Source organism: Nonomuraea sp. NPDC059194 (genome assembly GCF_042754765.1).
Taxonomy (GTDB): domain Bacteria; phylum Actinomycetota; class Actinomycetes; order Streptosporangiales; family Streptosporangiaceae; genus Nonomuraea.
Genome location: NZ_JBHZBH010000003.1, coordinates 1 through 55,774, shown reverse-complemented (window position 1 = coordinate 55,774; position 55,774 = coordinate 1). Strand labels below are relative to the sequence as shown.

57 protein-coding genes and 1 tRNA gene (1 of these 58 cut by a window edge) are annotated in these 55,774 nt (G+C 68.7%); 25 read left to right on the top strand and 33 right to left on the bottom strand.

Features of this window, described 5'->3' with window-relative positions:
• On the top strand, positions 1–209 hold the end of the coding sequence (locus ACFXJ8_RS05615) for a lipopolysaccharide biosynthesis protein (RefSeq protein ID WP_379642624.1). The gene continues 1,138 nt to the left of window position 1, outside the view; the window shows 209 of its 1,347 coding nt (coding positions 1,139–1,347); the start codon falls outside the window, past its left edge; its stop codon occupies positions 207–209.
• Entirely contained in the window at positions 194–1,093 is a 900-nt protein-coding gene (locus ACFXJ8_RS05610; RefSeq protein WP_379642623.1) for a sulfotransferase, read from the top strand. Before ACFXJ8_RS05615 ends, ACFXJ8_RS05610 begins: the two co-directional genes overlap by 16 nt.
• Positions 1,094–1,111: 18 nt before the next feature.
• Here ACFXJ8_RS05610 and ACFXJ8_RS05605 read toward each other — a convergent pair whose 3' ends face one another.
• From ACFXJ8_RS05605 to ACFXJ8_RS05565, 9 genes are all read right to left on the bottom strand, one after another.
• Positions 1,112–1,834 carry a WecB/TagA/CpsF family glycosyltransferase gene (locus tag ACFXJ8_RS05605; RefSeq protein WP_379642622.1) on the bottom strand — a complete coding sequence of 241 codons (723 nt, stop codon included), beginning with the start codon at positions 1,832–1,834 and terminating at the stop codon, positions 1,112–1,114.
• Between the two features lie 527 nt (positions 1,835–2,361).
• Entirely contained in the window at positions 2,362–3,276 is a 915-nt protein-coding gene (locus tag ACFXJ8_RS05600) for a glycosyltransferase family 2 protein (RefSeq protein WP_379642621.1), read from the bottom strand.
• Entirely contained in the window at positions 3,273–4,157 is an 885-nt protein-coding gene (locus ACFXJ8_RS05595; RefSeq protein ID WP_379642926.1) for a sulfotransferase family protein, read from the bottom strand. Before ACFXJ8_RS05595 ends, ACFXJ8_RS05600 begins: the two co-directional genes overlap by 4 nt.
• Positions 4,158–4,336: 179 nt before the next feature.
• Positions 4,337–5,593 carry a sulfate adenylyltransferase subunit CysN gene (cysN, locus tag ACFXJ8_RS05590; RefSeq protein ID WP_379642620.1) on the bottom strand — a complete coding sequence of 419 codons (1,257 nt, stop codon included), beginning with the start codon at positions 5,591–5,593 and terminating at the stop codon, positions 4,337–4,339.
• Positions 5,594–5,643: 50 nt separating this feature from the next.
• Entirely contained in the window at positions 5,644–6,558 is a 915-nt protein-coding gene (cysD, locus tag ACFXJ8_RS05585; RefSeq protein ID WP_379642619.1) for a sulfate adenylyltransferase subunit CysD, read from the bottom strand.
• A gap of 17 nt (positions 6,559–6,575) precedes the next feature.
• The gene (locus ACFXJ8_RS05580; protein ID WP_379642618.1) at positions 6,576–7,340 is read right to left on the bottom strand and encodes a 3'(2'),5'-bisphosphate nucleotidase CysQ; all 765 of its coding nucleotides are present in this window, start codon (positions 7,338–7,340) and stop codon (positions 6,576–6,578) included.
• Positions 7,340–8,779, bottom strand: a complete 1,440-nt coding sequence (locus tag ACFXJ8_RS05575; protein ID WP_379642617.1) for a sugar transferase — start codon at positions 8,777–8,779, stop codon at positions 7,340–7,342. The genes ACFXJ8_RS05580 and ACFXJ8_RS05575 overlap by 1 nt, the downstream gene beginning before the upstream one ends.
• Before the next feature lie 72 nt (positions 8,780–8,851).
• A complete protein-coding gene (pth, locus tag ACFXJ8_RS05570) occupies positions 8,852–9,436 on the bottom strand; it encodes an aminoacyl-tRNA hydrolase (protein WP_379642616.1) in 585 nt (194 codons plus the stop codon).
• A gap of 83 nt (positions 9,437–9,519) precedes the next feature.
• Complete coding sequence (locus ACFXJ8_RS05565; RefSeq protein WP_379642615.1) at positions 9,520–10,131, bottom strand: 50S ribosomal protein L25/general stress protein Ctc; 612 nt, start codon at positions 10,129–10,131, stop codon at positions 9,520–9,522.
• 183 nt (positions 10,132–10,314) lie between these two features.
• Here ACFXJ8_RS05565 and ACFXJ8_RS05560 point away from each other — a divergent pair, with 183 nt between their 5' ends.
• Entirely contained in the window at positions 10,315–11,427 is a 1,113-nt protein-coding gene (locus tag ACFXJ8_RS05560; protein ID WP_379642614.1) for a PP2C family protein-serine/threonine phosphatase, read from the top strand.
• Positions 11,428–11,521: 94 nt separating this feature from the next.
• Here ACFXJ8_RS05560 and ACFXJ8_RS05555 read toward each other — a convergent pair whose 3' ends face one another.
• The 6 genes from ACFXJ8_RS05555 to ACFXJ8_RS05530 all read right to left on the bottom strand — a co-directional run bounded on the left by ACFXJ8_RS05555 (position 11,522) and on the right by ACFXJ8_RS05530 (position 15,772).
• Positions 11,522–12,034: a hypothetical protein gene (locus ACFXJ8_RS05555; protein ID WP_379642613.1), complete on the bottom strand. Its 513-nt coding sequence runs from the start codon at positions 12,032–12,034 to the stop codon at positions 11,522–11,524.
• A 217-nt stretch (positions 12,035–12,251) separates the two neighbouring features.
• Positions 12,252–13,229 carry a ribose-phosphate diphosphokinase gene (locus ACFXJ8_RS05550; protein ID WP_379642612.1) on the bottom strand — a complete coding sequence of 326 codons (978 nt, stop codon included), beginning with the start codon at positions 13,227–13,229 and terminating at the stop codon, positions 12,252–12,254.
• The gene (glmU, locus tag ACFXJ8_RS05545) at positions 13,226–14,674 is read right to left on the bottom strand and encodes a bifunctional UDP-N-acetylglucosamine diphosphorylase/glucosamine-1-phosphate N-acetyltransferase GlmU (protein ID WP_379642611.1); all 1,449 of its coding nucleotides are present in this window, start codon (positions 14,672–14,674) and stop codon (positions 13,226–13,228) included. The genes ACFXJ8_RS05550 and glmU overlap by 4 nt, the downstream gene beginning before the upstream one ends.
• A 128-nt stretch (positions 14,675–14,802) precedes the next feature.
• Positions 14,803–14,874, bottom strand: a tRNA-Gln gene (locus ACFXJ8_RS05540).
• An 11-nt stretch (positions 14,875–14,885) separates the two neighbouring features.
• Positions 14,886–15,521 carry a hypothetical protein gene (locus ACFXJ8_RS05535; RefSeq protein ID WP_379642610.1) on the bottom strand — a complete coding sequence of 212 codons (636 nt, stop codon included), beginning with the start codon at positions 15,519–15,521 and terminating at the stop codon, positions 14,886–14,888.
• On the bottom strand, positions 15,479–15,772 hold the full coding sequence (locus ACFXJ8_RS05530; protein WP_379642609.1) for a hypothetical protein: 294 nt from the start codon (positions 15,770–15,772) through the stop codon (positions 15,479–15,481). Before ACFXJ8_RS05530 ends, ACFXJ8_RS05535 begins: the two co-directional genes overlap by 43 nt.
• Positions 15,773–15,998: 226 nt before the next feature.
• Between ACFXJ8_RS05530 and ACFXJ8_RS05525 the strand changes: the two genes are divergently transcribed.
• From ACFXJ8_RS05525 to ACFXJ8_RS05510, 4 genes are read left to right on the top strand one after another with little or no spacing between them, the layout of a single operon-like run.
• Positions 15,999–16,937, top strand: a complete 939-nt coding sequence (locus ACFXJ8_RS05525; RefSeq protein WP_379642608.1) for an acyl-CoA desaturase — start codon at positions 15,999–16,001, stop codon at positions 16,935–16,937.
• 43 nt (positions 16,938–16,980) lie between these two features.
• Entirely contained in the window at positions 16,981–17,850 is an 870-nt protein-coding gene (locus tag ACFXJ8_RS05520; RefSeq protein ID WP_379642607.1) for a TetR/AcrR family transcriptional regulator, read from the top strand.
• Between the two features lie 54 nt (positions 17,851–17,904).
• Positions 17,905–19,965 carry an RNA degradosome polyphosphate kinase gene (locus ACFXJ8_RS05515; protein WP_379642606.1) on the top strand — a complete coding sequence of 687 codons (2,061 nt, stop codon included), beginning with the start codon at positions 17,905–17,907 and terminating at the stop codon, positions 19,963–19,965.
• The gene (locus tag ACFXJ8_RS05510) at positions 19,958–20,779 is read left to right on the top strand and encodes an NUDIX domain-containing protein (RefSeq protein ID WP_379642605.1); all 822 of its coding nucleotides are present in this window, start codon (positions 19,958–19,960) and stop codon (positions 20,777–20,779) included. Before ACFXJ8_RS05515 ends, ACFXJ8_RS05510 begins: the two co-directional genes overlap by 8 nt.
• Here the strand turns inward: ACFXJ8_RS05510 and ACFXJ8_RS05505 are convergent.
• Together ACFXJ8_RS05505 and ACFXJ8_RS05500 are read right to left on the bottom strand one after the other, a co-directional pair.
• Positions 20,767–22,212 carry a CHAD domain-containing protein gene (locus ACFXJ8_RS05505; RefSeq protein WP_379642604.1) on the bottom strand — a complete coding sequence of 482 codons (1,446 nt, stop codon included), beginning with the start codon at positions 22,210–22,212 and terminating at the stop codon, positions 20,767–20,769. The two genes, ACFXJ8_RS05510 and ACFXJ8_RS05505, sit on opposite strands and share 13 nt — an antisense overlap.
• A 61-nt stretch (positions 22,213–22,273) precedes the next feature.
• Positions 22,274–23,056, bottom strand: a complete 783-nt coding sequence (locus ACFXJ8_RS05500; protein ID WP_379642603.1) for a trans-aconitate 2-methyltransferase — start codon at positions 23,054–23,056, stop codon at positions 22,274–22,276.
• Between the two features lie 56 nt (positions 23,057–23,112).
• Between ACFXJ8_RS05500 and ACFXJ8_RS05495 the strand changes: the two genes are divergently transcribed.
• The gene (locus ACFXJ8_RS05495; RefSeq protein WP_379642602.1) at positions 23,113–23,604 is read left to right on the top strand and encodes a MarR family winged helix-turn-helix transcriptional regulator; all 492 of its coding nucleotides are present in this window, start codon (positions 23,113–23,115) and stop codon (positions 23,602–23,604) included.
• Between the two features lie 19 nt (positions 23,605–23,623).
• Here ACFXJ8_RS05495 and ACFXJ8_RS05490 read toward each other — a convergent pair whose 3' ends face one another.
• Both ACFXJ8_RS05490 and ACFXJ8_RS05485 read right to left on the bottom strand, forming a co-directional pair.
• Positions 23,624–25,432, bottom strand: coding sequence for an ABC-F family ATP-binding cassette domain-containing protein (locus tag ACFXJ8_RS05490; protein ID WP_379642601.1), 1,809 nt, complete (start codon positions 25,430–25,432; stop codon positions 23,624–23,626).
• A gap of 187 nt (positions 25,433–25,619) precedes the next feature.
• Positions 25,620–26,522, bottom strand: a complete 903-nt coding sequence (locus ACFXJ8_RS05485) for a 4-(cytidine 5'-diphospho)-2-C-methyl-D-erythritol kinase (RefSeq protein ID WP_379642600.1) — start codon at positions 26,520–26,522, stop codon at positions 25,620–25,622.
• A gap of 850 nt (positions 26,523–27,372) precedes the next feature.
• Between ACFXJ8_RS05485 and ACFXJ8_RS05480 the strand changes: the two genes are divergently transcribed.
• Positions 27,373–28,179, top strand: coding sequence for an arginase family protein (locus ACFXJ8_RS05480; RefSeq protein ID WP_379642599.1), 807 nt, complete (start codon positions 27,373–27,375; stop codon positions 28,177–28,179).
• 288 nt (positions 28,180–28,467) lie between these two features.
• On the opposite strand, the gene ACFXJ8_RS05475 is transcribed toward ACFXJ8_RS05480, so the two are convergent.
• The 4 genes from ACFXJ8_RS05475 to ACFXJ8_RS05460 form a co-directional block, all read right to left on the bottom strand.
• Positions 28,468–28,872: a type II toxin-antitoxin system VapC family toxin gene (locus tag ACFXJ8_RS05475; protein WP_379642598.1), complete on the bottom strand. Its 405-nt coding sequence runs from the start codon at positions 28,870–28,872 to the stop codon at positions 28,468–28,470.
• Positions 28,866–29,120, bottom strand: coding sequence for a type II toxin-antitoxin system Phd/YefM family antitoxin (locus ACFXJ8_RS05470; protein ID WP_379642597.1), 255 nt, complete (start codon positions 29,118–29,120; stop codon positions 28,866–28,868). The genes ACFXJ8_RS05475 and ACFXJ8_RS05470 overlap by 7 nt, the downstream gene beginning before the upstream one ends.
• Positions 29,121–29,246: 126 nt before the next feature.
• Complete coding sequence (locus ACFXJ8_RS05465) at positions 29,247–29,765, bottom strand: nuclear transport factor 2 family protein (protein WP_379642596.1); 519 nt, start codon at positions 29,763–29,765, stop codon at positions 29,247–29,249.
• A gap of 109 nt (positions 29,766–29,874) precedes the next feature.
• Entirely contained in the window at positions 29,875–30,063 is a 189-nt protein-coding gene (locus ACFXJ8_RS05460; RefSeq protein WP_379642595.1) for a hypothetical protein, read from the bottom strand.
• A gap of 390 nt (positions 30,064–30,453) precedes the next feature.
• Between ACFXJ8_RS05460 and ACFXJ8_RS05455 the strand changes: the two genes are divergently transcribed.
• Positions 30,454–31,029: a DoxX family protein gene (locus tag ACFXJ8_RS05455; protein ID WP_379642594.1), complete on the top strand. Its 576-nt coding sequence runs from the start codon at positions 30,454–30,456 to the stop codon at positions 31,027–31,029.
• Positions 31,030–31,572: 543 nt separating this feature from the next.
• On the opposite strand, the gene ACFXJ8_RS05450 is transcribed toward ACFXJ8_RS05455, so the two are convergent.
• Together ACFXJ8_RS05450 and rsmA are read right to left on the bottom strand one after the other, a co-directional pair.
• Positions 31,573–32,079, bottom strand: coding sequence for an NlpC/P60 family protein (locus tag ACFXJ8_RS05450; RefSeq protein ID WP_379642593.1), 507 nt, complete (start codon positions 32,077–32,079; stop codon positions 31,573–31,575).
• Positions 32,080–32,803: 724 nt separating this feature from the next.
• Complete coding sequence (rsmA, locus tag ACFXJ8_RS05445) at positions 32,804–33,664, bottom strand: 16S rRNA (adenine(1518)-N(6)/adenine(1519)-N(6))-dimethyltransferase RsmA (RefSeq protein WP_379642592.1); 861 nt, start codon at positions 33,662–33,664, stop codon at positions 32,804–32,806.
• A gap of 56 nt (positions 33,665–33,720) precedes the next feature.
• Between rsmA and ACFXJ8_RS05440 the strand changes: the two genes are divergently transcribed.
• A complete protein-coding gene (locus tag ACFXJ8_RS05440; RefSeq protein WP_379642591.1) occupies positions 33,721–35,250 on the top strand; it encodes a serine/threonine-protein kinase in 1,530 nt (509 codons plus the stop codon).
• The gene (locus tag ACFXJ8_RS05435) at positions 35,247–36,407 is read left to right on the top strand and encodes a hypothetical protein (RefSeq protein ID WP_379642590.1); all 1,161 of its coding nucleotides are present in this window, start codon (positions 35,247–35,249) and stop codon (positions 36,405–36,407) included. Before ACFXJ8_RS05440 ends, ACFXJ8_RS05435 begins: the two co-directional genes overlap by 4 nt.
• Before the next feature lie 9 nt (positions 36,408–36,416).
• Here the strand turns inward: ACFXJ8_RS05435 and ACFXJ8_RS05430 are convergent, their stop codons facing one another.
• Positions 36,417–37,274, bottom strand: coding sequence for a TatD family hydrolase (locus ACFXJ8_RS05430; protein WP_379642589.1), 858 nt, complete (start codon positions 37,272–37,274; stop codon positions 36,417–36,419).
• Positions 37,275–37,349: 75 nt separating this feature from the next.
• On the opposite strand from ACFXJ8_RS05430, the gene ACFXJ8_RS05425 reads away from it, so the two are divergent.
• From ACFXJ8_RS05425 to ACFXJ8_RS05405, 5 genes are all read left to right on the top strand, one after another.
• On the top strand, positions 37,350–37,580 hold the full coding sequence (locus tag ACFXJ8_RS05425) for a hypothetical protein (protein WP_379642588.1): 231 nt from the start codon (positions 37,350–37,352) through the stop codon (positions 37,578–37,580).
• Between the two features lie 2 nt (positions 37,581–37,582).
• Positions 37,583–38,059, top strand: a complete 477-nt coding sequence (locus tag ACFXJ8_RS05420) for a Clp protease N-terminal domain-containing protein (protein WP_379642587.1) — start codon at positions 37,583–37,585, stop codon at positions 38,057–38,059.
• A 353-nt stretch (positions 38,060–38,412) separates the two neighbouring features.
• Positions 38,413–39,324 carry an ABC transporter ATP-binding protein gene (locus tag ACFXJ8_RS05415; RefSeq protein WP_379642586.1) on the top strand — a complete coding sequence of 304 codons (912 nt, stop codon included), beginning with the start codon at positions 38,413–38,415 and terminating at the stop codon, positions 39,322–39,324.
• Positions 39,321–40,148 (top strand): ABC transporter permease, encoded by an 828-nt coding sequence (locus ACFXJ8_RS05410; protein WP_379642585.1) that lies wholly within the window; start codon positions 39,321–39,323, stop codon positions 40,146–40,148. The genes ACFXJ8_RS05415 and ACFXJ8_RS05410 overlap by 4 nt, the downstream gene beginning before the upstream one ends.
• A 5-nt stretch (positions 40,149–40,153) precedes the next feature.
• Complete coding sequence (locus tag ACFXJ8_RS05405; RefSeq protein WP_379642584.1) at positions 40,154–41,293, top strand: DUF418 domain-containing protein; 1,140 nt, start codon at positions 40,154–40,156, stop codon at positions 41,291–41,293.
• On the opposite strand, the gene ACFXJ8_RS05400 is transcribed toward ACFXJ8_RS05405, so the two are convergent.
• The gene (locus tag ACFXJ8_RS05400) at positions 41,271–42,026 is read right to left on the bottom strand and encodes a GNAT family N-acetyltransferase (protein WP_379642583.1); all 756 of its coding nucleotides are present in this window, start codon (positions 42,024–42,026) and stop codon (positions 41,271–41,273) included. The genes ACFXJ8_RS05405 and ACFXJ8_RS05400 overlap by 23 nt on opposite strands.
• Before the next feature lie 453 nt (positions 42,027–42,479).
• Between ACFXJ8_RS05400 and ACFXJ8_RS05395 the strand changes: the two genes are divergently transcribed.
• A complete protein-coding gene (locus ACFXJ8_RS05395) occupies positions 42,480–43,169 on the top strand; it encodes a tetratricopeptide repeat protein (RefSeq protein WP_379642582.1) in 690 nt (229 codons plus the stop codon).
• Positions 43,170–43,218: 49 nt separating this feature from the next.
• On the opposite strand, the gene ACFXJ8_RS05390 is transcribed toward ACFXJ8_RS05395, so the two are convergent.
• From ACFXJ8_RS05390 to ACFXJ8_RS05380, 3 genes are all read right to left on the bottom strand, one after another.
• Positions 43,219–43,452 carry a hypothetical protein gene (locus ACFXJ8_RS05390; RefSeq protein ID WP_379642581.1) on the bottom strand — a complete coding sequence of 78 codons (234 nt, stop codon included), beginning with the start codon at positions 43,450–43,452 and terminating at the stop codon, positions 43,219–43,221.
• Between the two features lie 80 nt (positions 43,453–43,532).
• Complete coding sequence (locus tag ACFXJ8_RS05385) at positions 43,533–44,489, bottom strand: cyclase family protein (protein WP_379642580.1); 957 nt, start codon at positions 44,487–44,489, stop codon at positions 43,533–43,535.
• 291 nt (positions 44,490–44,780) lie between these two features.
• Positions 44,781–44,945: a hypothetical protein gene (locus ACFXJ8_RS05380; RefSeq protein WP_379642579.1), complete on the bottom strand. Its 165-nt coding sequence runs from the start codon at positions 44,943–44,945 to the stop codon at positions 44,781–44,783.
• Positions 44,946–45,234: 289 nt separating this feature from the next.
• Here ACFXJ8_RS05380 and ACFXJ8_RS05375 point away from each other — a divergent pair, with 289 nt between their 5' ends.
• The 6 genes from ACFXJ8_RS05375 to istB all read left to right on the top strand — a co-directional run bounded on the left by ACFXJ8_RS05375 (position 45,235) and on the right by istB (position 52,052).
• Entirely contained in the window at positions 45,235–45,648 is a 414-nt protein-coding gene (locus ACFXJ8_RS05375; protein WP_379642578.1) for a hypothetical protein, read from the top strand.
• A 207-nt stretch (positions 45,649–45,855) separates the two neighbouring features.
• The gene (locus ACFXJ8_RS05370) at positions 45,856–47,091 is read left to right on the top strand and encodes a tyrosine-type recombinase/integrase (RefSeq protein WP_379642577.1); all 1,236 of its coding nucleotides are present in this window, start codon (positions 45,856–45,858) and stop codon (positions 47,089–47,091) included.
• Positions 47,091–49,448 (top strand): tyrosine-type recombinase/integrase, encoded by a 2,358-nt coding sequence (locus tag ACFXJ8_RS05365; protein WP_379642576.1) that lies wholly within the window; start codon positions 47,091–47,093, stop codon positions 49,446–49,448. Before ACFXJ8_RS05370 ends, ACFXJ8_RS05365 begins: the two co-directional genes overlap by 1 nt.
• 86 nt (positions 49,449–49,534) lie before the next feature.
• Complete coding sequence (locus ACFXJ8_RS05360) at positions 49,535–50,074, top strand: hypothetical protein (protein WP_379642575.1); 540 nt, start codon at positions 49,535–49,537, stop codon at positions 50,072–50,074.
• Between the two features lie 422 nt (positions 50,075–50,496).
• A complete protein-coding gene (locus ACFXJ8_RS05355) occupies positions 50,497–51,252 on the top strand; it encodes a hypothetical protein (protein ID WP_379642574.1) in 756 nt (251 codons plus the stop codon).
• Entirely contained in the window at positions 51,249–52,052 is an 804-nt protein-coding gene (gene istB, locus ACFXJ8_RS05350; protein WP_379642573.1) for an IS21-like element helper ATPase IstB, read from the top strand. Before ACFXJ8_RS05355 ends, istB begins: the two co-directional genes overlap by 4 nt.
• A 195-nt stretch (positions 52,053–52,247) precedes the next feature.
• On the opposite strand, the gene ACFXJ8_RS05345 is transcribed toward istB, so the two are convergent.
• Entirely contained in the window at positions 52,248–52,541 is a 294-nt protein-coding gene (locus ACFXJ8_RS05345) for a DUF1330 domain-containing protein (RefSeq protein ID WP_379642572.1), read from the bottom strand.
• A gap of 188 nt (positions 52,542–52,729) precedes the next feature.
• Here ACFXJ8_RS05345 and ACFXJ8_RS05340 point away from each other — a divergent pair, with 188 nt between their 5' ends.
• Positions 52,730–53,632 (top strand): LysR family transcriptional regulator, encoded by a 903-nt coding sequence (locus tag ACFXJ8_RS05340; RefSeq protein ID WP_379642571.1) that lies wholly within the window; start codon positions 52,730–52,732, stop codon positions 53,630–53,632.
• Positions 53,633–54,334: 702 nt separating this feature from the next.
• Here the strand turns inward: ACFXJ8_RS05340 and ACFXJ8_RS05335 are convergent.
• Together ACFXJ8_RS05335 and ACFXJ8_RS05330 are read right to left on the bottom strand one after the other, a co-directional pair.
• Positions 54,335–55,156 (bottom strand): hypothetical protein, encoded by an 822-nt coding sequence (locus ACFXJ8_RS05335; protein WP_379642570.1) that lies wholly within the window; start codon positions 55,154–55,156, stop codon positions 54,335–54,337.
• Between the two features lie 26 nt (positions 55,157–55,182).
• On the bottom strand, positions 55,183–55,578 hold the full coding sequence (locus ACFXJ8_RS05330; protein WP_379642569.1) for a transposase domain-containing protein: 396 nt from the start codon (positions 55,576–55,578) through the stop codon (positions 55,183–55,185).
• Between the last annotated feature and the right edge of the window lie 196 nt (positions 55,579–55,774).

Below are 55,774 nucleotides of genomic sequence, written 5' to 3'. Positions count from 1 at the left end.
ACCTGGTCGCGGCCGTCGGCTTCACGGTGGTGCTCGACCTGGCGCTGATCCCCGCCCACGGCGCGCTGGGCGCGGCGCTCGGCTGGTCGGGCGGGGTGCTGCTGAAGAACCTGCTGCCGCTGTGGCAGATCCACCAGCGGTACGGCCTGCGCCCCTTCGGCCGCCACAGCCTGACCGCGCTCAGGTTCCGCTCGTGGGCGGCCGCGTGACGCCGATCCTCGTCACCGGCCTGCCCCGCAGCGGCACCAGTTGGGCCGGCAAGATGCTGTGCGCCTCCGGCGAACTCGTCTACGTCAACGAGCCGCTCAACCCCCAGCACCCGCCCGGCCGCTGCCCCGGCGTGCTGCGCGCCTCCGTCACGCACCGCTTCCAGTACATCTGCGACGACAACTCCGCCGACTGGCTGCCCGCCTTCCGCGACACCGCCGCCCTCCGCTACGGGTTCCTGGCCGAACTGCGCACCAACCGCTCGCCGTACGACCTGGCCAGACTCGCGCGGTACGGCTCCGCCTTCGCCTGGGGACGCCTCGCCGGACGGCGGGCACTCCTCGACGATCCCTTCGCCGTGCTCTCCTCCGGCTGGTTCGCGCGCCGGCTCGGCTGCACGGTGATCGCGCTCGTCCGCGATCCGGTGTCGTTCGTCGGCTCGTGGACGCGGCTCGGCTGGACCGTCGACCTGCACGAACTGCTCGACCAGCCCCTCCTCGTCCGCGACCATCCCGAGGTCGAGGAATTGCGGGCGCTGGTCGGCTCCCAGGACCGCATCGCCAAGATCTGCGCGCTCTGGCGGGTCGCCCGCGCCGTCCTGGCCCGCGCGGAGGGCATCGCCCTCGTCTCCTACGAAGAGCTCGCCGCCGCGCCGCTGCCCGGCTTCCGCAAGCTCTACGAGGTGGCGGGACTGCGCTGGTCCCCTGCGGCCGAACGCCGCATCACCCGCGCCTGCACGGCCTCCCGTACGGCGGAGCGCGGCTTCACCTGGTCCGGCCTGTCACGCACCGCCTACCGGCCGATGGACTCCAGCCGCGCGCTCCACTCCTACCGCGACCGCCTGACCGACGCCGAGATCACCACAATCCGTCACCTGACCATCTGATGGCATCCAAGACCCGCGTCACCGCCTGACCAGCAGCGACCTGGCCAGCAGCCGTATCGCGAACGGGACGTCGTCGACCAGGTAACGCCTGGCCAGCCGTCCCGGCTCGCTCGCCAGGCGGAACAGCCACTCCGCGCCCACGCGCCGCATCCACACCGGAGCCCTGGGCACCGCCCCCGCCGCGAACGCGATCGCCGACCCGCACCCCACGAACCACGCCCGCGGCAGATCAGCGCGCAACGCGGCGATCAGCCTGTCCTGCCGGGGAAACCCGAGCCCCACGAACACGACGCTCGGCCCTGCAGCGACGAGCCTGGCCCTGACCCTGCCCAGCTCCCGCGCGTCCTCCTCGAACCCGTACGGCGGAGCGTCAACCCCGCACACCTCCAGCCCAGGGCATCGGCCCGCCAGCTCCCCCGCCGCTTTCGCCGCCACGCCGGGCGGACCGCCGAGCAGGTAGACGGGCCGACCGGCGGTGGCGGCCATCGCGCTGAGCGACCAGATCAGGTCGGCGCCCGTCACCCGCTCAGGAACCGGCGTGCCGAGCAACCTGGACGCCCAGACCAGCGGCATCCCGTCCGCGACCACCACCTCTGCGGCGGCGACCAGCTTCCCGAGAGCGGGATCTTTCGAGACGGCACGGCAGATGTCGATGTTCGGGGTGATGATGTGGCCGCCCCTGCCCTGGTCGAGCGCGGCGGCCACCCACGCGACCACCTGCCGCTCGGTGAACGGATCCACCTCGACCCCCGCCACCCTCACCCGGCACGGCCGGCCATCCAGGCGACCGGCGAAGGGCCTCCCCCCGGCCGCCGCGGAGATACCGGGCGCTGAGGTCCGGCCAGAGGCGTGGGGCGGAACCTCGCCCAACCCGACACCCTCGGCAGGGGTTGCGGTGCCGCCTACGCCCCAGACGAAACCCTCCGCGCAAGCCTCCCCGGACGTGGAGGCCCCGCTGACACCCGAGAACAGGTCCTCGGCGAGGGCTGAGCCGCTGACATCCCAGACGTTGGCGGAGACCTCCCAGGGGGCCGACGACCCGCCGATACCCGAAACCAAGTCCTCGGCGAGGGCTGGGGAGCCGCTGACCTCCCAGACGTCGGCGGGCGGCTCCCCGGAGGCCGACGACCCGCCGATGCCCGAGACCAAGCCCCCGGCGAGGGCTGAGGGACCGCTGACATCCCAGACGTCGGACTCCACGGGGGCGGACGTCCCGCCTACGCCTGAGAGCAGGTCGGCGGAAGGGGTGTTGTGCGGTGCCGTACCGCTCAAATTCCGTGGCCCCTGCCGTGCAGGGCGGCGAGCACGGTGGGAGCGGACACCAGCCCCGCCGCCACCGCCAGCGCGATCGGGGCACGAGGTTCGCCCAGGCGGGCGGCGAAGGCGCGCAGCGCCCATCGGCCCGCCTCCCCGCGCCGCCCGAGCGCCGCGTTGTGGAAGGCGAGTTGGCCGTAGATCCGCGCCGCGCCGCGCGGATCCACGGCCAGTTCGGGGTGCCGGGCGAGCATCCACTCCAGCCCGGCGATGCGGTCGGCCCACTGAGCGACGTACTGCGACGCGCCCCAGCGGACCCTGACCAGCGGACGGTCGACGTGTGCGATCGGCTGCCGTTTGGCGGCGCGCAGCGCCAGGTCCCAGTCCTCGTTCTGGCCCGCGGGCGCGCTCTCGTCGACCCAGTACGCGCCGCGCCTGAACAGGAACGTCGAGGAGTGGACCATCGCCATCCGCGAACGCACGAGATGGTCCTTGGTGATCCGGCTGACTCCCGCCAGCCTGGGGACGCGGCTGGTGCCGTACTCCACCTCGATGGAGCAGCTGGCGAAGTCGGCGCCGCCGGACAGGGCGCGGCGCTGCGCGGCGAGCTTGCCGGGCAGCCACACGTCGTCGTCGTCGCAGAAGGCGACCAGGTCGGTGTCGGAGGCGGCGATGCCCGTGTTGCGCGTGCCCGGCAGGCCGGGGCTGAGCCGGTTGGGCAGCACCCGCACCCTGGGGCGCTCGCCGTCGTGCGACGGTGCCGCGACGGCGACCTGCTCGGCGACCGCGGCGGGGTCGCCGCCGTCGACCACGATGACCAGGTCGATCCTGCCGGGGTAGTCCTGGGCGAGCACCGCGCGCGTCGCCGCCCGCAGCTGCTCTGGCCGCTTGCCCGTGGTGGGGATCACCACGCCGACCGAAGGAGTCATGCCGCCGCTCCGCGATAGCCGTACCTGGTCATGAGAGGGGCCGTCAGGCCCGAGACGACGGCGCGCTGGACGGCGGGCAGCCCGCCGCGCCAGGCGTCGTCGTGGAAGAGCCGCACCTGGCCCACCGCGAACCGCATGGGGTTGCCCGAGGCGGTGTGGGCGGGGCCGAGGCTCGCGGTGGCCCCGTCGAGAAAGCCGAGGTCGAGGAAGCCGTCGAGGCCCAGCTCGGTCGCGAGCGCGGTGAGGGTGGTGCGGGGGTCGGCGAGCAGGTCCTCGTAACGGACCCTGGTCACCTGGGCGCCCCACCGGGGCAGCAGGTCGAGCGCGAGGTTCTGGGCGCTCCAGTGGAGTGAGGTGCGCATCGCGCCCCACCTGGTCATCGGGCGGCCGTCCTCGGGGCGGGCGACCGTCCTGCGCCACGAGTGGGCCACGGCGCGCGGATCGCGTACGACGTGGACGACGCGGGGGGCCAGGCCGCCCGCCGACAGGCAGAACGCCAGCGAGGCGTGCTTGCTGGAGTCGACGACGACCGTGCCGCCCGCGACGTCGAGGGCGGCGGAGTAGACGCGGTCGTAGGCGGCGACGTACTCGGCCAGGTCGGGATGGCCGACCGCGAGGATGCGCCTGGTGCGGTCGACCTTGTGACGCAGCGTCAGCATGCGCTCGGCCAGCCCGCGTGGCCAGCCGCCGAAGGCCCGCTCGCCCACCTCGCGCCAGAACGGGCAGCGATCGAACGGCTCGCCGCACCCGCACGGCTCGTTGGCCAGCACGCCGCGCGCCCAGAGGTGGACGACCTCGCCGAGCGGCACGACGCCGGGAAGCTCGCCGAGGAGCCGCTCCAGCAGCGTGGTACCGCTGCGGCCGAGGCCACCGATGAAGATCACCCGGCTACTCACTGGCACGCCTCCGGCGGTGCGACGGATACGGACCGTGGAGACTCTAGTGCGCAGAGTAATCGAAGTGTCACCGAAACCCAAAGGATCTACCTAAGGGCCCCACATGCGAGAGCGCCGCGTGGAAGACCCACGCGGCGCTCAGGCCGTTTGTCCAGAGAAGCCTGTCAGGCCTTCGCCTCGACGATCATTCCCGCGCCGACCGTCGTGTTGGTGCCCTCGTCGACGAGGATGAACCCGCCCGTCAACCGGTTGCGGGCGTAGTCGTCCACGAACAGCGGCTGGGTGACGCGCAGCGACACCCGCCCGATCTCGTTCAGCCCCAGCGAGGTCGCCGCCTCGTCCCTGTGCAGGGTGTTGACGTCGAGCCGGTAGTGCAGGTCGCGCACGAGCGCGCGCGCCGTACGCGTCGTGTGCTTGATGGTCAGCTTGGAGCGCGGCGCGAGCTTGGTCGCGTCGGACATCCAGCAGACCATCGCCTCCAGTTCCTGCGCCACATGCGGCCGGTTGTTGGGCCGGCAGATCAGGTCGCCGCGGGAGATGTCGATGTCGTCCTCCAGCCGGAGGGTGACCGACATGGGAGGGAACGCCTCCTCGACGGGGCCGTCGAAGGTCTCGATCGAGGCGATCCGCGTGGTCAGGCCCGAGGGCAGGTGGAGCACCTCGTCACCGGGCTTGAGGATGCCGCCCGCGACCTGCCCCGCGTAACCCCGGTAGTCGTGGAACTCGGTGCGGTGCGGGCGGATCACGTACTGCACGGGGAAGCGCACGTCGACCAGGTTGCGGTCGGAGGCGATGTGCACGTTCTCCAGGTGGTGCAGCAGCGAGGAGCCCTGGTACCACGGCATGTTCTCCGACCTGGAGACCACGTTGTCGCCGTTGAGCGCGGAGATCGGGATGAAGGTCAGGTCGGCCACGTTGAGCTTGGAGGCGAACGCGGTGAACTCCTCGCGGATCTCCTCGAAGCGCGCCTCGGAGTAGTCGACCAGGTCCATCTTGTTCACCGCGAGCACCAGGTGCGGCACCCGCAGCAGCGACGTCAGGAACGCGTGCCGGCGCGACTGCTCCAGCACGCCCTTGCGCGCGTCGATCAGGATGATCGCCAGGTCGGCCGTGGAGGCGCCGGTGACCATGTTGCGCGTGTACTGGATGTGACCTGGGGTGTCGGCGATGATGAACTTGCGCCGGGGCGTCGCGAAGTAGCGGTAGGCCACGTCGATCGTGATGCCCTGCTCCCGCTCGGCGCGCAGGCCGTCGGTGAGCAGCGACAGGTCGGTGTATTCGGTGCCGCGGTCGCGCGAGGTGCGCTCGACGGCCTCCAGCTGGTCCTCGAAGATGGCCTTGGAGTCGAAGAGCAGGCGCCCGATGAGGGTGGACTTGCCGTCGTCGACGCTTCCCGCCGTGGCAAAGCGAAGGATGTCCATTACAGCTGCTCTCCCATGGTGGTACGGCTGGCAAGGGGAAGGCTGCGCATTTAGAAGTAGCCCTCTCGCTTGCGGTCTTCCATCGCGGCCTCGGAGGCCCGGTCGTCGGCCCTGGTGGCACCGCGCTCGGTGATCCTGGTGGCCGCGACCTCCTCGATGATCTCCTCGACCGTGGCGGCCGTGGACTGGACGGCGCCCGTGCAGGTCATGTCGCCGACGGTGCGGTAGCGGACGACCGTCTCGAACAGCGGCTCGTCGTCGCCCCTGGTGACCACGGACGCGTCGGGCAGCAGCATGCCGTCGCGCTCGAACACCTTGCGGGTGTGCGCGAAGTAGATCGAAGGGATCTCGATGCCCTCGCGGCGGATGTAGTCCCAGATGTCGAGCTCAGTCCAGTTGGACAGCGGGAACACCCTGATGTGCTCGCCCTTGCGGATGCGCGCGTTGTAGAGGTTCCACAGCTCGGGACGCTGGTTCTTCGGGTCCCACTGGCCGAACTCGTCGCGGAAGGAGAACACCCGCTCCTTGGCGCGGGCCTTCTCCTCGTCGCGGCGCGCGCCGCCGAACACCGCGTCGAACTCGTTGTCCTCGATCCCGTCGAGCAGCGTCGTGGTCTGCAGGCGGTTGCGGGAGGCGCGCCGCCCGGTCTCCTCGGTGACCCGCCCGGCGTCGATGGAGTCCTGGACGCTGGCCACCACCAGGCGCGCGCCGAGCTCCTCGGCCCGCCGGTCGCGGAACTCGATGACCTCGGCGAAGTTGTGCCCGGTGTCGACGTGCATCAGCGGGAACGGGATCGGCGCGGGCCAGAACGCCTTCTCCGCGATGCGCAGCATGACGATGGAGTCCTTGCCGCCGGAGAAGAGCAGACAGGGCCGCTCGAACTCCGCAGCCACCTCGCGCATGATGTGGATGGCCTCGGCCTCGAGTACGTCAAGCTGCGACGTCGTGTAATCGCGCTGAAGCATGGGGGCTTCCTCCGGCATTAGCGGTGCAGGTCGCGGATCCCGGCGAGCAACGTTGGCGCCAGCTCCGGTAGGGAAACAAGGATATCCGGAAGCGTGGGGTCCTCCTGGTTGTAGGCCAGCTCAGAACCGTCGATCCGGCTCGCGAAGGCCCCGGAGGCCAGCGCGACCGCCACGGGCGCCGCGGAATCCCATTCATACTGCCCGCCCGCGTGCACGTACGCCTCCACCTCGCCGGTCAAAACCGCGGAGATCTTCGCGCCGGCCGAGCCGATCGGCACGAGGTCGGCGCCCGCGAGGTAGGCGAGCTTCTGGACGAACTCGGGCGGTCTGGTACGGCTGACCGCGATGCGGAACCTGCCGCCCTCGTAGGCGGGCAGCTTCGGCGGCTCGCCCGTCGACAGCGTGCGCCCCTGGGCGGGCAGCGCCACCGCTCCGGCGACCAGCGCGCCCCGCTCCCAGAGCGCCACATGAACCGCCCAGTCCGTGCGTCCCTCTTCGGCAAACTCCCTGGTGCCGTCCAGCGGATCCACGATCCACACCCTGTCCGCCGTGAGCCGCGCCGGGTCTTCGCGCTCCTCGCGGGTCGCCTCCTCCGACAGCACGCCGTCGCTGGGCCGTAGCCGCGCCAGCGCCTCGGTGAGGAAGACATGGGACAGCCGGTCACCCTCGGCCCGCAGCGCGGGCGGGTGCGCGAAACCCTCACGGGCGCGCAGCGCGAGCAGATGTTCTCCCGCCTCCATCGCCAGGTCAGACGCGAGGGAATGGTCGTCGCGAATCGTCATCAATAAGCTCCTTGCCCGCGGGCGACGGCCGACCAAGTCTTCCACAGGATCTGCAGATCCAACATGAGTGACCAGTTCTCGACGTAACGCAAGTCGAGGCGGACGGATTCCTCCCACGACAGATCTGACCTGCCGGAAACCTGCCACAGCCCCGTCAGCCCCGGGCGCACCAGCAGTCGCCGCCGGACGTCGTCGCCGTACCGGGCGACCTCCTCCGGCAACGGCGGGCGGGGACCGACGAGCGACATGTGACCCAGCAGCACGTTGATCAGCTGAGGGAGCTCGTCCAGAGAGTGACGGCGCATCAGCGCGCCGAGCACGGTGACGCGTGGATCGTTCCTTACCTTGAACAGCAGGCCGTCGACGTCGCTGACCAGCTCCACCTTCAGCCGCTCGGCATCGTGCCGCATCGTGCGGAACTTCACGATCGTGAACACCCTGCCGTCCCGGCCGACGCGCGTCTGCCTGAACAGCGCGGGCCCCGGGCTGTCCAGCCGTACGGCGAGCGCCACCGCGAGCAGCAGCGGCGTGCCGAGCACGAGCAGCACCAGCGCCACCAGCCTGTCGAACACGTTCTTCACCAGCTGCCGCGCCCCGGCCAGCTCCGGATGCTCCACGTGCAGCAGCGGCATCCCGGCGGCGGGCCTGATCGTCGTGCGCGGACCCGCCACCTCCATCAGCGCGGGCGCCACGACCAGCTCGGTGTGGGTGCGCTCCAGCCGCCAGGCCAGGCGGCGCAGCGCCACGCCGTCCATCTCCTGGCAGGCCAGCACCGCCACCGTGTCGGCGCCGAGCTGGGCGACCACCAGCGGGACGTCGCCGAACCCGCCCGCCACCGGCACACCGCCGACCTCCCTCTCCCGAGAGTCTTCGGGCAGGCAGGCGGCCACGACCTCCATGCCGTGGTATCGCTCCCTACGGAACCTGGTCACCAGCTCGGCGACACCGGCCGCGTGGCCGACGGCCACCACCTTGCGCATGCACTGCCCCGCCGCCCGACGCCGGTGCAGGGCCCGGCGCAGGCCATACCGGCACAGGACGGTCAGCACGGTCGTCAACGGCAGCGCCAGCACGACGTAACCCCGCGCCACCTCGGTCTTGGTCGCGTAGGCGCAGATGGCCATCGCGGCGGTGAGCGCCAGGCCGCACCTGACGATCCGGCGGAACTCCTCCGAGCCGATGCCGATCAGGCGCGGCTCATAGACCCTGTTGAGCGCCACCGCGCACACCCACACGGGCGGCAGCGCGAGACTGGCAACGATGTACGGCGCGGCGTAGGGCGTCAGCTCGCCGAACCTGACGGCGAAGGCCAGCATCGCCCCCGCCATCGCGCACGACAGATCCACCCACAGCGCCTGCACGCGGTAGGAACGCACCCATCCGGGTAGGCGAGGGCTGGCCCGCCAGACGAGCGGCGGCCCGACCTTCGTTACCGTCATCAGCCCCCCATGACCTATCCCAACAGACAGTCATGGAATGGTAGCGGAGGGTATCGGCTATTGCTCGGAGATTCAGCGTGGCGGACCGGAGATCTTCAGATCGAGGCTGTGGAAGGCGTTCTGCGTCGCCTCCAGGCCCTTCTCCACCAGCGACTCCACCACGTCCGCCGCCCTGTCGACCAGGAACGCCAGATCCTTGCGCTCGGCCGTGCCGAAGTCCTTCAGCACGTAAGCGGCCGCGTCCATCCGGCCCGGCGGGCGGCCGATGCCGAACCGCACCCGCAGGTAGTCGCGGGTGCCCAGCACCTTGGTGATGGACTTCAGCCCGTTGTGCCCGTTGTCGCCGCCGCCGAACTTGGCCCGCAGCGCGCCGTACGGGATGTCCAGCTCGTCGTGGACCACGATCACCCGCTCAGGGGCGATCTTGTAGAAGTCGGCGAGCACCTTCACGGGGCCGCCCGACAGGTTCATGTACGTCTGCGGCTTGGCCAGCACCGCGCCCTTGGTCTCCAGGACGTGCGCGCGACTCTTGTGCGCCTTGAACCTGCCGCCCGCCCTCGCGGCCAGCTCGTCCAGCACCATGAAGCCCGCGTTGTGCCTGTTGCCTTCGTACTCGGACCCGGGGTTGCCCAGGCCGACGATCAGCCAGCGATCCATCGCTCCTCCATGCAGAGCTCCTCCATGCAGAAACGGGGCGAGCTGGGCGGTGCCCGGCTCGCCCCGTTCCGGGCTCTGGCTACTTACTCGGCGGCCTCAGCGCTCTCACCCTCGGCGGCGACGGCGCCCTCAGCGGCCTCCTCCTCGGCGGGAGCCTCGGTCGGCTTGGCGATGACCTGGACGATGACGATCTCCGGGTCGGCGGCCAGCGTCGCGCCCTTCGGCAGCTTCAGGTCGCCGGCGGTGATCGAGGAGCCGACCTCCAGACCCTCGACGTCGACCTCGACGCCGGTCGGGATGTGGGTAGCCTCGGCCTCGACCGCGATGCTCACCGACTGCTGGTCGAGCAGACCCTCGGAGTTGACGTCACCGGTGGTCGTGACCGGGATCTCGACTGTGACCTTCTCGCCGCGCTTGACCAGCAGCAGGTCGACGTGCTCGACGAAGCCCTTGATCGGGTCGCGCTGGACGCCCTTGGGCAGCGCCAGCTCGTCCACGCCCTCACCCTTGAGGTGGATCAGGACGTTGGCCGTGCGCAGCGCGAGCAGGACCTCGTGGCCGGGCAGCGTGAGGTGCTTGGGGTCGATGCCGTGCCCGTAGAGAACGGCGGGCACCTTGTCGGCGCGACGGATCTTGCGGGCGGCGCCCTTGCCGAACTCGGTGCGGGGCTCGGCGGCGATACGTACTTCGGACACGACATCTCCTAGGGATGCATCGGAAAGATCGGATACTGCGCTCACCCTCACCCGCCCTAGCGGAAGGCGTTACGAACGCAACCTGTGCAGTCTACCCGCTCCCTTCCCCCCGCCGTGCCGCGCGGATTTCCGCACCTCCCACCGCGTCCCCGTGCGACGATGCGGACGAAGGAGGCCCACGCCATGTCCGTGCTGGAAGCCATCCGTCGCATCTGGTCACCCGGCGACAAGGTGATGGAGTTCGCCACGGGCGAGGGGTTACCGCCCGTGGCCGGCACCTACATCGCCCCCTCGCTGGACCTCGGCCGCCACCGGCTGCTGCTCAGCGTGCTCACCGTCGCGGCCCTGGCCGTCGGGCCGCTCGCGGTCGCGTACGGCACCGCGTGGGCGCCGCCGATCACGCTGGCGCCGATCATCCTCACCAGCGGGCTGCTGCTGCGACTTCCCGCCATCGGCGTCGTCCTGGCCGCCTCCGCGATCTCCGCCGTCACGACCCTGGCGGTCAAGCCCGAACTCGCCCAACTGGCCGTCCTGGTGCTGGTGGCCGCCCTGGCCGTGTCGCTGGGCAACGCCCGCGCCGGCGTCGGCGTCTACGGCCTGCGCGGCGACCAGGCCCTCATCGAGCTGAAGAACCAGCTCAAGGCGACCAACCAGATCCCGCCGCTGCCGCGCCGCTGGGGCCGCAAGGTCGCCCTGCAGGCCGCGCCCGGCGCGTTGTTCGGCGGCGACTTCCTCGTCTCCCGCCTGGAGGACTCCCGCCTGCAACTCGCCCTCGTCGACGTCTCAGGAAAGGGCGACGACGCCGCGGCGCACGCGCTGATGCTGTCGGGCACCTTCGGCGGCCTGCTGGCCTCCGTGCCCGCCGAACGCTTCCTGCCCTCCTGCAACGACTACCTGCTCCGCCGAGGCGAGGAACGGCTCGTCACCGCCGTCCACCTGGACCTCGACCTGACCACCGGCGTCTACACCGTCGCCTGCGCCGGCCACCCGCCCGTCGCCCAGTACTTCGGCGGTAGCGGCACCTGGCAGCCGTCCACCGCCGCCGGCATCGCGCTCGGCGTCACCGACCATGTCAGATGGCCCACGGTGGGAGGCACGCTCGGCAAGGGCGACGCGCTCATGCTGATCACCAACGGGCTGTGGGGGCCGCGCGCCGACCCCGACACGGGCCTCGACCGGATCCTCGGCGAAGCCCACTCGCTGGTCAGGGAGGGCTTCACCGAAACCGCCACCCTGGTGAAACGGGTCCGCAACCGCGAGGACGACTCCGCCCTCGTGCTCATCTGGCGCACCTGAGCAGCAGTACGGCCCGCACCCTGGAGGTGCGGGCCGTACTGGAGATGTCGGCGAACGGCCCTGCGGAGATGCGCCATCACCGCGGGCCAGGGCGTCAACCGGCGTCCGCAGCCTTGGGGACGGCGACGAACTTCGCCGCGTGGTCGCCTCTGCCGGCGCTCTCCAGGGTGATCGTCCAACCGCCGATGTCCACGGTCCCGCCCTCGGTCACCTGCTTGCGCTCGGTGCCCATCCCGAGCGAGACCGAGTCGTCGGCGAAGTCGCTGACGACGAGCTCAGCCTCGTCGGCGGACCCAGGCAGCGTGAGGTTCTGGGTCGGCACGCCGGACACCGTCACCGTGCAGGAGCCGTTGGAGCACTCCTTGAGCGTGGTCCTGGACTTCTTGGTCTGGGGTACGGCGCGGGAGCCATGCCCCTGGTGCTTACGGGAAGACCTGGACTGGGTGGAAGAGGACTCTGACGACGTGGACTGGGACGACGACTGTGACCTCCCCTGGGACGTGGGATCGGGTGCGGGCACGGACGCCATGGCAGTGCCGCACACGGACAGGCCGCCCACCATCGCGGTCGCGGCCACGAAGGTGACCCAGCGCAGTTGAAGACTCATGATCCATCCTCGTTGTTCTCGCAAGGACCCACTGATGAGGCCCATTCGTGAGGTGGTGGGCGCGTTGATCGCATCTCCACCACTTGACTACGAAGAGTAATGGTACATGTGCAGATCGCGACATTCAGAGGGGGGTGGCGATCACCCGTTCGGCCTGCAAAAGACGATGACGGCGCCCGGCAAGCCGGACACCGTCATCATGGGAAGAACGTCTGGATCAGGTGTTGCCCTCGAACAGGCTCGTCACCGACCCGTCGCTGAACACCTCGGTGATCGCGCGGGCGATGAGCGGCGCGATCGACAACACCGTCAGCTTGTCGAACCTCTTCTCCTCCGACAGCGGCAACGTGTTCGTCACGATCACCTCGGAGATGCGCGAGTTCTTCAACCGGTCCACGGCCGGGTCGGAGAACACCGCGTGCGTGGCCGACACGATGACGTTCGTCGCCCCCTGCTCGTACAGCGCGTCGGCCGCCTTGCAGATCGTGCCCGCCGTATCGATCATGTCGTCGATCAGCACACAGGTGCGCCCGCGCACCTTGCCGACCACCTCGTTGACCTTCACGGAATTCGCGACATCGAGGTCGCGCCGCTTGTGGATGAACGCCATCGGCGTGCCCAGAGTGTCGGCCCAGCGCTCCGACAGCCGCACCCGGCCGGTGTCCGGCGAGACGATCGTGGTGTTGGCCAGGTCGAGCTTGTCCTTCAGGTAGCTCTCCAGCACCGGCATCGCGAACAGGTGGTCGACGGGACCGTCGAAGAAACCCTGGATCTGCGAGGTGTGCAGGTCGATCGACATGAGCCGGTCGGCGCCCGCCGTCTTGAAGATGTCGGCCATCAGCCGCGCCGTGATCGGCTCACGACCGCGGCCCTTCTTGTCCTGACGTGCGTAGCCGAAGAACGGCATGACCACGGTGATGCGCTTGGCGGAGGCCCGCTTGAGCGCGTCGACCATGATGAGCTGTTCCATGATCCATTTGTTGATCGGCCCGGTGTGGCTCTGGATCACGAAGGCGTCGCACCCGCGTACCGACTCCAGGTAACGCGCGTAGATCTCACCGTTGGCGAAGTCGATCAGTTTCGTCGGCGTGAGAGAGACCCCGACGTTCCTGGCGACCTCGTCGGCCAGCTCAGGATAAGCCCGCCCGGAAAAGAGCATCAGCTCCTTGGATCCCGGCTGTTTGATGCTCGTCACGTGCCACTCTCCCGCTCTTGCTCGGCTAGCGCCCTCTCGGCCGCCGCTGCCGACTTCGTGCCCGCGCGCCTGCGCAAGACCCATTTCTCGATGTTGCGCTGCCGCGCTCTTGCCACACCGATCGCCCCTGGTGGGACCGCGTCGGTGATGACCGACCCCGCCGCCGTGTAGGCGCCGTCGCCGACGGTCACCGGAGCGACCAGCATGGTGTCGCACCCCACGAAGACACCGTCTCCGATGGTGGTGTGATGTTTGTCGACCCCGTCGTAGTTGACGAAGATGGCCGAAGCCCCGATGTTGACATCCTCGCCGATCGTCGCGTCGCCCACGTACGTCAGGTGCGGCACCTTCGACCGTGCCCCCACCGTGGAGTTCTTCACTTCCACGTAGGTGCCGACCTTCGCCTGCTCGCCCAGCTCTGCGCCCGGGCGCAGATAGGCGTACGGCCCGACGGAGGCGCCCGGCCCGATGACCGCGCTCTCGCACACGGCGTTGCGCACGACGGCGCCCGCCCCGACAGTGGTGTCGGTCAGCGTGGAGGCCGGGCCGATCCGCGCGCCCGTCCCGACGGCGGTGCTGCCACACAGCTGCGTGCCGGGATGGATGACGACATCAGGCTCCAGCGTGACCTGCACGTCCACGAACGTGCTCGCCGGATCGATGACCGTCACCCCTGCCCGCATGTGCGACTCGAGGATGCGCTGGTTCAGCACCTTGCGGGCGAACGCCAGCTGCACCCTGTCATTGACGCCCTCGACCTCGACGTAGTCGGCCGCGATGTGGGCGCCGACCCTGTGCCCTTCCTCCCTGAGGATGGACAGCACATCGGTGAGGTACTCCTCGCCCTGCGCGTTGTCCGTCGACACCCGCTTGACCGCGTCGGCGAGCAGCAGGCCGTCGAAGGCGTAGACGCCGGAGTTCATCTCCTTGATCGCCCGCTGCTCCGGGTTTGCGTCCTTCTCTTCGACGATCTCCAGGACGGCACCGGTGCCGTCGCGAATGATCCGCCCGTAACCGGCCGGATCGGACACCTCCGCCGTCAGGACGGTGACCGCGTTGCCGTCGGCCGCGTGGGCTTCCAGCAGCCTGCCCAGCGTCTCGGCGCGCAGCAGCGGCGTGTCACCGTAGGTGACCAGGACCGTGCCGGCGATGGTGCCCACCTCTTCGAGCACGGTGCGGACGGCGTGCCCGGTGCCGCGCTGCTCGCGTTGCACGACCGCCCACGCGTCGGGGCTGGTCTGGGCGAGGTGGCCGCCGACCCGCTCTCTGGCGTGGCCGATGACGACGATGAGCCGCTCGGGGTCGAGCTCTCTGGCGGCGGCGAGCATGTGGTCGACCAGCGCGCGGCCGCACAACTCGTGGAGGACTTTGGGGGTCTGGCTCTTCATCCGGGTGCCCTCGCCTGCGGCGAGGACGATGACTGCGGCCGGGCGCGGCACACTCACGGACTGAGGCTCCCTGTGACGAGGCGGATCAGGGTTGGTACGGCAACCGCACCGCTACCCTCCCGACACCGTGAGGATACCTGCCCGCCTTTGCCACCTTTCACGCCCGGGGCGACATTCACCTACAGCTCCGGCGCCAGGACTCGAACCTGAACAACGGACGCCAAAAGACCGCGAGCTGCCAATTACTCAACGCCGGATTAGGGAAGTCCTACGACTGTCCCCGGTACAGAGTACCGGCAATTAGTCCGGGCCGCCGATCGGGATCACAACTATCGTCCATCGCGCCGCGCGCCCATCCTTCGATCTTGAGATAGATCTCCAGCGGGTCTCGCACATCGACGCGCAGGCACCCGCGATACGTCTCGCCGGTGTTGCGACGGACCGTCTTGGGGTTGTGGCGCTTCAAGGTGGTGCGCCGGAACTGCGCCGGATCGGCGCCGGTCAGCTCGAGCCAGTAGCGTCCAGCCGCCTCGACGTCGGCGTTCTCGTGGATGTGGACCCGGAAGTAGAGTCGGGCACTCGAGACCCCCACGACGCGCATGAACCGCAGGAACAGCAGGATCAACCCAGGGTCGCTGTTGATGAAGGTGATGTGGTTGGACTCGCGGTGCGGTTTGTTCTTGGACCCCTCGCACCAGTAGGCCACCGCTCCGGCGATGAGAACCTCGCGGTCGGTCAGCAGCCCGATCTCCTGCCTGGCCAGTCGTGTCACCTCGCGCCGGGCCGTCTCCCTTCGCGGCCGCTCCGCCTCCCAGTAGCGCCTGCGCGCTTCGGCGCTGCGCCGGTCGGTCTCCGCCTTGCTCAGCCGTCCTTCCCTGGGCAGGTCGCGCACCCACAACGACACCGACGACTTGGAGACTCCCAGCTCGGTCGCGATCTCGGCATACGTGCGACCTTCCTGGCGCAGCGTCTGGCCTTGTCGCGCAGGTCGTCCTTGGCGTTGCCGCGCAGCGCGGAGCTCTCGGGCACGACGCCTCGCAGCAGCTCGGTCAGCCGCCAGTCGCTCGCGAGCCCCAGGACCCGTTTGATCTCCGCTCGTGACCGCCCCTGCGCGCGCAGCTCGGCGGCTCTGGCCCTCAGCTCGTCGCATCCCACGAAGCGAACACTAGTGCTATATTCATAGCGTAGTCAATCGGTCACCATGCGAGCTGCATCTAACAGACCCGCATAGGTTTGCGCAAGACACAAAACCCACTCAGCGGGCCGACGAGACAGTCACCTTCCACATATTCGCTTCTTGGCGGCCAATTACTTACGCTGACGTAGGTTACGGTTGCGTAGCCCGGACAATCATCCCCATACCTACCGTGAGAGGTAGCCCATGACCGTCCTTGCCGACCGACCGGCGCCCGGTCCCAAGCCAGACGTGGATCCCGAACCCAAGACCAGAGCCGAGATGATCATCTTCGGTCTCGTCGTGGGCCTCCCCCTGGTCGCGATCGCCGCCGCCGTGCCGCTCGCGTGGGGCTGGGGTCTGGGGTGGACCGACATCGCGATCGCGTTCGTCTTCTACGTCGTCACGGGGCTCGGCGTGACGGTGGGGCTGCACCGCTACTTCACGCACGGTTCCTTCAAGGCCAAGCGCCCGATGAAGATCGTGCTGGGCATCGCGGGGAGCCTGGCGCTGGAGATGTCGGTGCTCGACTGGGTGGCCACGCACCGCAAGCACCACAAGTTCTCCGACAAGGAGGGCGACCCGCACTCGCCGTGGCGGTTCGGGCCCGGGTTCAAGTCGATGTCCAAGGGGCTGCTCTACGCCCACATGGGCTGGCTGTTCGAGAGCGAGCGTACCAACAGGGAGAAGTACGCCCCTGACCTGGTCAAGGACCCTGACATCATCAAGCTCCACAAGTGGTTCGGCGCGCTGGCCGTCACCTCGATCTTCCTTCCCGCGGTCCTCGGCGGGCTGCTGACCTGGTCGTGGCAGGGGGCGCTGACCGCCTTCTTCTGGGGCTCGCTGGTGCGCATCGGCCTGCTGCACCACGTGACCTGGTCGATCAACTCGATCTGCCACGTCTTCGGCGATGAGGCTTTCGAGGTGCGCGACAAGTCGCGCAACGTGTGGTGGCTGGCGATCCCCTCGTTCGGTGAGTCGTGGCACAACCTGCACCACTCCGACCCGACGTGCGCCCGTCACGGGGCGCTGAAGGGGCAGATCGACCTGAGCGCGGGCTTGATCCGGATCTTCGAGCGGTTCGGCTGGGTCCACGACGTACGGTGGCCGACTCCCGAGCGCCTGGCGGCGAAGCGCATTGGCTAGTGCCGATACCACGGTGCCCGGTTATCGACCGGGCACCGTCATTATGGAACCTGTGACCACCGAAGCCCGATCTCGCAGGCGGATGACCGGAAGAGAGCGAAGAGAGCAGCTGATCACGATCAGCCGCGCGCTGTTCGCCGAGAAGGGGTTCGACGGGACCTCCATCGAGGAGATCGCCGCCACGGCGCAGGTGTCCAAGCCCGTGGTGTACGAGCACTTCGGCGGCAAGGAGGGCGTCTACGCGGTGGTGGTCGATCGCGAGATGCAGAAGCTGCTCGGCATGATCACCGCGGCGCTGTCGGCGTCGCATTCGCTGATCAAGTTGGAGCGGGCGGCGCTGGCGCTGCTGCAGTACATCGAGGAGAGCAGCGAGGGTTTCCGCATCCTGGTGCGTGACTCGCACGCCGCTTCGGGCACGGGCACGTTCGCGAGCCTCATCAGCGAGATCGCCAGCCAGGTCGAGGACGTGCTGGCCGACGAGTTCAAGGGCAGGGGTTACGACCCGAAGCTGGCACCCATGTACGCGCAGATGCTGGTCGGCATGGTCGCGCTGACCGGCCAGTGGTGGCTCGACGTGCGCAGGCCCGGCCGCGAGGAGGTGGCCGCGCATGTGGTCAACCTGGCGTGGAACGGCTTGACGGGGCTCAACCCGACGCCGCAGATCACCGCGACGAGCAAGGGCCTGGAGTTGGCTCCCTTGCCGGTGCTGCCCCGGCCGACCGACAAGGAGCTCAAGGAGGCCCAGAAGGCCAGGGCCAAGGAGCTCAAGGAGGCGGAGAAGGCCAGGGAGCGTGAGCTCAAGGAGCGCGAGCGGCTGCTGCGTGAGGCGGAGAAGGCCAAGGAGCGCGAGGACAAGCTGCGTCAGCGTGAGGCGAGGTTGGCCGAGCGGGCGGCGAAGCTCGAACAAGAGTAAGTCGTTGAGACGAAGTTAACGCTTTGTTCAATCTCGTTGGGCATATTACGTAATATGTCCGCCGAGCTCCTGCACCCTGGTAACGATCTGCCCCTGCCCCAGGAGCGGTTCCTCAACCGTGAGGAGAGCTGGCTCCAGTTCAACGAACGGGTGCTCGAGCTGGCCGGAGACTCCTCGCTGCCGCTCCTCGAACGGGTCCGGTTCCTGGCGATCTTCGCGAGCAACCTCGACGAGTTCTTCCGCGTGCGGGTGGCGGGTCTCAAGCGGCGGATGGCGACGGGGCTGCTGCTGCGTACCAAGAGCGGTCTCAAGCCGCGCGAAGAGCTGGCCCGGATCGGGACGATCGCGGACGGCCTGGCCAAGCGCCACGCGGCGCTCTTCCACGAGCGGATCTGCCCGCAGCTGGCGAGCGAGGGCATCGAGATCGTGAGGTGGGACGATCTCGGCCGCGAGGAGCGCACGGAGCTGCGCAAGCTGTTCAGGGAGCGGATCCGGCCCGTTCTGACGCCGTTGGCCGTCGATCCGGCCCACCCGTTCCCCTACATTTCCGGCCTGAGCCTCAACCTGGCCGTTGTCGTGCGCAACCCGTCGACGGACCACACGGTGTTCGCCAGGGTGAAGGTGCCGTCGCAGCTGCCCCGCTTCGTCACCGCTTCCAAGGACAGGTTCGTCCCGCTGGAGGACGTGATCGCGGCCCATCTCGGGCAGCTGTTCAAGGGCATGGAGATCCTGCAGCACCACGCCTTCAGGGTGACCCGTAACGAGGACCTCGACGTGGACGAGGACGTCACCGAGAACCTCATGAAGGCGCTGGAGAAGGAGCTGCTCAAGCGGAGGTTCGGCCCGGCGGTCCGGCTGGAGGTCGAGGACACGATCACGCCCGAGGTGCTGGAGCTGCTGGTCGACGAGCTGGATGTGGCGCCGCACGAGATCTACAAGATCAACGGTCCGCTCGATCTGACGGGTTTGCACGCGATCGCCGATCTGGACAGGGGCGAGCTGAGTTTCCGCCCGTTCGTTCCCTCCGAGGCGATCCATGCCGAGGACGACATCTTCGCCGTCCTGCGCGAGCGTGACATGCTGCTGCACCATCCCTACGACTCCTTCGCCACCAGCGTGCAGCGCTTCATCGAGCAGGCCGCCGAGGACCCGAGCGTCCTGGCGATCAAGCAGACTCTCTACCGCACCAGCGGCGACTCCCCCATCGTGAACGCGCTGATCGACGCGGCCGAGGCGGGCAAGCAGGTCGTGGTGGTCGTGGAGATCAAGGCCCGCTTCGACGAGCACGCGAACATCTCGTGGGCGCGCAAGCTGGAGAAGGCGGGCTGCCACGTGGTCTACGGCGTAGTCGGGCTGAAGACGCACTGCAAGCTCGCCCTGGTCGTACGGCAGGAGCCGTCGGGCGAGCTGCGCCGCTACTGCCACATCGGCACCGGCAACTACAATCCGAAGACCGCCCGCCTCTACGAGGACTTCGGCCTGCTCACCGCCGATCCCCTGCTCGGCGAGGACGTGACCGACCTGTTCATTCACCTGACCGGGTACTCCAACCATTCGGCGTACCGCAGGCTGCTCGTCGCGCCGCACTCGCTGAGGGGCGGGCTGCTGGCCAGGATCGAGCGGGAGATCGCCCACCAGCAGGCGGGCCGTCCGGCGAGGATCCGGATGAAGACGAACTCGCTGGTGGACGAGCAGCTGATCGACGCCCTCTACCGGGCGTCGCGTGCGGGGGTGCCGGTCGACCTGTGGGTTCGCGGCATCTGCGCGCTGCGTCCGGGCATTCCCGGGCTGAGTGAGAACATCCGTGTCCGTTCGGTGCTGGGGCGCTTCCTGGAGCACTCCCGGGTCTACGAGTTCGGGCTCGGCAGGCGCCCGGAGGTCTGGATCGGCAGCGCCGACCTGATGCGCCGCAACCTGGACCGCAGGGTGGAGGCGCTGGTCAAGGTGACCAGCCAGGCGCACCGGGCCTACCTGATCGAGATGCTCGACCTGGTGATGGCCGAGACCACGAACAGCTGGTGGCTGAACTCCGACGGCACGTGGAGCCGCCACCGGGGCGAGGACCTGCAGAGTCACTTCCTCGGGACCAGGCGCTGGAGAACCGTCGATGACTGAGCCGGCCAGAGGCCCGATCAGAGCGGCGGGCGCGGTCGTCTGGCGAGGGGACGAGGTCGCCGTCGTCCACCGGCCCGCCTACGACGACTGGACCTTCCCGAAGGGCAAGCTGCTGCCGGGCGAGCACGTCATCGCCGCCGCCGTGCGTGAGGTGCGCGAGGAGACGGGGCTGACCGTGCGCCTCGGCCGTTCCCTGCCGCCCGTCCACTACCTGCGCAAGGGCAGGGTGAAGCGGGTCGACTACTGGACGGCCCGCGCGGTTTCGGGGGAGTTCGTCCCGGGATCCGAGGTGGACGAGCTGGTCTGGCTGTCCGTCGACGAGGCTCGCGCGCGCCTGACGTACGCGTGGGACGCGGGCCTGCTGCGTGCCGTGACCGCCGCGCCGCCGGAAACCACCCCCTTGCTCCTGGTACGGCACGGCAGCGCCGGCTCACGCCAGGAGTGGGCGGGCGACGACGATCTGCGCCCGCTCGACGACGAGGGCGAGTGCCAGGCGCGCACGCTGGCCACGGTGCTGCCCGCCTACCGGCCGGCGGCCCTGCTCAGCTCGCCGAGCAGGCGGTGCGTGCAGACGCTGCCCCGCACCGGCATCCAGCTCGAACCGCTGCTGAGCGAGCCCGGCTACGATCCGGACAAGACCGCCGAACTTGTCCGCGAGCTCGACGGTCCGGCGGCCGTGTGCAGTCACGGCAAGGTGCTCCCGCCGCTGGTCTCGGAGCTCGGCGGCGTGCGGACGCACCTGCGCAAGGGCGCGTTCGCCGTCGTCCACCGCGCGGGTGACAGGGTCGTCTGCGTCGAGCGCTACTCCGCCTGAACCTGCGCCCACACCTTCGGGAAGTCGGCCTGCGCCTGGTCGGCCGTGGCGCGCTCGATGCCGACCAAGATGCCGTAGGTGAAGGTGTCCTCGCCCGCCTGCCGGGCGCTCTCGGCCTCCTTGGCGAGCGTTTCCTGCGCGACCACCCCGTCCTGGTGCAGTCCGAGCACTTCCTGGATGGATTCGGCGCGTTTGGCCAGCTTGCCCATCCCGAGCGCCTCGGCGGTGTATCGAGCGCGCTTGGCCGCCTTGCGCACGTCGTGCATGGCGATTTCGCGTCGCTCCTCGTCCGGGATGGCCTGAGCGGTTTCGTAGGCCTTCGTGACTCGCTGCCAGTTCTTGTCGGCGACACCGGCCAGGGTGGCGTCGGCGGGCTTCTTGGCCGCCTTGCCGAGTGACGGCTTGGCGACCAGCTCGTCGAGGGTGTTGAGCAGCGCGTAGTAGCGTTCGCCGCTCAGCGCCTCCCTGATCCGGCCGTACGCCTCCTGCTCTCGGGCGCCGAGGTCGTCGCCGAGCCGTACCTGGATGGGGCCCACCACCAGCTCGGGCGACAGGTTCCGCAGGTGCCGGGCGAATCGGGCCCTGATGACCTCCAGGTCGCGGGCCTCGCCGAGCGAGGTGCCGAGCCACTGCAGCTCGTCCTGGAGCCGGACGGTGTCCTGCACGATGCTCTTGAACGCCTTGAGCGCGCTGCGCAGCCTGCGGCAGGCGACACGCATCTGGTGGACGGCGTCCTCCTCGGCCCTGCGGGTGCGCGGGTCCTGCGACAGCAGCGCCTCCACCTGGCCGGACAGGTAGTCGATGACGACGTCGCCTGCCGTGCCGTCGCCGACCCGGGCGCGCGCCGGCGGCGACGGCTTGAGCAGCCTGGCCAGCTTGCTGCCCGATCCGGCGGGTACGGCTCCCGCCTTGCGCAGCCGCTTGCCGACCTTGGCCAGCAGGTCCCGGTCACCGTTCTCCAGCAGTTCGGCCTCGACCTCGCGCCAGTGCTCGACCACCGGGGCGTCACCCAGCACGGTGCCCTTGACCCGGTCGTCGGCCACCTCGACCAGCCCGGACAGCACCCGGACGCTTCTGCGGGTGTCGAGCTCGGCGACGGCCACGAGCTGCGCGCCGCGTGTGTATGCCTGGACGAGTTCGGTCAGCTCCGCGGGGATGATCTTCGTGCTGCGGGTGAGCGGGAGCTGGATCTCCTGGCGGACGCCCTTGGCCTTGGGCAGTTTGAGGTGCCAGCCGGGGTCGGCGCCGCCTCTGCGCCTGCGCAGAGTGACGCCCCTGGCGGCGAGTCGCAGATCGGGCGTGTCGTAGTAGAGCGCGACGAGCTGGTAGCTCCGTGGTCCGAGAACCTCGCCCAGTTTGCCCAGATCGGGCACTTCGTAGTCGTCAGGAACGTCGAACTTGTCCTCGATCTCGATGCCCACTGCGCCTCGCAAGTGTCGAATTGCTGGCAATGATGCCACTAGGCGATGGACAGCTGAAGTACCTCCAGACCGTTCAGGAGGCGGGTGCCTTCTGACCGACCACGAAGATCCGCCGGAACGGGAAGGGCGTGCCGTACGGCTTGGCGGGGTAGGCCTCGTCGAGCTTGACGGCGAGTTCGTCGGTGAAGCGCCGGCGCTCGTCGGGCTCCAGGCGGTCGAAGACGGGGCGCAGGGCCGTACCGGAGATCCAGTTGAGGACCGCGTTCTCACCCTGGAGGAGGTGGACGTAGGTGGTCTCCCACGCGTCCACCCGCAGCCCGAGGCCGCTGAGCTGGTCCACGTACTCCATGGGGTGGGCGACCGGCCACGGGCGCTCGAAGTCGCCGAGCCTGTCGCGCCAGGTCTGGCTCGCGCACAGCTCCCTGATCAGCACGTGGCTCGGGGCGTCGACATTGCCCGGCACCTGGAAGGCGAGCCAGCCGCCGACGCTGAGATCGTCGACCCAGCGCTCGAACAGGTCGCGGTGCGTCGGCACCCACTGCAGCAACGCGTTCGACACCAGCACGTCGATGGGGCGGTCGGGGTGCCACAGCGTGACGTCGGCGACGTCGAAGCGGGCGGTCGTCTCCAGGCCGCGCGCCTTGCTGATCATCGCGGGTGAGGAGTCGAAGCCGTAGACGGTGGCGCCGGGCCACCGGGTGGCGAGCGTGGCGGTGAGTTCGCCTGATCCGCAGCCCGCGTCGACGACATAATCGGGTGCGTCGGCGTGGATGCGGCTGACCAGCTCCAGGTACGGCCGGCCGCGCTCGTCGGAGTACTTGGCGTAGGTGGCCGGATCCCAGATATCTCTCGACATGAAGATAATTGATATCGAGAGAGATATCTCGATGTCAAGACAGTACACTTCGTGTCATGACGATGGACGAGGTCGACAGGCTCGTGGCGTCCTGGCAGCAGGAACGTCCCGATCTCGATGTGACGCCGCTGCAGGTGCTGAGTCGTGTCTCCCGTCTGGCCCGCCATCTCGACAGGGCGCGCCGCGCCTCCTTCGCCGAGCACGACCTGGAGTCGTGGGAGTTCGACGTGCTCACGGCGTTGCGGCGGGCGGGCACGCCGTACGAGCTGTCGCCGGGCGCGCTGCTGCGCGCCACGCTGGTGACCTCGGGGACGATGACCAACCGCATCGACCGGCTGGAGCAGGCCGGTCTCGTACGGCGCCGCCCCGACCCCGAGGACCGGCGCGGCGTATTGGTCTCCCTGACCGACGACGGACGGGGCCGGGTCGACGCCGCCTTCGCCGACCTGCTGCGACGGGAGCGCGAGCTGTTGGCGGGGCTGGGCGCCGACGAGCAGAAGGTGCTGGCCGACCTGCTGCGCACCCTCCTGACCCCCTTCGACACCTGACCCCCTTCGTCAGTCACTGTCAGTCGCCCAGGCGCTCGGCGACCTCCAGCCACTCGGCCTCGACCGTGTCCTTCTCGCTGAGGATGTCGCGCAGCTTCCCGTCGAGCTCCCCGAGCTTGGCGTAGTCGCCGGCCGCCTCCGCCATCACGGCGTGCAGCTTCTCCTCCTGCCCGCTGAGCTTGTCGAGCTGGCGTTCCAAGCGGCTGAGCTCCTTGCGCAGCTCCCGCTCCTCCTTCGCCGACAGCCCCGCAGCGGCGGCCGGGGTGTCCTCCACCACAGGGGCCGCCACCGGAGCCGCCGCAGCGCCCGCGATCCGCGCCGTCACCGCCGTGCCCGCCGCCCGGCGTTCGAGGTACTCGTCCACCCCGCCGGGAAGCATCGACAGCCGCCCGTCGCCCAGCAGCGCCACGCACCGGTCGGCCACCCGCTCCAGGAAGTAGCGGTCGTGGCTGACCAGCACCAGCGTGCCCGGCCAGCCGTCGAGCAGGTCCTCCAGCTCGTTCAGCGTCTCGATGTCGAGATCGTTGGTCGGCTCGTCGAGCAGCAGCACGTTCGGGTCGTCCATGAGCAGGCGCAGCAGCTGCAGCCGCCGCCGCTCGCCGCCGGACAGGTCGCCGACGACCTTCCACTGCGCCTCGCCCTTGAAGCCGAGGCGTTCGAGCAGCTGGGAGGCGGTCCACTCCTTCTTGCCGAGCTGGATGTACTTGCGGATCCGCTCCACCGACTCCAGCACCCGCTGCGTCGGGTCGACCTCGGCCAGCTCCTGCGACAGGTACGCCAGCCGTACCGTGCGGCCCGTGACCACCCGCCCCGCGTCCGGCTTGACCTGGTCGGCCAGCAGGCGCAGCACCGACGACTTGCCCGAGCCGTTGACCCCGATCAGCCCGATCCTGTCACCAGGACCGAACTGGAAGGTGGAGTGGTCGAGCACCAGCGGACCCGCGTCGGGCCCACCCGCGTGCAGCGTGACGTCCTCCAGGTCGTAGACGGTCTTGCCGAGCCGCGCCGCCGCGAACTTCATCAGCTCGACGGTCTCCCTCGCGGGCGGCTCGTCGGCGATCAGCGCCTGCGCGGCCTCGATCCTGAACTTCGGCTTCGACGTGCGCGCCGGCGGGCCCCTGCGCAGCCAGGCGATCTCCTTGCGCATGAGGTTCTGGCGGCGCTCCTCTGCCGCCTGCGCGATGCGCGCCCGCTCGGCCTTGGCGAGCACATAAGCGGCATAACCGCCCTCGTAGCGCTCCACCCTGCCGTCGACGACCTCCCACGTCCTGGTGGAGACCGCGTCGAGGAACCACCGGTCGTGCGTCACGACCAGCAGCGCGCTCCTGCGCCTGCTCAGATGCGCGGCCAGCCAGGCGATCGCCTCGATGTCGAGGTGGTTCGTGGGCTCGTCGAGCATGATCAGCTCGTGCTCGTCGATGAGCAGCCGCGCCAGCGCCGTACGGCGCCGCTCCCCACCCGACAGATCACCGACCAGGCTCTCCAGGTCGAGATCGCCGATCAGGTTGGCGAGGATCTCCCTGATCGTCTGGTCGCCCGCCCACTCATGCTCGGCTCTGCCGCTCAGCACCGTCTCGTGGATGCTCTTGGCGGGATCGAGGTCGTCACGCTGGGACAACAGGCCGACCCGCAGGCCCCTGTTGTGCGTGACCCGCCCGGAGTCGGGCTTCAGCGCCCCCCCGACCACGGACAGCAGCGTCGACTTGCCGCCGCCGTTGCGGCCGACGACGCCGATGCGCTCACCCGCCTCGACGCCGAGGGACACGTCGGACAGCAGCGGCTTGGGCCCGTAGGCATGAGAAACCGACTCAAGATTGACCAGATTCATCGTCTTCCAAGGGTACGGACTACCAGCCCGTTTGGCTAAGCGACCTCAGGTTGGCCGAGCGGCCTCAGGTCAGCTGCCTCTGTTTGGCTGCCTCTGTTTGGCTGATCGGCCTCAGTTCGGCTGATCGGTCTCAGGTTGGCTGATCGGTCTCAGGTTGGCTGATCGGTCTCAGGTTGGCTGATCGGTCTCAAACGATCGAAGCGCCCGCCACCGGCCCGTAGGCGGGCACCGCCGTACGGCACACACCCGCCCCGACGAGCGCGACCGCCAGCTCCCGCGCCTGACCCTCGTCGGCGGCCAGGAACGCGCAGGTCGGACCCGACCCCGACACGATCGCGCCCAGCGCCCCGAGCTCCCTGCCCGCCTCCAGCGTGCGGGCCAGCGAGGCGCGCAACATCAGCGCCGCCGGCTGCAGATCGTTGGCCAGCTCCGGGCCCAGCGCCCGCGCGTCACCCGCCTTCAACGCCGCCAGCAGTGCGTCGCTCGCCTGCGGCCAAGCCACGACCTCCTCTAGCGCCGCCCGCAGCCGGTCGCACTCCGCGTAGACCCTCGCCGTCGACAGGCCGCCGTCGGCGATCGCGAACACCCAGTGGAACCTGCCGCCCGTCGGCAGCTCGGCCAGCTGCTCACCCCTGCCGGTGCCGACCGCCGTACCCCCCAGCAGCGAGAACGGCACGTCGCTCCCCAGGTCGGCGGCGATCTCCATCAGATCCTCGCGCGGCAGCCCGAGACCCCACAGCTCGTTGCAGGCCACCAGCGTGCCCGCCGCGTCGGCGCTGCCCCCCGCCATGCCGCCCGCCACCGGGATCGCCTTTCGGATGACCAGCTCGACCCCGTACGTCCTGCCCGCATGCTTGGCCAACGCCCTGGCCGCCTGGATGGCGAGGTTGCCGTTGTCGACCGGCACCAGGTCGGCGGACTCCCCTTCCACGCGCACGGAGATCGACTCCGACTCCTTCGCGATCACCTCGTCGAAGACGGAGACGGCGTGGAAGACGTTCACCAGGTCGTGGTAGCCGTCATCCCGCAACGGGCCCACGGACAGCTGCACGTTGACCTTGGCGGGCACCCGGACGGTCACGGAACTCATCGATCTTCTGCCACTCTCGTCGCCTGGTGGGTCACGACTTTCGATGCTAGCGGGACCAGCATGCCCACCACGCCTTCCCCACCCCCACCCCACGCCGGAGGCCACGCGTTTCCGTGAGGCGGACCCGTGCAGGAAGACCGACCCGCCTGGAGGTGGGTTGCCGGAACCCGGCCTGTCCAGGGACACCTCGAAGCCGGCCCCGGGCTGGAGGTCTGGCGCCGGGCCGCGCTCTCCCCCAAGAGCACCGGAATGCCAACCGAGCCGGGGCGCCTCGGGCCGCCCCGAGCCGATGGCACCGGGAGGCCGCCCCGGGCCGGGCGTCGGTGCCCGGCCACGTCTCGGCCCCAAGGACGCCAGAAAACCAATCCGAGCCGGGGGTGTCACGAAGCCGATTCGAGCCGAGGTGTCACGAAGCCGATCCAAGCCGAGGGTCCCGAGAAGCCGGGGGCCTGCCTTGAGGGATGCCGGAAGGTCTTGAGGGGATGCCGGGAGGTCTTGAGGGATGCCAGGACCCACCCGAGCCCAAGACCCTGGTGCCATGAAGCCGACCAAGGCCTGCCCCAGCGTGCCAGGCAACCAGACCCTATCCCGAGAGGCCAGGAGACCCACGCGGGTGGGCGCGAGGCGCGGGGGAAGCCGACTCCGTCCCACGGGGCGCCGTGAAAGCCGCCCGAGTCGAGGGTGCCGGGAAGCGGACCCGGTCCCTCCCGAGGATGCCCGTAAGCCGACCCGAGCGGGCATCAGGCGCGGGGAAGCCGACCGAGCCCAAGGAGGCCGGGAAGCGTGGAGCTGGTGGCACGGCGTATCCTGCCGACGGCGGGAGCTCAACCAGCGCATGTGAGGTGAACCGGTGTCCCAGGTGACGGTCGTCGAGGTGCCGCAGTGGCAGGGGTCGGGTTCGGCCACGGCCGAGCGTCTGGTCGAGGGGGCAGGTCTGCTTGCCGCGATGGTGCCGAACGCTGCCCTCCGCCAGCGCGTCGACATCGAGGACGGGGACACGCCGGCCGATCTCGCCGCCACCGCCGACCGGGTCAGGGCCGTCATCGCCGAGGCCCGCGAAGGACTCGTGGTGACCGTGGGCGGAGACTGCGGCGTCGAACTGGCGCCGGTGTCCGCGGCGATCGATCGGTACGGCGAGCGCCTCGCCCTCGTCTGGTTCGACGCGCACGGCGACCTCAACACTCCCGCGTCGTCTCCCTCCGGCGCCTTCCACGGGATGATCCTTCGGGCGCTCACCGGTGAAGGACATGGCGAGTTGCTGCCTGGACGAGCCATCAGCCCGGCCATGGTGGTTCTGGCCGGGGCGCGTGACCTGGACCCCGGTGAACGAGACTTCATCGTTGCCGCCGGCATCACCCACGCGACCGTGGCCGACCTGGCCGATCCGGCCGTGCTGGTCGACGCGGTGGCGGCTACGGGGGCGACGGCCGTCTACGTTCATATCGACCTCGATGTGCTGGATCCTGGGACCTTCGCGTCGGTGGGGACTCCCGCGCCGGAGGGGCTTCAGTCCGACCACCTCCTCAAGCTCGTCACAGCTCTGACGGAACGTTTCGAGCGGGCAGGGCTCGGCATCACGGAGTACGAGCCCGGTCGGCCCGAGGACCAGGCGCTCCTGGCACCGCTGGTCGCGGCACTCGTCGCCAGCGCCTCCTGACCCCGGGACGTGCCGACGCGGGCGCGGGCCGACCGTGATCATGCTCCCGTGGAAGCGCGGCCCGACCCTGATCACGCTCCCGCCCATCGGCCAGATGAGGAACATGACCACGCTCACCGATCGTCATCTTTCTCGGATACGCGGCGAGAACGGCTGGCGGCCAATCCCGAAAGAACACAGAAACTGGCCGCGGCCCACAAAGCCAACGCCCGAGCCAGGCCGCCGCGTTGCGTCAGTCGCCGCGGATCTGGTCGGCTCGCCGTACAGCCTCCGGCGGCTCCCCCGGAGTCACAGCCGCACGACTTCGAGCTCGGACACCTGGGGATCGGTCATCGGCTCGTAATCCGCGTCTTGCGTGACGACCGCGACACCGTGCGCCAGCGCGGTCGCGGCGATCCACGAATCGTTGATCGGCGCCTTGCGCTTGACCGCCCTCAGCCTGGCCACGAGCAGAGCCCAGGTGTCGCTGACGAGTTCGTCGATCGGTACGGGCTCGAACTCGCGGGCCAGCTGGTAGGTCGCGAGCCGGCGTGCTGAGGTGACCGGGTCACCGGCGTTGAGCACGCCGAGGCGAAGCTCTCCGAGCGTCACCACCGAGACTCCCCACTCGAACCCCGCGACGATCTCATCGTCGAAGCGGCCTGTCTCCAGTCCGATGAAGACGGAGGTGTCGGCGATGGCGCGCCTCACCACGGCAGGTCGTCGGTTGTGTCGGGCAACGATTCGCGCAGCTCAGCCGCCAGCCCTGCGTCGACCACTGGAAGGGCTCGGAGCTTTCCGACGACCTCCCCGGCGGGAATCCACCTGCGACGAGGTCGAACTGGCACGAGGCGAGCAACAGGCCGGTTGTTCTGCAGGACCTCGATCTCCTCTCCCGCCTCCACACGGCGAAGGATTTCTGCTGTTTTGTTCCGCAGGTCACGGGCCGGAATCGAGTCCACGGCCTCTAGCGTAGCTGTCATGCTACGAGCGTAGCAACCAGCGTTCCATTTCACTGTGTGAATGCATGAGAACGCTTTGCATTCACTGGACGAGCAGCGCAGGCTGCCATGACGCCCAAGCGGGGATCACGCTTTGATCGCGGTGCCTTGGGCGGAGACGAGGCGCCAGACGCCGAGGGCATCGGCGGCGTAAACGTGGGTGTAGCGGCTTCCGGCGCTGAACGTGGCACCGCCGGGGTTGGTGAAGTTCATGCCGGTACGCCCAACGACGATGCCTACCGTGCCAATGACCCGGACGATCGCCTCGTCCGGGAACGAATGGATTCGCGGGAACCGGAGAGAGCCGGAGGCCAGCAGGTCCAGCACGATCTTTCTGTCCGCGACGGCCCCGTCCTCGACTCCGACCAGAACGAAGTCGTCTGCCAGCAGCTCCTCCAGAACTGAAAGATCGCTGGCCACCAGGGCGTCGAAGAAGCTCTGGTCGCACTTGAGGAGGGTGGCCCGATCCATGTTGCTCATGCTGCGACGGTAAACGTTGACGCCAGTGACAAGGTCAAGCCAACCGCGGAGAGTTGAGGAGCCCGCCTGCGGGCGGAGACATCGAAGCCGGTCGAACAGGCGATACTTGACCTCGATCTCCTGCACCCGCGCCACCCTGGCTTCGCCGCTGGCCTGCTGGCCCGTGAAGCCGAGCCGACCCGCCCGCCCCGGACGGCAGCCGGGCACGTCCGTCCCACGCATCTCGCGGGTGGGGTCAGGTGTCGACGCGGACCCGCCAGATGCTGACGGTTTTCTCCTCCACGGTGTAGAGCACCACAAGGTTGGCGATAGCCAGCGGGTGAGCGCCTGGGATCTCCCCATGGGGGCGAGAGCCGAGCGGAGTCGGTTCGATGGCCAGCAGCTCGAAGACCGCCGCTGCGTTCTCCCGCAGCGCGGTTGGCATGGCCTCTAGCGCGGCCTGGACCTCTTCAGCGCGCAGAACCTTCCGCTTCACCCTGTCGCTCGGGTGCTCAGCTCGGCCAGCAGCGCGGCGGTCTTACGCCGTACCACGTCCGGGTGGCAAGAATCGCGTCACACGGCCCAAATTACGGGCACCCATCTTGGACGCTCGATACCCGCACCGCGGGAACCGTCCCAGCCCGCAGTCACGATACAAATTCTTGTTCTCGCAGCTAGACCGCGCCTCGCGTGTCCCATGGTGTCCCACGGACGGCGCGCGCGACCTCGCTGCGGTGGTCAGATAAGCCCTGTCACCACGTACCGATCACCACGTGCCGACGAAGACAAACAGAACCAGCTAGTTCCCACCCGACAAGAAAGGTAGTGACAGAACATGAACCGGCACGTCAGCGAGAACCCAATCGGCGTCAAGGACATGGAGCAGCAACCCAAGGGGCGCAGAACGAGGTTCACGCTCAACGGTGCACTTTGGCCACTTCAAGTGCTGTTCGGCTTCTTCTTTGCCGGCAGCGGTTTCGGCAAAGTGCTGTTGTACGACGAAGCTCTGTATGCGGCAGCGCCCCGGGCTGTGGCTTGGTACGCCGCGGTGCCGCAGCCCCTGATCGTCTTCATCGGGGTCTGTGAGGTACTTGGCGGCGTCGGCCTGATCCTGCCGGCGATGACGGGAGTCAAACCAAAGCTGACGCCGCTCGCCGCCGCTGGCCTGACGCTGACGATGATCCTCGCGGCTGGTTTTCATATCATGCGCAGCGAATACGAATTGGTGCCTGCGAATCTCTTGCTGGGAGGCGTCGCGGCGTTCATTGCGGTCGGACGATGGAAGCTGAGGCCCATCGCGCCCGCGATCATCACCACCTCACGCGCACTCAAGTCGTTCGCGGTCCTCGTAGCACTGGCCTTGCTGGTATTCGCTCCGACGTGGTACACGATGACTAACGTCCGATTCTGATCACTCCGTTTCGCACGCCGACTGCCCCGACGACCTCGCCCAGCATGAGCGGCTCATGGAGGGCGCCGAGCGGGTGCGCCCGGAGGGAGAGCGGGCCCGGCGGCTGTTTCCGGACGCTTGACGCACGTTTCCGGGCCGCCCTGCAGGCGCTACCCGACGCCAGCCCGTTCACCGCAGCACTCGCCGAGCTGGTCGCCCTTCAGGTAGGCAGGCCGCTTTAGGCTCGGTGAACAAAATATCGCGTCACACGGCCCAGACGAGTGCCATCGACGTTGCTGTCACAGTCTCAGGGCTCCGGTGAAGTGGCGTTGACGGCCCGACTATCCGTTTCGGCGCAAGCAGGAGCCAGGGATCGAAGCAGGCACGACCTTCGAGATCATGAGGTTCTCGACGCCTATGATCATCAGAGAAGACCGTGCCTGCCCTGTCATCATCTGCGATCGGCGCCGTCGCGGGCCACCTGGCCGCGCAAAAGTATGGATACGCGAGATGGCACGCGACGTCAGCGGCTGAGTCTCTTCAGGGGCGTTGGAGTTCGTCGGGTCAGCCGGGGCGGACTGCGCCCCGGTAACGGGGCCGGTAGTAGGGCGAGTCCAGGAAGTCGGTCTTCTTGACCACATCGCCGGTCTTGGGGGCGTGGATCATCATGCCGCCGCCGAGGTAGAGGCCGACGTGGGTGGGGTCACCGGTGCCGCCGCCGAAGAACACCAGGTCGCCGCGGCGCAGGTCGGACAGCCGGATCCGTTTGCCCTGGCGGAACTGGGTGCCGGTGTAGTGGCCGAGTCTCACTCCCGCTCTGGACCAGGCGTAGAGGGTCAGGCCCGAGCAGTCGAAGCCGATGGTGCCCGCGCCTCGCCCGATGCCTCTGCTGGGGCCCGCGGGGGTGCCGCCGCCCCAGGAGAACGGGGTGCCCAGGCGGGCGGCGGCTGCGATGGCCGCGGTGTCGCCCTTGGTGCGAGCGGCCCGGGGCCTGTTGGTGTCGGGCCTGCGAGTGTCGGGTCTGTGGGTGTCGGGCCTGCTGCGGGGCTTGCCGACGCGAGGCGTGCGCACACGGGGCGGAGTGATACCGGGCGGCCCCACACGGGACGGTCCGGCATGAGGCGGCCCGGCATGAGACGGCCCAACAGGAGATGGCGCGGCATCCGGCAGGACAACGCCGGGTGGGATGAGGGCGGGCGGAACAGCCCCGGGCGGAGTGATGCCGGGTGGCACGAACCCAGGCGAGGCATCACCGGGCGGGACAACACCAGGCGGGGTGACGCCGGGGGGCACAAACCAAGGCGCGGCCACACCGGGCGGGACAACCCCAGACGGGGCCACGCGGGGTGATGCCAGGTGGGGTGGGGGTGGCCAGCCAGCGGGCGAAGGTGCCCGGTCGACGGGCGGTGGAGCGTCATCCGCGCGGCGCCACGCCAGGAAATGCTCTCTCCAGGCGGCGAGCCAGTCGGCGTCCGTCGCGGGCAGCCGCATCACCGACCACCGCGTCGGCGATTTTCGCCCGGAAGCGCAAGCCCCAGGCGGCAGCACGACCGTCACCCGGGCCTGGTCGGCAGGCAGCGTCACCGTGCCGAGGCATGGTGACGTTCCCGGGGCGGCGACGCCCGGCGAGGCGGCGCTCAGCGTCGCGACGAAACCGATGGTGAGCCACATCTGAACCTCCTGAGCCGTGGAAGGGAAGGCTCAGGATCGTCCGGCGAGGTTCATGGAATCGGGGCCGAGCGGCATTCTGTGGATACGAGGTGGAGACGAGGAGGAGGGCTGTGGACAACCGCCCTCAGAGGTGCTCCGCGATTCTCGCGAAGGCCGTGATGTCGAGCTGCTCTCCCCGCGTCGAGGGCTCCACACCCGCGGCCCGCAGCGCCTCCTCCGCCCGCGCAGCCGTACCGAACAACGACGACAGCGCCGCCCGCAGGGTCTTGCGCCGCTGCGCGAACGCCGCGTCGACCACCGAGAAGACCTGCCGTCTGGTCGCCGTCGTCACCGGCGGGTCACGCCGCTCCAGGGAGACCAGGCCGGAATCGACGTTCGGCACCGGCCAGAAGACGGTCCGGCCGACGGGGCCCGCCCTGCGCACGTCGGCGTACCAGGCGGCCTTGGCGGACGGCACGCCGTACACCTTGGAGCCGGGCGCGGCGGCGAGCCGGTCGGCGACCTCGGCCTGCACCATGACCAGGCCCTTGCGGAGCGAGGGCAGCACCTCCAGCAGGTGGAGCACCACCGGCACGGAGACGTTGTAGGGCAGGTTGGCGACCAGCGCGGTGGGGACGTACCCGCCGAAGTCGTCGAGGCCCACCCGCAGGGCGTCGGCCCTGATGACGGTCAGTTTGTCGCCGAGCCCGCGCGTGTCGACGGTGAGGGGAAGCTGGGTGGCCAGCACGGGGTCGATCTCCACGGCGACCACATGGGCGGCCTCGGGCAGCAGGGCGAGGGTGAGCGAGCCGAGCCCTGGACCGACCTCGATCACCACGTCGTCGGGCGACAGCCCGGCCGTGCGGACGATCCGCCGGACGGTCCCGCCGTCGATGACGAAGTTCTGGCCGAACTTCTTCGTCGGACGAAGGTCCAGCTTGTCCGCCAAATTACGTATTTCAACCGGCCCCAACAGGCTCACAATGGCACTCCCCACGTCATCCATTAAGTCTCCAGCATCCACGACGCTACGAAGAACCAGGTAGGAGGAGGGAGGATGGTGTGAACGACGAAGGGACGTCCCTGATGGAGCCGACGGGCGCCAGACCGCTGCGTCCCGCCGACGCGCGCGAGATCGGGCCGTATCGCCTGCTCGGGCGGCTCGGCGAGGGCGGTATGGGCACGGTCTTCCTGGCGATCGCGCCGACCGGTCGTCCTGTCGCCGTCAAAGTGGTGAAGGCGGAGTTCGCCAACCAGGAGGGATTCAACGCGCGTTTCCACGCGGAGGTGGACAACGCGCGCAGGGTGGCGTCGTTCTGCACCGCGCAGGTGCTCGACAACGGCAATGACGGCGCGGGCCGGCCGTACATGGTGACCGAGTACATCTCGGGCGTGCCGCTGTCGGAGCAGATCACCAAGTACGGCGCGCTGGACCCGGCCGCGCTGCACGGCGTGGCGCTGGGGGTGGCGGCGGCGCTGGCCGCGATCCACGTGGCGGGGCTCGTGCACCGCGACCTGAAGCCGGCCAACGTCATCCTGTCGATGTCGGGGCCCAGGGTGATCGACTTCGGCATCGCCCGCGCCCTCGACCGTGAGAGCAACTTCACGCTGTCGGGCGAGCTGCTGGGCAGTCCCGGCTGGTGGGCGCCGGAGCAGGTGCGCGGCCAGCAGGTGACGCCCGCGGCCGACGTGTTCGCGTGGGGTTGCCTGGTGGCGTTCGCGGGTAACGGCCGCCATCCGTTCGGCCGCGGTGACGCGATCACGCTGGCGACGAGGGTGCTGCACCAGCCGCCCGATCTCGGCGCGCTGCCCGCGCCGCTCAACGAGCTCGTACGGCAGGCCACGGCGATGGACCCGCTCCACCGGCCGTCCGCGCAGGACCTGCTGATCGCGCTGGTCGGCGGGCGCGTCCCCACGCCCGACCCGGCCACGGTGGTCTGCGACGACGTCCTCGGCCAGACGTGGCAGCCGCCGCCCAACGTCGCCAACGAGCCCGACGCCACCGAGGTGCTGTCGGCGACGCTCGCCGCCATCCCGCCTGTCAAGCCCCCTCAACCCCCTGGGCCGCGGAAGCGACACTGGCTGATCCCGGCGATCGCGGCGGCGGTGGCGCTGCTGGTCACGATCGCGGTCCTGATCGCCACCAGCCCATCCCCCGCGCCCCCCGTGCGACCGACGAGCGGTGGCGGCGGCACCGCCCAGCCGGCCCCCGTCAGCGACGTCGGCAAACGCTTCCCGCTGGGCGCGGGCTTCGACGACCCGCAGGTGATCGTCGCGCAGCGGCCCGAGTGCGGCCTGACCGAGTACGGCGGCAGCCAGCCCACCTCAGGCCGGTTCTGCGTGGTCAAGTGGACGATGGTGAATCCCGGGGGCACGGCACGCCCCATCGGCAGGCCGTCCGTCACGCTGCTCGACGACAGGGGCGCGGGCCACCAGGCCACGACCCTGTCCAGCGCGCTTCCCGACTCGATCCCGCCGGGTGGGCGGATCGACGGGACGTTCGTGTTCGACCTGCCGCCGCAGCGGATGCCGGCCGTCCTGTCCGGGACCATGCTGCAGGGCGGAAAGGAAATACAGGTGCGACTGTCATGACTCGACTGCTCCTCGCCGCCCTTCTCGCCGCCGCCCTGGTCCCGGCCAACGCGGGTGGTGCGGCCGCCGCGAGGGCGTGCACCGGCGACGTGGTCGTGGGCGATCCCTTCGACGGCCCCGGCTCGGTCCATCTGGTGTCGGACGACGCGATCGTTTCGGTCACGCCGCCCGCTCTCAAGGAGAACGACGGGTTCGGCTGGTCGGTGGCCATGGCGGAGGTCGACGGCGACGGCTGCGCCGATCTGCTGGTCGGCGCGCCGTACGCCGACGTGGAGGGCCTGCAGGACGCGGGCGTCGCCTACCTGCTGAGCAGCAAGGGGCTCATCACCGCGCTGACCTCGCCGGAGCCGCAGGCCGACGCGCACTTCGGGTGGTCGGTGGCGGCGAAGGGCACGTTGCTCGCGGTGGGCGCGCCGTACGAGGACCTGGGCGACCTGGCCGACACGGGCGCGGTCTACGTCCGCCAGGGCGAGGGCACCCTGCGGAAGATCAGCCAGGAGCCGCAGGAGGTGCCTGGCAACCCCGAGGTGGGCGACCAGTACGGCTGGGCGCTGGCCTTCGGCAAGGACAACAGCCTGGTCGTCGGCGTGCCGTACGAGAACGACGACGGCAAGGGTGTCCAGAGCGGGCAGGGCAGGCTCGACTCGGGCTCGGTGAGCATCATCGCCGACGTGACCGCGCAGAAGCCGTCGGGCGTCAAGTGGGCGCCGTCCGACAACCAGGCGGGCGACAGGTTCGGCTACGCGGTGGCCTACGTGGAGGGCATGGGCATCGCGGTGGGCGCGCCGCAGGCCAATTTCGTGCAGTTCCTCGACACGGCTGGCAAACCGACCAGGAAGGTGACGGGCGAGGGCAACTTCGGCTTCTCGCTGGCCGCCTCGAAGGACGGCAGGCTCGCGGTCGGCGCGCCGTACGCCGGGGGCAAGGGCGCGGTGCGGATCCTGTCGGGCAGTGACAGCGCCGCCGAGCGGCTGCTGGTGCCCGCGCAGGGCGGCAGGTTCGGCTGGTCGGTCGCGTTCGCGGGCAACCGCGTGGTCGCCGGCGCTCCCGACGCTCCGCCGTACGGCGCGGCGGGCGTGGCGGGGCGCAACGAAGACAGCGTGCAGGAGCTCAGGCCGCCGAAGGGCGCCGAGTTCGGCGCGTCGGCGAGCGGCTGAAACAGCACCTCACCCGGAGATGCCGAAGACCGCCTCTCCGTTGGCGGTCACTGCCGCGCACAGCTCGTCGACGGGCAGATCCTTGACCTCGGCCAGGCAGCGCAGGATGAGCGGGATGAGGTAGGGGGCGTTGGGCTTGCCGCGGTGCGGGACCGGCGGCAGGTACGGCGCGTCGGTCTCGACCAGGATCAGCTCCTTGGGCGCCACCCTGGCCGCCTCGCGCAGGTAGCCGGCGTTCTTGTACGTCACAGGACCGGAGAAGGACATGAAATATCCGGCCTCGACGCACTTCTTGGCCATCTCGGCGTCTCCCGAGTAGCTGTGGAAGACCACGCGCTCCGGCGCCCCCTCCGCGGCCAGCACCTTCAGCACGTCGTCATGCGCGTCGCGGTCGTGGATGACCAGCGCCTTGCCCGTCCGCTTGGCGATCTCGATGTGCGCGCGGAAGCTGGCGTGCTGGTCGTCCTTCGAGGCCCAGTCGCGGTAGTAGTCGAGCCCCGTCTCGCCGACCGCCCGCACGTCGGGCTCGCCGGCCAGCGCCTCGATCTCGGCCAGCACCTCGGGCGTGGCCGCGTGGGCCTCGTTCGGGTGGATCGCCACGCCCGCGTAGACGTCGCGGTGGGCCGCGGCGACCCGCGCTCCCCACACCGAGGACGGCAGGTCGTAGCCGATCGTGACGAGCGTGGTCACGCCCACCGCACGCGAGTCGGCCAGGATGCTCTCCACGCTGGCCGAGGCCGCCTGCGCGGCCTGCGCCACGGGGTCGCCCGAGGAGGCCTGCCGGTTGCCGACCATGATGTCGAGGTGGCAGTGACTGTCGAAGACGGGCGCGGACAGCGGTTCTGGGGCGGCGGGAAGCTTGCTCACCCACCCAACGGTACCGGCCGTCCGGGTAGCAACCCGCGTTGACTAATCGCGAATTAGTCAACTAGAGTTGCTTGCATGCCCGCTGATGAGATCCCCGCCTCCCAGGAGCCCGCGGACGCGCTGGCGGCTGTGGCGGCGCTGCGACGCCTGGCCGACCAGATCGAGGCCGCCGCCGTCGAACAGGCCATGCGAGCGGGCTGGAGCTGGCCGCAGGTCGCCGAGGCGCTCGGTGTCACGCGCCAGGCCGTCCACAAGAAGCACGCCAAACGGCTCATCGCCGCAGGCGTCACGCTGAGAAGGCGCTGACGATGTCCACATTCGACAGATACCTCCAGACGATCATCGACCAGGGAGGGTACGAGGCCCAACGCGACGGATCGGCGACAATCGAGGCACACCACCTCCTGCTGGCGATCGCCGCCGAACGAGAGACCACCACCCATGAGCTCCTGACCGCGGCCGGGCTCGATCACCAGGCGATCCGCGACGCGCTGGACCGGGAGTTCGAGCACAGCCTGGCCGCGGCGGGAGTGTCCCTCGCCGCCTTCGATCTCCCACGGCCGAGCTACCCGCTCGAACCCCCGACGCAGCTGGGCGCATCGGTCAAGCTCGCCATCGAACGCTTGGCGGCCGTTTACCGCAAACGGGACCTGCGGCCCGCGCATGTGCTGCTCGGCATCCTGCAGGCCCAGGTCGGCACCGTGCCGCGCGCCCTCGCCCTGGCCGGGGTCGACGTGGCCGAGTTGACGGCGAGCGTCCTGCACACGATCTCCAACGACGCCTAGCGAGGCTGTTGCCCCCTTTCCCGACACCAGGCCTCCCTCCTCCGACGCCAGGCGACACCAGGCTCGCGAACCTCCGCCCGCGACCTGCGCCCGCTACCTTCGCCCGCGGCCTCCGCCCGCGATATTGGCCCGCGCCGCGCCCTCGCGCTGACCTGCACCTTCGACTGACCTGCCGCCGCGAGCACAGCGCGACAGGCCTACTCTCAGGCTCCGCCGTCTCCGGTAGAAGCCACTTCCCCTTGAGGCAGCCACCAGCCCCGGCCACGCGACGCCTTCTCACGGCCTCGCGGGCCGGGCCCCCGGCATGCCCACATCGTCCTGCGATCGACGCGTTTCGCACGCAAGGAGAGATCATGACAACTGGCGAGGACATCGTCCTCGACGTCGACGGGCTGCGCATGCGCTACGGCTCGAACGACATCCTGCACGACGTGACCTTCCGAGCTCGCCACGGCGAGGTGCTCGCTATGCTCGGGCCGAACGGCGCGGGCAAGACCACCACGATCGAGATCCTGGAAGGTTTCCGGATGCGGTCGGCCGGCCGGGTCGAGGTGCTCGGCGCGGACCCCGCCCACGGCGACGAGCGGTGGCGGGCCCGGCTGGGCATCGTCCTGCAGTCCTGGCGCGACCACGGCAAGTGGCGGGTGCGCGAACTGCTCGCCCACCTCGGCAGCTACTACGCCGCCTACTCCACCGCCTCGATCCGGCGGCCGTGGGACACCGACGAGCTCATCCACGCGGTCGGCCTGGCCGAGCACGCCGACAAGAAGATCAGGACGTTGTCCGGCGGGCAGCGACGCAGGCTGGATGTGGCGATCGGCATCGTGGGCCGTCCCGAACTGCTGTTCCTGGACGAGCCCACCGCCGCGTTCGACCCGCGGGCCCGGCACGAGTTCCACGACCTCGTACGCGGCCTGGCCGCCCGCCACGAGACCACGATCCTGCTCACCACCCACGACCTGGACGAGGCGGAGAAGCTCGCCGACCGCATCGTCATCCTGAACGGCGGGCGGATCATCGCCGACGGCTCGGCAGGCGAGCTGGCGCGGCGCATCGCCGGCCAGGACGAGGTGCGCTGGACCCGCGACGGTCAGCGCTTCACGCACTCCACCACCGAGTCGACCAGGTTCGTGCACGACCTGTTCATCCAGCACGGCGAGGCCATCGGCGAGCTCGAAGTCCACCGGGCCTCGCTGGAGCAGACCTACCTGGCACTGGTGCGCCAGGCCGAATCCGGTCACGAGCTGAGAGAGGCGACCCGATGATGGCAGGCTGGAGCCGCGGTCTGATCGAACTGCGGCAGTCGTTCACCAACGGCGCGGAGCTGTGGGCGCACTTCTTCTGGCCGGGACTGATGCTGGCCGTCATGTTCTTCCTGCGGGACACGGCGTTCGAGTCCACCGGGCTCCTGCTCGGCACGCTGGCCCTGCCGAGCGTCCTGGGGATGAACGCCGCGTTCGGCATGGTCAGCATGAGCCAGCAGCTCACCGCCGACCGTGAGGACGGAACCCTGCTGCGCGCCAAGGCCACCCCGAACGGCGTGCGCGGCTACCTCGTCGGCAAGATCATCTCGGTGTCCGGCGGCCTGGTCGCCGACCTGACGATCTTCCTGATCCCCGGCATGCTCATCATCCCCGGCCTCGCCGTCGGCAGCCCGGGCTCCTGGCTGACCCTGATCTGGGTGCTGGCGCTGGGGATGGTGGCGACCCTGCCGATCGGCGCGGTGCTGGGCTCGGTGTTCACCAGCGCCCGCGGCCAAGGGCTGATCCAGCTCCCGATCCTCGGCCTGATCGCGATCTCCGGCGTCTTCTACCCGATCACTTCGCTGCCGGAGTGGCTGCAGGGGATCGCCCAGGTCTTCCCGTTCTACTGGCTCGGCCTCGGCATGCGCTCGGCCCTCCTGCCGGACGCGGCGGTCGCCATCGAGATCGGCCAGTCGTGGCGGCACCTGGAAACCATCGGGGTGCTGGGCGGCTGGGCCGTACTCGGCCTGGTCGTGGCGCCGATCGTGCTGCGCAGGATGGCACGCAGGGAGTCGGGTTCGAGCGTGGCCGCGCGCCGCGAGAAGGCCCTCCAGCGGATCGGGTGACGCGGATGAACCCCACCACCGTCACCCACCGGTCCCTGGCCCCCGACCTGGCCCGCGGCTTCATGCTGCTGTTGATCGCGCTCGCGCACGCGCCGGGGTTCGTCAGCGACTGGACCGTTGGGCCCGCCGTACTCAACAAGGCCGCCGAGTTCGTCAGGTCCCTCTTCGCCGAGAACCAGGCTCGCGCCATGTTCGTCTTCCTCTTCGGGTACGGCCTGGGCCAGCTCGCCCAACGTCAGCACGACTGGCCCTCCACCAGGAACCTGTTGCGACGCCGAAGCCTCTGGCTGATCGTCATCGGTTTCGCGCACGCGGTGCTGCTCGTGCCGTTCGACATCATCGCCGTCTACGGGCTGACGCTGCTTCTGCTCGGGCCGCTGGTGCGGGCCAGGGACACGGTGCTGTGGTGGACGAGCCTCCTGACCCTCGTCCCCGCCACCGCCCTGATCGCCTGGCAGAGCACGATCGCGCAGTCCTTCGCGGCCGCGGGGCGGCCCATGACCATGGCGCAGGCCATGGCTCCCGACGTCGTCTCCCATGTCGTCTCCGGCATGCTGTCCTGGCCGGTGGAGACGGCCGTCTCCACCGTCGTGGTGGTGCCCGGCATGCTCCTGGGCATCTGGGCCGCCCGGCGGCGCGTCCTCGACGAGCCGGAACGGCACGCGACGCTGCTCCGCCGGGTCGCCGTGACGTGCATCGGGGTGTCCGTCGTGGGCAGGCTCCCGATGGCGCTGACCGGTTTGTGGCCGACCACGTCCACGTCCATGTCCTGGGCGGTCGCCACCGCGCACGCCCTGACCGGCTACGTCGGCGGGATCGGCCTGGCCGCCGCCGTCGGCCTGGTCGCGATCAGGATCGGGCGCCACCCCGGCCGCCTCGCCGTGGCCCTCGCGGCGCTGGGCCAGCGGTCGATGACGTTCTATCTGTTCCAGTCGATGGTGTGGGTGGCGCTGTTCTACCCGTTCACCCTGGACCTGCGGGACGACCTGAGCGTCGCCGCCGCCTTCGGCATCGCCGTCGCGAGCTGGGCTGTGTCGGTCCTGCTGGCGGAATGGATGCGCCGGATCGGACATCGCGGCCCGGCCGAAACCCTGCTACGACGGCTGACCTATCGCCGCTTGGTCAGTGGGCGAGCCGAAAGCTGATCTGCGAGCCGTACTCTCGAAAACCGAGTGCATGGGCGACCCGACGCGACGGCTCCACCCGCGCCCTCCACTGCGGCAGCAACCCGTTCGCCAGCGCATCCGCCACCGCCGCCGAGGCCACAACACTCGCCAAGCCACGGCCCCGATACCCGACAGCGGTCAAGACAGACAATTGTGCCGTCGACATCAGCCATGGCCGATATCCGGAAGCGGCGATCACCTTCTGCCCCTGACGGACGACGAACGCCGCCGAGGTGATCGCCGCGAGACCGCTCTCGTCCGCGTCCTGCTCCTCCACCGAGGCCAGCAGTGCGCGGACGTCACGGTGATCCGCCGCCAGGCTTTCGACCTCGGTGTTGGCGTGGGCGGCGACGAAGTCCTGGTCATCGAGGTACGCCAGCGTCGCCGGGCCCATGACGTCTCGGGCGGGCAGCGTCGTCTGGAGCCGAGCAAGGTCGATGGCCGCCTCCGCGACGTGATCGAGCAGCGCGCCCCGCACGGTATCGATCAGGCCGGGGTTGGGCACCGTGGCCAGGATCGCCCCGTCCAGCGCGACGATGCCCGTCCACTGGGGCGGGCACAGCCGCGACTCGGGAGACACGGCCACACTCACCTCCCCACGCAACGGAAACGCGACGGGGACACGAGCAAGGTCCACCCACAGCTGACGCGCACGATCCACAGCACTCGGCGACATGCGGCCATGATCGTGGGTCCCGAAGCTCAAGGCCACCGGATTACCCCGTCCACACCGTCGTGCACATGGACGGATGGAGTACTCCCGTCCTCTGGGCATCCCGCGTCGTAGCACGCAACCGGCCGCTGTCGAGGCCCGCCTGCTGGGCCTGCTCGTAGCGGGTCCGCGGCCGAGAACCCGTTGTGGAATTCGACCTCGGCCTGCGCAGCGCCCGCGCGAAGCCCTCCCCGGTTGGTTACGTAGACGAGTAGCGACAGCGTCTGTTGGTCAGCTGTCCCGTGACAGCGAACCTTGAACTTGTGGCATCGATGTCTGAGCGGCTCCGGGTGGTGCTGCACTCAATCCACGACCGCGAGCCGCGACCGTCATTGATCATGTTCTGACTTCATCGCGGAGCTCGATCTTGTCAAGATTGCCGGCGTACGGTGTCGTCATAGCGTGACAGGGGAGCAGTGCTGAACCATCGAGGACTGAGACGAGGTGAGCGGGATGGGCGTTGAAGAACGTATCGAGCAGGCCAGGCTCTTATACGAGCGCGCTGTCTACACAGGCGATGTCGGTGTGCTGGCGGAAGCGGACCGGGAGCTGGACAAGGTCGAGGCGGATCTTGCGTTGGCTCGGGGCCGGATCCTGCACGCGCGGTTTCTGGAAGGAGGGCGCGAAGATCCGCTCGAGCTGGCCTTGTTCGAGCGCGCGACGCAGCTGTATCGATTGCTCGGTGATGCGACTGGCGAAGCCGAGTCGCTGTTCTGGGTGGGCTGCTTTCACCAGGTCGTACGTGGTGATGTCGGGACAGCCGTTCCCCTTCTTGAGCAGTCATACGAATTGGCCACGCAGGCCGGAGACCGGGCTACCCAGTCTGAGGCGCTTCGGCATCTGGGGATAGCGGAGCATTCCGCGGGCCAGTTGGATGCTGCGCGGAAGCTTTTGGAGAATTCGGTGCGGCTGCGCCGGGAGATCGGGCACTTGGCCGGTGTCGCGGCCAATCAGGTCGGGCTGATCTACATCGCCGCTGCACAGAGCCGTCGTGACGACGCGCTGGCACTGGCGAAGGAGGCGTACGTCACCGCCGAGGCCTGCGGTGCGGAACGCATCATGCGCCAGGTCGAGGAAGCGCGTATCCAGATAAAGACGCCGACCGGCGATCAGGGCGAACCCCAATCCCAGAGGGCGCCCTGAGCCGCTCAACCTTCGATGACACAAGCTCAAGGTTCGCTGCCACAGGACATCAGCTGTGACAGCGATCGTTCTGAGCGGAAAGCGATGTTGCTGAGAAGTAGCAGCGCTCTTGGGCTTGCGGTGGGACGATGAGTGTGCTTTGCAGGATGAGGGGGCGCTGGTGCAACCGAAATCCAAGGTCGAGTTGTACGCGGCGATTCGCCGCGATTCCCACGATCATCACGGTGCCGATCAGGGCGGCTGCGGTCTCCGCCTCCGCCTCCGCCTGGTTCTCGACCAGCACGGCGTGTCCTCACCGACCACGACCGCGCTCCAGGTGCGGGCCGGGTCCTTCATGGCGTCGCACCCCCTCGTGAACCGCGGTCAGAATGTGGCGATCGGGTTGACTGGGCTGCCGGACGTACCGGCGAAGCGGACCGGCGCGACTGCGAGGTGGAAGTCCCACTGGCCGAGCTCGGCAGCCGTCGTCGCGCACACCTCCAGGTCGCAGTTGTCGAGCATCCACAGACCCATCGCGACGAGGCTCACGGCGTGAACCGGCATCAACACGTCTTCGTACCCCGACGGCTGAACGTCCTGGGGGGTATCAGCGCCGATCAGCGCAACCTCCCGTTCATGCAGCCACGGCAGGCAGGACGCGTGCCAGCCAGCTTGCGTGAAACCGCTGGCCGCACCGGCCTCGTGCCGGACGCGGCCATAGCCGGTCCGCAGGAGTACCGCGTCGCCGGGTCGCACCCGTACACCCTGGCGACGCTCGGCCTCTTCGAGATCGTCGGGGAACACACCCTGCCCCGGTTCCAACCATGGCACATCGCGGACCCTCGCAATGTCCAGCAGGACACCACGCGTGATGATCCCGTTCGCCGCCGCCGTGACGGCCGCCCACGCCGATCCCGTTGCGGCGTCGACCAACGAATGCGACCGCCCATTGTACATCGTGCCGTCCCAGAAGATGTGGCACGGCGAGTCGACGTGGGTGAGGGTGTTGCCGTGGAACGTGATGCCGAGTCGCTCAGACGAAAAGCCCCAGCGTCGGTCGGCGCGGAATCCGGGCACCGGCATGTCCTCGGCACCCGGCATGTCGGCGGCGCACGGGCACGTCGTCGTCGACCGCTCCATGTCTTCCGGTACGGCAACTTCCCATGCGCACGACACGCTCCTGCCGTGGCGTACGGCCCGCGCCGCCGCCAGCCGGACGTCGTCGGTGATGTGATTGAGGGTGCCGAGCTCGTCGTCGTCGCCCCACCGTCCCCAGTTCGACAGCGTGTTGAAGTACCCGAGCACGTCGTCCTGTGTGGGCATCGGTCGCTCTGCCGTCATCCCAGCATCGGCTCCTCCGGTCACGCGGTTCGAGGCACCGAAGGCGCCGTATCCCGCCCTCTCCTTTGACATGCCAGGTCCCGCTGAGCCGGCATGGTACAAGATCAGCGGGCTGGTTGCGTCCACGGGGGTGGTGAACGACGTGCATGTAGAGAAGCATCGCGCGGTACGCCTCACGCTGCTCATTCTGACGTTTCGCCTGGTCAGTGGTCTCGCACGGTGGCTGCGCGGGCGTGGGGGCGCTTCACCAGCGCTGCGGTGATGAGCCCGGCCAGGAGCAGGAGCAGGGGATCACTTGCGGTCTCCTTCGACGTTGGCCGTCATGGTCTGCTGCCAGCTCTTCTTGATGTCCCGGCCGAACTCGGCGGTGTTGATGCCGAAGATCGTGATGGCGCCGACGACGAGCAGCGTCGGCACGAACGTGGCGACGCTCGCCGAGTCGGCAGCACAGGCCACCTACCCCACGCTCCGCGCATCGAGGCCGCGACCGAGGAGGTCGCCCAAGTCCTGCCCCTGCTCCCTTCATCGTGACCTGAGAGGAGCGCGGCGACATCGGTGGCCAGCTCGTGTGCCTTGACCAGACATACGTATCCAAGGAGTGGTTACGTAGGCGAGTAGCGACAGCGTCTGTCGGTCAGTTGTGACAGCGATCGTTTTGAGCGGGAAGCGATGTCGCTGAGAAGTAGCAGCGCTCTTGGGCTTGCGGTGGGACGATGAGTGTGCGCCGCAGAGTGAGGGGGCGCTGGTGCACTCGAAATCCAAGGTCGAGTTGTACGCGGCGATCCGCCGCGATTCCCGCGCAGGGTTAGCGAGTCGGGCCTTGCAGCGCAAGTACGGCGTGGGCTTCCGCACCATCGAGAAGGCCCTTGCCTCGGTCTGGCCGACACCGCGCAAGCCGCTGCCTGCGCGTGCATCACGGCTGGATCCGTTCAAACCGGTGATCGATCAGATGCTGCGCGCCGACCTCGACGCGCCGCGCAAGCAGAAGCACACCGCCAAGCGCATCTTCGACCGGCTGCTGGAGGAGCACAGCGCCGACGAGGTGTCGTACGGGATGGTGCGCGAATACGTCCGCAAGCGCCGCCCGGAGATTCGGTTAGAGGCAGGCCGGGCACCGCCGCAGGTGTTTCATCGAACAGAGCCATCATCCCGGGGCTGAGGCCGAGGTGGACTTCGGCGACGTGTGGATCCGCCTGGCCGGCGAGCTCACTAGGTGTTACCTGTTCTCCTTCAGGCTGTCGTGGTCGGGCAAGGCCAGCCATCGACCTATTGACCGCACTAACTCTGGCTTCTGGCTCGATCACGGGGCACAGCGTGGGCCGGTACGGCAGGCTTCGTCCTCATCAACCGGGAGGGTGAGGTCACGATGGAGGAGCCTGACGCGAAGGAGATCCAGCGCGATGTGGCGTCGCTCATCGTGCCCAGGATCGGCTCCGTCGATCCCACCGACGACCCGGCTCTGCCATGGTGCTTCGTCGACGAGACTGGTGAACCCGTCGACGCCGTCAACGCCTTCCTCCGCGATCTGTTGGCGTCCGGCAACAGTAGATCGTCGTGCCGGTCCTATGGCTATGACCTGCTGCGCTGGTTCCGCTTTCTGACCGCGGTCGACGTCGACTGGGAGCGGGCGCAGCGAGCCGAGGTGCGCGACTTCGTCCTGTGGCTGCGCACCGCGCACAACCCGGCCCGAGATCGACGCGATCCTGCAGGACCTCCTCCTGGGTCGGTGAACGCTCGCACTGGCAAGGCCTACCTGCGCGCCCAATATGCGCCGGCGACCATCAACCACGCTCTGTCCGTCATCCGTGCCTTCTACGACTTCCACCGACAGGCGGGTCGAGGCCCGATCATCTCGCCCGTGCCGCCTCCATCACGCTATGGCCAGCGACCCAATGCCCATCACAACCCGCTGGAGCCCTTCCAACTGCATCGCCGTGGCGCCTACCGGCAGAAACAGCCTCAGCTGCAGCCTCGAGCGGTGCCCGATGATGTGCTGGACGATCTGTTCGTCCAGCTGGGCTGCAACCGTGACCGCGCCCTGTTCCACATGTTTCTCACCAGCGGAGCGCGCGCCAGCGAACTGTTGGGTATGACCGTCGGCGATCTCCGGCCAGGTGATGGGCGGATCTTCGTGCAGACCAAGGGTCTGGGCGGTGCCAAGCAAGCCTGCCCGGCCTCACCGGAGGCGTTCGCGTGGGTGGCCCTCTATCTCGGCGAACTCGCCACACAAGGCCACCGCCCCGGGCCCGGTGAGGCCCTGTGGTGGACTCGGCGTCGGCCCTTACGGCCGCTGACCTACACCGCGCTGCGCGCGCTGCTCAACCGCATCAACCAGACGATCGGGACGAACGTCACCGTTCACGACCTGCGGCACACGCTCTGCCTGCGCCTCGTCGCGGACCCGAACATCACCCTCGTCGACGCTCAACAGGTGATGCGCCACGCCAACATCACCACCACCGGCCTCTATCTGCGCCCCCAGCAAGACGAGGTGATCGCCAAGGTGCACGAGCACTACGTCCGCCCCAAACCGGAACCGCGCCCCCTGGCCGGATGGGACTACAACCCGGACGACCTGGCCGATGTCTTCGGGCAGACCTGATGGCCGCTCGTCATGGCCGCGTCGGCCGCACCCCAGCCAGCCACCGCGATCCAGACCTGCTCACCCCACCGCGCTCCACGGGCGGGCCGACCGCGCCGCGTCCGATTGCTCGGGAGAACGCATCGCGGCAGGAACTCTTTCAACTCGCCCTGGACGAGCTCGGCGAGACGATCCCTCGTGAACGCTGGCGTCGGCGCGAAGCGATGACCATCGTCTTGGACTGGCTGGAGACTTTCCCTGGCGAGACCTGGCACGAGCGCTGGCAGCTGAGCGGAGCCGAGGCCGCCGGCCGGTCGTGGGGGCCCGCCAACCTCACACCTCGATGGCGCAACCGGATCACCACCGGGCTCGGCCTGATGATCGCCCTGCGCGCGATCCGCCCCGCCTACACCTGGATGTTCAGCAGCCGCCTGCTGGGCGTCTATGGCACCTACCGGCGACTCAATCACATCGACTGCTTTGCTGAGCTGGCTGAACGCGCTCGGCGCAGACGCTTCTCCGAGCACGAGCTCGAGGCCTTGAATGTGTTGACGCGCATGGCCATCGCCACCGGCAAGAGCCCGCTGGAGCTGAACCTGGGCGACTTCACCGCCTACACCGTGGCACGCAAAGCCGCTGGCCGAAAGGTCTCCTGCGTCCCGTTCGCCTACGAGCTCTTGCGGGAGATCGGTGGCTTGGCCGACGCGCCCTCAACCTGGCGGCACCTCCAGGCCCGCGGACAGCTCACAGTCGCCGAGATGGTGGACCGCTACATGCTGCGGTGCCAGCCCATCCGCGACCTCATTGTCCATTACCTGATCGAACGCTCCGCCGTCCTCGACTACGGCTCGCTGGACAACCAGGCTCACATGCTGGCCAACGTGTTCTGGGCCGATCTGGAAGCCCACCACCCTGGCATCGACTCGCTCCGCCTGCCCGACGAGGTGGCACACGCCTGGAAACAGCGCGTCCGTCTGCTTTCCGACGGCCGTCCACGCCGCAACTTCCACGCCGCCCTCTTGGCGGTCCGCTCGTTCTATCTCGACCTCCTCCAGTGGTCCCTGGAGGACCCCAGCCGCTGGGCGGAATGGGCCGCGCCCTGTCCGATCAGCGAGAACGACATCCGCGGCTACATCAAGGAGACCCGGCAACGCCGGGCCCGGATGGCCGAACGCACCCGTGCGCTCGCGCCCGCCCTGCCGCGGCTGGTGCACTCCTGTGAGCAGCACCTGGATACGATGACCCGGATGCTCGACATCGCCCGCGCGACGTCACCGGGGGAGGAGTTCGACTTCGACCAAGCCCGCTACCTGCGGGTCGGCCCGCGCCGGCCCGGCCTTGCGCCACCGGTCCGACTCCTGGCACAGCCGCTAGACGAGCCGGGGCCGCGCTTCGACATCGAGGTCGCCCAAGACGTCGCCTTCTGGACCTGGGCAGCCGTCGAAATCCTGCGCCGCACTGGCGTGCGCATCGAAGAGCTCTTGGAGCTGACCCACCTGAGCCTGCGGCAATACCAAGCCCCCACGGGCGAGATGAGCCCGCTGCTGCAGATCAGCCCGTCCAAGACCGACATCGAACGCGTCATTCCCGCCGACCCCGAACTGGTGGCCGTGCTCGCACGCATCATCCGCCGCATCAAGGGCACGGACGGTCGAGTACCGGTGCTGGCGCGTTACGACAGCCACGAGCGGATCTTCGGCCCGCCGCTACCTCACCTGTTCCAGCGGGTCTGGCAGGGCCGGCTCCAGGCGATCTCAGCGAACATGATCCGAGATCTCCTGAATCGGGCGGCCAGCCGCGCGGGCATCGTTGAGGTGGATGGCACGCCGCTGCGATTCACTCCGCACGACTTCCGGAGAGTCTTCTCCACCGAAGCCGTCAACAGTGGCCTGCCGATCCACATCGCGGCCAGGCTTCTGGGCCACCTCGACCTCAACACGACGCAGGGCTACGTCGCGGTCTATCCCGCCGAGGTGATCCGCCACTATCGGCAGTTCGTCGCCGAGCGGCGCGGCCAGCGGCCGAGCGAGGAGTATCGCGAACCCACCGACGCCGAGTGGACCGAGTTTCGTGATCACTTCAGCCTGCGCAAGGTCGCCCTCGGCACCTGCCACCGTCCCTACGGCACGCCCTGCCAGCACGAACACGCTTGTGTCCGATGTCCGATGCTCCGGCTGAATCTGGCCCAAGTCCCTCGCCTGCTGCAGATCGAAGACAACACGCGAGAGCGGCTGGCCGAGGCCCAGCGCATGCACTGGCTCGGCGAGGTCGCCGCCCTCGAGGAGAGCCTGCGCCACATCGCCGAGAAGAAGCAGCAAGCCGACAAGCTGCACATGAGGGTATCTCGGGATGAAATGGGCATCGAGTCGCTCTCCTAAAGCGGCTGCAAGATCATTTGTTAGCGCGGAGAACCTCCGGCCATCGATTCTTGTCGCCGTGCTCATGCGGCGGCTTCACTGCGATCATGGGTGGCGTGCTTTCCCTGAAAATGAACGACGCCGCGGTGAAGGCGCTCAGGTTGCCGAATGGTCTGGGAGCCTTTGCACCGCCTGGTGGCCTCTCGCCGGATCTTCGAGAACGCGCGGCACGGGGCATAGTTCGGCTCGGAGAAGTCCTGACCTGGGCCGACTCCACAGGAGGAGCCGCAGACGCGCCCTCGTTCTTCCCGGACCTCACCGCCTGGGAGTGCTCTGACAGTTCCTTCCATTTGGAGGATTTCGTCTCGGTGGAGGTTGCCACCGTCGATGACGCACCGGTTATCAGCGAAGAGGATCAGCAGACCCTGCTCCTGCACGGTGTCGCGTTCGCCCTGGAGTTCAGCAAGCGCGTCTACACGCTCGACCCGCCCAGCCCGGTGCGGTGCATCCTGAGCGCGAACGAGACCAATGCGACCTTCAGGTTCCACCAGATCAGACCAGGCGAGAGCTGGAATCTGCCCGACCTCGACGGCTACCGCTTCGACAAGATGGTCGTGATCGACATCGAGCCTGCTGACAGCCAATAGAACGAACGAGTGCCGATCACCGTTGGTGCGGAGAAGGATGTTCCTGACCTGTTCGCAGGAGGCGTTCTTCGAGGGCCACGTGCACGCGATGACTCTGCTGGGAGGCGTGCCATTCGGCCACGTTCGCTATGACAACCTTAAGCCGACAGTGGCCAAGATACTGGGCTTTTCCCGGGCGCGGATCGAGAGCGAACGCTGGGTCGCCTTCCGCAGCTGGGCCGGGATCGAGGCCTTCTACTGCCGCCCCGGCCTGGAAGGCGCCCACGAGAAGGGCGGCGTGGAAGGCCAGGTCGGCTACTTCCGCAGAAACCATCTGGTCCCCGTGCCTGAAATGAACTCGATAGCCGAGCTCAACGCGGCGATCGACGGCTGGGATCGGCAGGACGAGCGGCGCCGGATCCGGATGCGCACCCAGACCATCGGTGAAACGCTTCGCCGTCGAGCAGCCGCTGCTGGCGCCGCTGTCGATCGAACCGTTCGAGATCGGCCGCCTGCTTACCCCGCGCGTCAACCTGCACGGGCAGATAGCCGTGCGCACCAATCGCTACTCGGTGCCGATCAGGCTCGCCGGCCACCCGGTGCGCGTGATGCTGTTCGCCTCCCACCTGGTCGTCTACCACCAAAGGGTGGAGGTCGCCCGGCACGAGCGGCTGATCGCTAAAGGCGGATCCCGGCTCGAGCTCGACCACTACCTGGAGGCGCTGGTGCACAAACCCGGCGCGCTGGCCGGAGCCACCGCGCTGGAACAGGCCCGCCAGGCCGGCACCTTCACCCCTGCCCACGAAGCCTGGTGGGCCGCAGCGCGCAAGGCCCACGGCGAGGCCGACGGCACCCGTGAGCTCATCGAGGTGTTGCTGCTCCACCGGCACATGGCTCACCAGCACGTGGTCGCGGGCATCGCCGCCGCGCTGACGGTGGGCGCCCTCAGCGCGGACGTCGTCGCGATGGAGGCCCGCAAGATCGCCCAAGCCGACGAGCCTCCCAATCTTGGCCCAATTCCACCCCGCCCCGAACACCTGGCATGGCTGGATGAGCCCGCTGTGATCTCGCTGACCAGCAAGCGGCTGGCACAACTGCCACCTGATACCCGGCCGCTGCCATCTGTGGCCGCCTATGACCAACTGCTGCGCCGCCGCTCCGGCGGCGCGCAGCCCGCCTCCGAGGGAGAACCGCCATGACCACCTTCCACCGCCGCGGGATCACCGAGGAAGCGGCTGAGGCCTCCATCTACCAGGCCTGCCAGAAGCTGCGCCTGCCGACCATCAAGGGACAGTTCGTCGACCTGGCCGCCGCCGCACCACGCGACCAGATGAGCTACCTCGGCTTCCTGGCCGAGCTGTTGATGGCCGAATGCGACTACCGCGCCCGCAAGGCCTCCGAGCGGCGCATCAAAATGGCCGGGTTCCCGCGGCAGAAGTCGCTGCGCGAGTTCGATTTCGACGCCAACTCCAACATCGATCCGGCCGTCATCAACACGCTGGCCACCAGCGACTGGGTGCGCAAACACCTGCCGCTGTGTCTGATCGGCGACTCCGGGACGGGCAAGTCCCACCTGCTCATCGCGCTGGCCACCGAGGCCGCGATGGCCGGGTTCAAGGTCAGATACACGCTGGCCGCCAAGCTGGTCAACGAGCTGGTCGAAGCCGCCGATGAGAAGATGCTGACCAAGACCATCGCCCGCTACGGCCGGGTCGACCTCCTTTGCATCGACGAGCTCGGCTACATGGAGCTCGATCGACACGGGGCCGAATTGTTGTTCCAGGTTCTGACCGAGAGAGAGGAGAGCAACAGCGTGGCGATTGCCTCAAATGAGGCGTTTTCGGGATGGACTAAGACATTCACTGAGCCTCGGCTCTGCGCGGCCATCGTCGATCGCCTGACCTATGGTGGCAACATCATCGAGACCGGCACCCACTCCTACCGGTGGGCCAAAACGCAAGCCCAAGCCGCGACCGCTCAGAAGGCCGCAGCAGGCTAATCCCCATCTTCCCCCCGCCTCCCTCGGACAAGGGCCTAACAGCCGACCGGGAGGATCAGGTCAAGATGGAGCGCCCGCAGGCGAAGCCGAGGACGAACGATCTTTACCTGATCCTCCCGGTCGGCCATCATCGCAGCGCGCCGAGGAGATGGGGCCTCTCGGTGACGGATGCTCAGCGATGGCTGGGCCCGCCGGTCAGTCGATGCCTTCGATGATGCGGAAGTCGCGCTCGACGCCGTCGGGGAGGGCCACCAGCGCCTTCTGGTATGCCTCGCTCTCGTATGCCGCGACGGCCTGTTCAAAGCTGTCGAACTCGATCAGAACGACGCGTTGCGTGATTCCGGCCTCGTGGGCGACGACTCGACCGCCAACGGACAGGACGCGCCCGCCCCCAGCCCGGACAGCCGGACCGGCCAGCTTGTCGTAGGCAGTCAGCCTCTCAGGGTCGGAAATGGCGGGGTAGACACTGACCCAGTAGCCCTTAGCCATGGAAACCTCCTGTGTTGGGCCGGACACGTCCGACTTCGAATTGACACTCAAATCGATCGATCCCGGCGACGGGTACTGCGGTCAGTTGAATCGTCATATGCGCAGGTTAGGGCTTGATGTGCGGTCGAGGGAAAGACCGGTACGGGATAGACTCAGAACGGATCGTTATCAATCGGCAGGGAGGGCGCGTGGCGCCGGATACGGTGAGCCTGCGGTACTTCCTAGTGTTGGCGCAGGAGTTGAACTTCACCCGCGCGGCCGCACGGATCGGTATCGCACAGCCCGCACTCAGCGCCCGGATGCGCCGATTGGAGGCGGAACTCGGTACGGCCCTGCTGGTCCGCAACACGCGTAGCGTCGTATTGACCACGGCCGGTGCGGCTTTGGCGGAGTCCGCGCCGCCCGCGCTGGCGGCGCTGGACCGGGCATGGGACACCGCCCGGAGCGCGGCGGCCGGTGAACTGGGCACGCTGCGCATCGGATACAGCCTCAGCGCCGGGGCCGAGACGGCACCGGCCCTGGTGGACAGGCTGATTCGCGGCAACAGCGGACTCGAGGTCGGCGCGGTCCCGATGGCGACACCGGAGATCTCCCCCGCGGTCGCCGACGGCCGAATCGATGCCGGGATCACCCGCGGTGAACAGCCTGGCCGTGGCGTGCGCCGGTTCCTGCTGCGGCGTATGCGCGTCGGGGTCCAGCTGGCGCAGCACCATCCGCTGGCCGAATACCCGGAGATCGAGATCGCCGACGCGGCCGCGTATCCGCTGCGACTCCCGGACCGTGCGGCCAACCCCGTGATCCACGATCAGCTGTCCGCACTGTTCCGAGACACCCGACCACACCCCCGATTCCACACGCCCGCAGTCTCTTTCGACATGTCTCAGCGCGACCTGCGCGACGGGGTCACCCTCGCCCCGGCCGGAGAAGCCGCGGTCACGGCACAACCGGCCGGTCTCACCTGGCGACCGCTGCGGGGCGCGCCCAGCCTGACGATCCACCTGGTCCTCCCACGCGAGCAGTCGCCGCTTCACCGCCGCATCCGTGCCGTCGCCAAAACCCTGGCGCACGAGCTGCACTGGCTGCCGGACTGACGCGCAAGAGGTCAAGGGAGACGGACGTCTGCGGTGGCGAGGCCGAAGACCTTGCGCCCGGCGGACTTCGCGGTGATGACGACGGCGGTCTTGCTGAATGTCCGACACGACCTCGCTACGCCGGCGGATCAGCATCCGATGATGGCCCCGGGTCCGGTCCGAGTCGTACACCGCGGCGACGTCCTCGCCCAGCCCGAGATCTCGGCGGATACCGCGCCTTCGCCGACGCCGAACCGGACAAGCACGGGTAACCGGCGGGAACGCCCGCCGTCAACGGCGTCCATGACGTCGGTCAATGCTTAACGCCAACCACTGTTCCATTGCTCCCCGAGGCCGGATCTACAGCCTTCAGCGCTGCTACTTCTCACCGACATTTCTCGACTGCACCGGCCCTGAGCGCTGTCCAAACTGACCCGCAAACGCTGCTGCTAGTCATCGACGAAATCAAAGGAGAGATACGACGCGGACGCCTTCGACATCGAGAGGTCGTCCAGCGGGACGTCGCACCGGATCCGCACGGCCGACCCGAAGGCAGTATCCAAGCTCAAGGCCAGCCGCTGCAGTCCCCTCCTCGAAGTCACACGCATCACCTACGACGGCACCGGCCAGCCACACCATTTGCTCCGCCGCATCGTCAACCCGCAGCGGGGTCCAGATCAGCGACCAGCGACTACGGTCACGTCGCCCTAGCACGCGATCTGGCTAAGCACCGAACGACTCGATCAAATGGTCATCGAGGTCCGCCACGAAATCCTCGCGACGCCACGGGTGCAGATCATGGCGCGCACGACGCAGCCGGATCGCGGCAACTCTGCCACCGGTTTCGGACACGGCATCAATGCACCCGTGCAGCAACTCGGCACCCGAACGCGGGTCGTCGAGGCGATTACGGGCTATGGCCTGATCGGTCGCTACAATCGCTCGCTGCACGCGTTCACGAGGCGCCGCCAGCGACTCGGCAGAGCGGGCGAAGTAGTCGTGCGCCTTGGACAAGTCGCCGGAGTACAAGTTCGCGATGCCCTCAAAGCCACGAAGATGGGCAGGTGAGAACGAGCTGGACGCCGGATCTCCATCGTGGCCTCTGTCCATGTCGTACCAAGCGAGGGCGAGCGCAGTCTGCGCGTGTTTCTGCTGACCTGCTCGGGCTGCGATCTCCGCCTGCAGGGCATGTGCCCGAGCCCGGATCGTCACGCTCTCGCCAGCTCGGGCATCGCGCACCGCTGCGTTCACGAGTTCCTTCGCGACATCAAGGCCGGGCGTCGAATACAGCGTGACGAGCGCATGACTCATGCGGACGACTGCGCTGCGCCATGGTGCGCCCAGACCGCTCGCTGCGTCAGTCGCCGCGGTGTACAACGCCCTGGAGGCTTCGTCGTCTCGGGTCTCGAAAGCGAACCGACCGGAGAGCGTGTATGCCTGGGCGGCGACTGATCTCAAGTCGGGAAGGAGCGCCTGGGGAACCGGGGAACCGAGCAGCCGGCGACATGACTCGACGATCGGCGCGAGTACGAGTTGCAGCCGCACGAACGGGATACTGCCGACTTGACCGTTCACGGTGGAGACAGCATCGCGCGCCACCACGCCCCACGCAGACCAGCCGGCGCCACCGGCCCGCGCATCCGCTCAAACAACTCCCGCAACGGCGCGCTGCCCAGCCGGGCCCGCGCCTGCCGCAACCCCGACGCACTCGGCACCGCATTGATGACCGACCGCAACGCCGAACACACCGCCGCCCACACCCCGCCATAACCCCGCTCCGGGAACAAGGTCATCGCCAGCACGAAGAAGACCATCACCCGAGCAGGCAGCAGATGCACCCGCCGCTCCCGCCGAGCCGTACTGGCCAGCACCTCATCAACCAGCTCCGACGCAAGCTGATCAGTTAACGCACCCACATGAGCCGGGACAAACACACGGCCAGCCACCGACATGGCAGACTGCTCCATAACGAAGCTCCGGTAGTAAGAGATCTTGGTCGATCCCCGTCCTACCGGAGCTTCGCCATTTCCGCGACCTCCTTGACAAGGTCGCATCCCGCTTAACTTCCCGGCATTGTTGCGCCACGCGCGGAGAGGAGTCGTCATGCGGTAGGAGACGACTGCTGTCGTGCTGCTGCACGGAAGATGAAGGATGGCTGGCCCT

Bases quoted from the DNA above. Each gene is read 5' to 3' on its own strand.
- ACFXJ8_RS05600 (WP_379642621.1), bottom strand. From the start codon at position 3,276: ATGACTCCTTCGGTCGGCGTGGTGATCCCCACCACGGGCAAGCGGCCA.
- cysN (WP_379642620.1), bottom strand. From the start codon at position 5,593: ATGGACATCCTTCGCTTTGCCACGGCGGGAAGCGTCGACGACGGCAAG.
- cysD (WP_379642619.1), bottom strand. From the start codon at position 6,558: ATGCTTCAGCGCGATTACACGACGTCGCAGCTTGACGTACTCGAGGCC.
- ACFXJ8_RS05580 (WP_379642618.1), bottom strand. From the start codon at position 7,340: ATGACGATTCGCGACGACCATTCCCTCGCGTCTGACCTGGCGATGGAG.
- ACFXJ8_RS05575 (WP_379642617.1), bottom strand. From the start codon at position 8,779: ATGACGGTAACGAAGGTCGGGCCGCCGCTCGTCTGGCGGGCCAGCCCT.
- pth (WP_379642616.1), bottom strand. From the start codon at position 9,436: ATGGATCGCTGGCTGATCGTCGGCCTGGGCAACCCCGGGTCCGAGTAC.
- ACFXJ8_RS05560 (WP_379642614.1), top strand. From the start codon at position 10,315: ATGTCCGTGCTGGAAGCCATCCGTCGCATCTGGTCACCCGGCGACAAG.
- ACFXJ8_RS05555 (WP_379642613.1), bottom strand. From the start codon at position 12,034: ATGAGTCTTCAACTGCGCTGGGTCACCTTCGTGGCCGCGACCGCGATG.
- ACFXJ8_RS05525 (WP_379642608.1), top strand. From the start codon at position 15,999: ATGACCGTCCTTGCCGACCGACCGGCGCCCGGTCCCAAGCCAGACGTG.
- ACFXJ8_RS05520 (WP_379642607.1), top strand. From the start codon at position 16,981: ATGGAACCTGTGACCACCGAAGCCCGATCTCGCAGGCGGATGACCGGA.
- ACFXJ8_RS05515 (WP_379642606.1), top strand. From the start codon at position 17,905: ATGTCCGCCGAGCTCCTGCACCCTGGTAACGATCTGCCCCTGCCCCAG.
- ACFXJ8_RS05510 (WP_379642605.1), top strand. From the start codon at position 19,958: ATGACTGAGCCGGCCAGAGGCCCGATCAGAGCGGCGGGCGCGGTCGTC.
- ACFXJ8_RS05500 (WP_379642603.1), bottom strand. From the start codon at position 23,056: ATGTCGAGAGATATCTGGGATCCGGCCACCTACGCCAAGTACTCCGAC.
- ACFXJ8_RS05495 (WP_379642602.1), top strand. From the start codon at position 23,113: ATGACGATGGACGAGGTCGACAGGCTCGTGGCGTCCTGGCAGCAGGAA.
- ACFXJ8_RS05490 (WP_379642601.1), bottom strand. From the start codon at position 25,432: ATGAATCTGGTCAATCTTGAGTCGGTTTCTCATGCCTACGGGCCCAAG.
- ACFXJ8_RS05485 (WP_379642600.1), bottom strand. From the start codon at position 26,522: ATGAGTTCCGTGACCGTCCGGGTGCCCGCCAAGGTCAACGTGCAGCTG.
- ACFXJ8_RS05460 (WP_379642595.1), bottom strand. From the start codon at position 30,063: ATGCCAACCGCGCTGCGGGAGAACGCAGCGGCGGTCTTCGAGCTGCTG.
- ACFXJ8_RS05455 (WP_379642594.1), top strand. From the start codon at position 30,454: ATGAACCGGCACGTCAGCGAGAACCCAATCGGCGTCAAGGACATGGAG.
- rsmA (WP_379642592.1), bottom strand. From the start codon at position 33,664: ATGGATGACGTGGGGAGTGCCATTGTGAGCCTGTTGGGGCCGGTTGAA.
- ACFXJ8_RS05435 (WP_379642590.1), top strand. From the start codon at position 35,247: ATGACTCGACTGCTCCTCGCCGCCCTTCTCGCCGCCGCCCTGGTCCCG.
- ACFXJ8_RS05425 (WP_379642588.1), top strand. From the start codon at position 37,350: ATGCCCGCTGATGAGATCCCCGCCTCCCAGGAGCCCGCGGACGCGCTG.
- ACFXJ8_RS05420 (WP_379642587.1), top strand. From the start codon at position 37,583: ATGTCCACATTCGACAGATACCTCCAGACGATCATCGACCAGGGAGGG.
- ACFXJ8_RS05415 (WP_379642586.1), top strand. From the start codon at position 38,413: ATGACAACTGGCGAGGACATCGTCCTCGACGTCGACGGGCTGCGCATG.
- ACFXJ8_RS05410 (WP_379642585.1), top strand. From the start codon at position 39,321: ATGATGGCAGGCTGGAGCCGCGGTCTGATCGAACTGCGGCAGTCGTTC.
- ACFXJ8_RS05405 (WP_379642584.1), top strand. From the start codon at position 40,154: ATGAACCCCACCACCGTCACCCACCGGTCCCTGGCCCCCGACCTGGCC.
- ACFXJ8_RS05395 (WP_379642582.1), top strand. From the start codon at position 42,480: ATGGGCGTTGAAGAACGTATCGAGCAGGCCAGGCTCTTATACGAGCGC.
- ACFXJ8_RS05385 (WP_379642580.1), bottom strand. From the start codon at position 44,489: ATGACGGCAGAGCGACCGATGCCCACACAGGACGACGTGCTCGGGTAC.
- ACFXJ8_RS05370 (WP_379642577.1), top strand. From the start codon at position 45,856: ATGGAGGAGCCTGACGCGAAGGAGATCCAGCGCGATGTGGCGTCGCTC.
- ACFXJ8_RS05365 (WP_379642576.1), top strand. From the start codon at position 47,091: ATGGCCGCTCGTCATGGCCGCGTCGGCCGCACCCCAGCCAGCCACCGC.
- ACFXJ8_RS05360 (WP_379642575.1), top strand. From the start codon at position 49,535: ATGGGTGGCGTGCTTTCCCTGAAAATGAACGACGCCGCGGTGAAGGCG.
- istB (WP_379642573.1), top strand. From the start codon at position 51,249: ATGACCACCTTCCACCGCCGCGGGATCACCGAGGAAGCGGCTGAGGCC.
- ACFXJ8_RS05345 (WP_379642572.1), bottom strand. From the start codon at position 52,541: ATGGCTAAGGGCTACTGGGTCAGTGTCTACCCCGCCATTTCCGACCCT.
- ACFXJ8_RS05330 (WP_379642569.1), bottom strand. From the start codon at position 55,578: ATGGAGCAGTCTGCCATGTCGGTGGCTGGCCGTGTGTTTGTCCCGGCT.